Raw genomic sequence first — 57,671 nt, 5'->3', positions numbered from 1 at the left:
CGGGGCGAAGGTGGCTGCGACGGCCATCCTCATCAGCGGCTGGAGATAGATCAGATAACCGCCCACGGTGACAAGGATGCCGATCTGGAGTAGCGGCTCGGAGATGCTGGTCCCAACGAAACTGCCCACCGGTTCCGCTTCCGCAAAGACGATCGACAGCTCAACCCCCTCGAGCGTGGATTCCGATGGCGGCGTCTCGGCCCGATGCAGAACGCGCGCCCCGAGCCAAAGCGTGCTTTTTTCGCCCACCCAGCTTCTTTAGAGGTTGGAGGTGAATTTATCGCGCCCTTCAACACTGCGACCGCGAGATAGAGGGAGACGAGAAAGAGAAGAGACCGGTATGACGCTTGCTCGGTCGCCTCATTGACGATCCGGCGCTGGAGTTCGAGAGGCGCCGCGCCGATAACGAAAAGAGCCACGGACAGCCCTGCGACCAACGCCTGATGACGCCTTCCCATCAGCCAGATGAAGCCGAATAGTTCGGAGAGCATCGAATCCGTCGCGCCATTTGCGGGACGCGGCCGGACAATTAAATCCTGGAGGGCCAGATGTTCATCGCGCACTCAGGGGTCAGAGAGAGCGCTCGACGCGCCCGGTTCGGGAGTCGTCGGATGGCCTCACCAGTAGGACGCTCACGACCGTCCCCACCATGAGGATCAGGATGACGAGGAGAAGCCTCGACACGACGGCGTCTGCGATGACCCTGACAAACATGACGGAAACTCCAGGGACGATTTCATAGTTTGAGAGAGCTCACCATGCGGTAGCCAGGGTGATGTTGTTTACCACGCCGCCGACGCCGCGGATGCTTTCCGCCGCCACCCTGGCCGCCGAGCATTCCAGCTCCGTCTCGACCTCTCCCCTCAGGGTCACTGCCCCGTCGGAGACGGTCGCATTGACGATGGGGAACCTTATTTCGAACTCGGTTTCCAGGCGGCCACGAACGGCCGTCCCTAGGGCCTCGTCGCCGGAAGCAGTACACTGCCGTCGAACATCGAGAAGCGCTCGCATCAAGTCGTGACGGCTGATTATGCCGGCGAGTCTGCCGTTCGGTGTTTGATGTCGTGGGCCTGCAGGAGTTCTGCGAGCTGGCTCGCGGTTGCGCTCGGGGCGGCGCTGACGACGGGCGTCGACATCACGTCCTTGACGCGCCAGCTTCGGGCCTTCACATAGTCCGCCAGTGCATCTTCGCGGTCGCGCGTATGCGGTACCGCCCGTCTCGCCCAGGATGACGCCACCCGGCGCAGCAGGTCTCCCCGGTGACGATGCCGGTGAGCCGCCCTTCGCCATCGATGACGGGCACCGCGCCGATCTTGCTGGCGTTGACGATCTCGACGGCTTCCCTGACGTTGTGTCCCTCGTCGAGCGTCGTCACGGGGTCGTCATGATGTCTCTAGCAAGCATCGCGCTGTCTCCTTTTCGATCGGACAATTACGGAGCCAACTTGTTGAGCGCATTGACGTGGATCAAGGCAGACACGAAGCCGCGGGAGGCATTCTTCACGCGTCGTCGTCTCTGAAGCCTTCCGACGAAGTGCGGCGTCAGGCTCGCCCGCATTGCAACTTATTGAGGATCGAGGCGTTACGGTTCGGTCTCGTCCTCGCGCGGCGTACCAAATTCTTCCCGCGCCGTCGCAAGGAGTCTTATGCAGCAACCCGTCAAGCTGGTATCCGTCGGCACCGCCGTTCCGCCACATGTCATCGACCAGCGTGACGCGGCGCGAGCCTCGCACACCGCGTTCTCATCGCGATTTGGCGATTTCGAAAAGCTGGCAAGGGTGTTCGAAACCTCGGGAATTCGGCGCCGCTATGCCGTCCGGCCGATCGAGTGGTATCTCGAGACGTCGGGATGGCCCGAACGAAACCTCGCTCATATCGAGGGCGCGGGTGCAATGTTCGTCGCCGCCGCCAGCAAGGCTCTCGTGTCGGCGGGCATTGCAGCAGGCGATGTCGACACGATCGTAACCGTCTCCTCGACTGGTATTGCGACACCTAGTCTGGAAGCGAGGGTAAGCCGAGAACTGGGCTTCCGGGACGATGTCGAACGGGTTCCCGTGTTTGGCCTCGGCTGTGCCGGCGGAGTCTCTGGGCTTTCAATCGGGTCACGGCTGGCGGCATCCCGGCCAGGCTCAGTCGTGCTGGTGGTCGCCGTCGAGACCTGCACGTTGGCATTTCGCATGGACAAGCTTACGAAGGCGAACATCGTGGCGACCGCCCTCTTCGGCGACGGGGCCGCCGCCTGCGTGGTGCGTGCTAGTGAGACCGGTCTGGCCGAGGTCGAACTTGCAGGCCAGCATACGTGGCCCGACACGCTAGACATCATGGGATGGAGCGTCGATCCGGAGGGTCTGGGCGTGATCTTCGATCGTGCGATACCACCGTTCGCCGAAACTCATGTGCTGAAGGGCGTAACGTCCATACTCGCCCGATCAGATCTTGCTCCTGCCGACGTTGACCGGTTTGCGTGCCACCCCGGTGGATCAAAGGTTATCACCGCCTTGGAATCGGCGCTTAAACTAAGCCAGGGAACCCTCGACCAGGAACGTGAGGTTCTCTCGGACTATGGGAACATGTCCTCGCCAACCGCGCTGTTCGTACTCGAGAAGCTTCTTGCGCAAGGACTACCCAGGAGAACTGTCCTGACGGCGATGGGACCGGGCTTCACCCTTAGCTGCCTCTCGTTGACGGCTGCAGCATGACCCGGCGATCATTCTCCAGGACGTTTTAAGATCGCATCGTTTGCAGAACGAACAGGACTCGAAACAGGTAGCTGACGCTGCAAAGGCTGCGATTGCCGTGGGACACCCCAAGTCGAAGGCGAGGTTGCCACCTCGCACTCGAATCCTTTCTCCTGCGTGCCGGCGTAGCTGCGGCAGTATGGCTGGTGGTAGTCGCTACCCAGTTCGGTCCTCTGTCGCACTAGGAGGAGCGTGCCCAGCGCCAATTCTGGATTTCCGGCAAGTCTTCTCCACGCTCCCGCACGAACGCCCGGTGCTCGGCGAGCTTTGCATGCAAGGCTGCCGTCACATCTGGCACCTTTTCGGCGAGGCCGGGCACGCGCGCGATCGGTCGCGATGTCTATCTGCGTGTATCTGAACCATGCGATCCAGCCATGGCACTGAATGTGCATCGGCAAACAAAAGCGGATTTACAACCAACGTTGTCAGATACGTCTCCCTCAAGCGGCATTGATGTCTCGGGGGCCAGTGTCTCTCGATTACACCTGTCATCGATCGCCGACCTCGGCAGGCCACAAGGAGTGGGAAACTTTGATCTCCTACGCACTTTGCTCATCGCTTCCCATTCCTAGCTGCATTAAAGCGTATCTGGGGCAGAGTGACTTCAAATAGGCGCTTCAGCGGAGTCCACCGACCGAGGCACTGGATGTTCGCAACCAACTGCTGCTTTTCCGGAAGATGATGAGTTAAGGTGGCAGGAAACGGAATAAGACTGGTTGACGAGAAGCCCGGGGAAAGCAACAGAAACTGGTTCGAAAGTTCTTGTTCGTTCATCAGCGCTTTTTGTTGGATTGTGAGAGCACGGATCCTTCCAACTGCTTGGTAGGAGTGCTGTATTTCGTGCTCGATAGAACCTGCGAAGCCTTGTCCTCCATCGCAGCTCCTGTCTGCTTTGAGGTGCCCGCCTGCAAGGGCTCTGTTGCAAGATCGACTCCGACTATGTCGGGATGTACCCCGGCGATCCGCCCCGGCAGCTACGTCCTCATTTCCGTGACCGACACCGGCACCGGAATGACGTCCGATGTGATGGAGAGGGCTTTCGACCGTTCTTCACCGCGAAACCGACGGGCTCGGGAACGGGGCTTGGGCTGAGCATGGTCTACGGTTTCGCAAAGCAATCCGCAGGGCACCTGCAGCTCTACAGCGAACTTGGCGAAAGGGACGACGGTGCGCCTCTTTCTTCCACGCGCCGACGCCGGAAAGGATTCTCATCCGAACGAGCAGCGGGCTGAGGAAGCCCCGCCTCGGGGCACGGAACTATCCTGGTGGTCGAGGACGACGCGAGAGTTCGCCGAGTGACGGTCAGCCGCCTGCAGACGCTTGGCTACTTCGTGATCGAAGCTACGAACGGGATCGACGCGTTGAAGGAGCTGGAGGCGGGGCATGACGTAGCGCTCCTGTTCAGTGATGTGGCCATGCCGGGAATGAACGACGACGAACTGGCCCGGAATGTCCGGGAGCGCTGGCCGAGTGTGAAAATTCTCCTGACGTCGGGCTTTTCTGAACCCCATGCCGCGGACAAGGAGATCGAAGCGGGCGCCGGCTGGCTGAAGAAGCCGTACACTGCATCGGAGATGTCGACCCGTCTCAGGCTGCTGCTCGCCGCGAGGCCTAATAGCGATTCTGCTCGACAGCAGGATTTCAATTTAGAAAAATCAAACCCGAACCTCAATCGCGCTGCCGTTGCGGGGACTCATATCTTTCTTCGCGGAAGATCCCAGCCTACGTCGCCACCCAAGGTCGCTCTCCAAGAACATCAATGGTCGCCTTGTGCTCGCGACGGAGGCTCTGCAACGGGTGGTGCGGAATTTCGTTCCGAAGACGAGATCTGCGCGCAAGTCGATCAAGGAAATTGGGCTCTATGCGAAGGGCGCTCAGCGGCGCCCTTGCTGCTGAGTGTGGGCAGAGCAGTAATGTCTAGCCAATCCCGATATTCGATCACCCGACCGTCAGTCGGTCGTCAAGAGTGCTGATCCCTGGAGCGGACCATGCAGCGCGCTCCGCCGCCTGCCGTTCCGACCAGGTCTTCACCTTGCCGGAGAGGATTACCTTTCTGCCTTGGACGTCGATTCTGATTGCATCGGCCTCAAGAGCGGCGTCGCGCTGGAAAGCATCCTCGATGCGTTTCTTGACATCCACCGCCGTAATATGCGGCTTCAGCTCCACTAGGTTGGACACCCCTACTACGCCGGCGAGATCCCGCACGGCGTCGTAGGCCGCGTTCTTTTGATATTGCCACTCGACCTCTCCCCGCAAGGTGATCCACCCTTTGAGGACCCGCACCTGCACCGAATCCTTTGGCACGGAAACGTTCCAGTCGAGCATTTTGACAGCTCGCCGGGCGATGTCGTCGTCGTCTGTTTCCTTCGGCCCGAAAATCCGGACCTCGATATCGGCAGCTATTCCGCGCACGCCCTTGACGCGACTAACCACGCGCTCTGCGGCTTCTTTCTCCGCGTAGGTGCGCACGTGACCAGTCAGTGTGACGATCCCGCTATCGACCGCGACGCCGATATCAGCCGCGTCGATGCTGGGCTCGAATTCCATTTCGTCGAGAATGTTCTGTCTGAGTTGAATGTCGTTCATGACAACCTCCTTCAGGTTTGCGACGTGCCGATCGTGACAGCGCCGCAGATTTTCGTCGTTGATCTTCATCAAGCACGAGAGCGACCTTGGAATTTCAGCGGACAGAACACGGTCTGCGGGCTGCTACTGGGTCTGCACGTCAGCGGCCACGAAGAGGCGGTGGCCGTTCCTCACGACGGTGATGAGAGCACGGGCATGCTCCTTCACGAGTATTGAGAGGAGTTGCCCGACGTCCGTCACCGGCTGCTGGTCGAGAGCGACGATAACGTCGTCCGGCTGCAGGCCGGCCTGTGCCGCGACCGAACCCTCGGCGACGACGACGACGCGGGCGCCGGGACCATCGGGAGAGTTCGCCATCTCGGCGTCGGCGAGAGGGCCGCGGGCGATATGAATGGTACGCGGAGCAGCCGGTTCGGCAACCGGTGCGTCGGACACCACGGGAAATGCTTCTATCCTTCGGCTCGCGCGGTCGATCTGGAAGGACGGCTTGGACTGCAACGGTAGCGATCCCACAAGCCTTCGAACGTCGGACGCGCCGCGCACCGTCCTTCCGTCGACCATCCGAATGACGTCGCCCGGCTGAATTCCTGCATTTGCCGCCGGCGAACCCGGAAGGACTTCGCTGACCAGCGCGCCCGCCCCTTCATCGACGCCGAACGCCTTTGCGAGACCGGGCGTCAGGTCCTGCGTTAAAATTCCCACCTCGCCGCGTACCAACTTGCCGGTCAGGATGAGCTGCCGCATCACGATGCCGACAGTCTCGGCTGGGACCGCAAAACCGATGCCGATGCTTCCTCCGGCGGGGCCGATGATCGCGCTATTGATCCCGACCACGACGCCGTCCTCGCTTACAAGCGCGCCGCCCGAATTGCCGGGATTGGTCGACGCGTCCGTCTGAATGAATCCTTCGTACCCCTCCGATCCCACGGCACGGCGCCCAAGCGCGCTTACGATGCCCATCGTCGCGGTCTGGCCCAGGCCGAAGGGATTCCCGATCGCCACGACGACGTCGCCGACGTGAAGCGAGGACGCGCTTCCAAACTCGGCTTGAACAAGATGATCAGGTGGAATTTGAACGACAGCGACATCCGTCTCGGGATCGGCGCCGACAAGTTTCGCTTGGAAGCGTCGGCCGTCGGAGAGCGCCACCTCGATTTTTGAGGCGCTTGCTATGACATGCTGGTTGGTGACGATGTAGCCGTGGACCTCGTCGATGACGACACCCGATCCGGCCGATTGGAAGCTGTGCTCTGCCGGCGCAGCGTCGTCAGGTAGTCCGAAGAACTTTCTGTAGAAGGGATCAGCAAGCGTTGCATCCGCGTCGTCGAGTTCCCTGCCCTGCACCGAGATGCTGACGACGCTCGGCACGACACGCTGGAGCATCGGCGCGAGCGACAGGCTGTCTGCAACGGCTGGAGCCGACAATAGGCTCTCACCTGCGATGAAGAGCGCCGCCAAGGCGAGCAACGAACGCGACATCTCTGATCTCCTTGCGGAAGCGCCGCCGGTTGTCGGCGGACGTCTTGACGAAGAAGCTTCCGTGTAGCGCAAGCAAAGCGCATTGATCCTTGTCAAGGGGAACATCGGCTACGGAACGATCACGGCGGCTCCAGAGACACGGCCTGCGCGCAGATCGTCGAGAGCCTCGTTCGCATGCTCGAGGGGGTAGACGCTGGTGAAGCATCTGACCCCTGCCGCCTTCCCGATCGAGAAGAATTCCGCCCCGTCGCTCCGCGTCAGGTTCGCCACCGAGACGACCCGCCGCTCGCCCCAGAGCAGACGATAGGGCATGCTCGGAATGTCTGACATGTCGATGCCGCCGCAGACCACCGTTCCGCCCTCCCGCACCACGTCGAGCGCCATTGGCACGAGCTCGCCGGCCGGCGCGAAGATGATGGCGGCGTCGAGCGGCACCGGCGGCCTTTCACCGGAAAACCCGGCCCAGACGGCGCCAAGATCAAGCGCGAACTTCCGTCCGGCCTCGTCACCGGGACGCACAAACGCATAGACGCTCTGGCCTCGATGCTTGCACACCTGCACGAGGATGTGGGCGGCCGCGCCGAACCCATAGATGCCGATCGTCCTCCCCTCGCCCGCCATCTTCAGGGATCGCCACCCGATGAGGCCCGCGCAGAGAAGAGGCGCGGTCGCCACCGGGTCCGCATCTTCAGGCAGTTCGAACGCGTAGCCCGCCTCGGCCGCCGCATGGGCCGCAAAGCCGCCGTCGATGGTGTACCCGTGAAGCCAGGATCGTTGCACAGGTTCTCGCGACCCTCTCGGCAATATGCGCAGTGCCCGCAGGTGTGGCCCAGCCAAGGTACCCCGACTTTTTGACCGACAAGGCGACGAGGAAGGCCCTCGCCCGTTGCGATCACGGTTCCGACAATCTCATGCCCTGGAACGAGAGGAAGCTTTGGCTGGGAGAGGTCTCCTTCGCAGACGTGAAGGTCCGTCCGGCAGACGCCGCAGGCCACAGTCGTATCGCCACCTTCCCCACCTTGGCTTGATCCCGGTCAAACATCCGGATTGATGCTCGTCAAAAACAAACGCCCGGGGACAGATAGGCTCCTGGACACAGCGCCACGACCTCATCCAAAGGAGACGGACATGCGCGAACAAGAAAAGACCGGCAAGACAGAAACGAACGCTGCCACGACCATTCCTCCCGTCGAGCGAACGTCCGCAGACCTTGTTCTCGGACGTCGGGACGAGGATCGCTGGGAAGTGACGGCGGCGACGCCGCGAGGCCAGGCATGGGCGAGAGATCACTTCTGCTGCGCCCTGCGGCAATCCTTCACGGGCACCATGTGTCTCGACATCATGAGCGCCGATCGGCTTCTCAAGGAAGCGCATGACGACGGACTGACGACCGAGTTCGTTAGCCTGTCTGGCAAGGACATATACTGACTGTTCGCCACGGCGCCATCGGCCGAGGATCCCGGCAACGCATGCTCCACCTCGTCGAAACGGCCCACGCGCAGATCGCGCCCAACGGAAGCCTCCACCTCGTTCACGCGGTGGAGGGCCTGCCCTCGTCGGCCTCGCCGAACGATTGGGCGGTTGAGGTGATGTGAGCCTCCGAGACCAGACTTTCGGAAGGCCCGCGGTCGACCGAGACTCCTGCTTCTATACACGTCCGAGCGGGCAACCCGTCGCAGCTCATCGTCGCCATCGCAAAGGAGATGCCGCCGATCTCGCCGTGATCGCCTCTCGCCGCGACGACGTGCTCGACCGCGTCTTCGCCTCGGTCGTGGACCACGTCGTGCAGCGCGCACCATGCTCCGTGCTCGTCTTGCGAACCATCCGATGAGCCGCGGGCTTCACACGACCGTCTTCGCTTCAGCCTCGTTGGCCTGACCGGCGGCGACGTCGCGACACATTTCGGCGGCGTGCGACAACGTTCGTGACCCGGCCTCACACAGTCGCGCCACCTCTCTAGGATACTCCTCCAGCTCGCCCTCGACATAGTCCGAAAGAACCTCGACCGCATCACCGTGGTCGATACTGCGGGCAAGTCGAGTCAGAAATTCAAAGCATCGAAGCCCTCGCCGGGCGGCGGACGCCGTCAAATCCGCAGTGACCGCGGCCGACCGGCAAAGATCTCGTCTTGAATCAGAGCGCCCGCGCGAAACGCGGGTGCGAGGTGAAATTAGATGTGGCGCTTGGATATAGGCCGCGTAGATATGGCATGTGGTGCTCCGATTGTGGGATGCGGGTTCGGCTCGAGCACCGACGGTCATTCCGTTCTGACTGCACTGCGTCCCGACACGGCCGTGACGGCAATGCCGTAGAAGACATGAGGAGAGCCATCGGGCATGGGGAACTCCTGGGGCTTCATAGAGCCGATTTCCCACCAGTCCGAATACTTTTGGAGAAGACCACGCGTGGAGCCGTTCGCTTTGTCGCGCCTCGCTGTCAGGAAATTCCTCGAACCTGCCTTCGACGACGATGCTCGTCCACCCGCCGGCGCTCGAACGCTGCTCGATGTGTAGGCAGATCTTGTCGTTCCCCGCATCCAGTCGAGCTTCTTGCCGGGCATGGTGAAGCTATAGGCGACGCCGTTGGAAAAGGCGAAATAAATCGCCGCCACGTAGAGCTGCCCATCCTTGCAGCATGCCAGATGACCGAAACGCTCGTTCTCCAGGATGCGGTAGCACTCACCGGGGTTGATCTCCGTCAGATTGATCGTCATGGCCGTGTCCTCCAGCTTCGATGAAGGCGCGATTATAGGAGCTTCATTGCGCCGCGGCCTTGACCAAGCGCAATGCGAACTCTCTCAGCGGCATGCATCATGACGGAAGTTTAACCTCAGGAGGCAAGCATGAAGCCGCAGTTCCATCTCCCGTTGTCGACCTATCCCGACGCGAGTTCCTTCGCCATAATCGATGCTATCGGCCTCGCTAGGCAGAATGACGCCCATCTCGTCGCCAGTATCCCACAAGTCCGGATCCCCCAGGTCCATCCGCCCTTTCCCACCGTTATCGATGTCGAGACATGGCGGGGACAAGCAGAACGGTATAGCCGGGACAGCGGGACTTCGCTGCGGGGACACATCGCCGACGCTATTTCGGAAACTGGCTTCGAGGTGCGAATCCACGGATTCGAGGTCAGGGAACCGTTCGTCTATGAACGCTTTTCTGAAATTGCCAAGTGCTACGACCTTTCCATCGTCGAAGCCTCGGAGCTCTCCCGGCAACTCTCCGAAACGCTGCTATTCGGAAGCGGCCGTCCGCTCGTGCTATTTCCAGCCACCAGCGTCTACTCTCGTGTGGACACGATCGCCGTCGCCTGGGACGGCAGCGCCACCGCAGCGCGCGCCCTTTCCAGCGCACGGGTCTTCATCGAACGCGCGATCAAGGTGCAGGTCATCTCGATCACCGACGACAAGGAGATCGACGAGGCGAACCGCGCCCTCCTGATCTCTTCGTTGAAGCATTCGGGACTCGACGTGGATGACGTATCGATCCAGGCAGGCGGCGAGACCGCGACAGGCGCCATCCAATCGGCCGCGCTGGAACGAAAGGCGGACCTTCTGGTCGCGGGCGGATTTGGCCATTCGCGGCTTCGTGAGTTCATCCTCGGCGGCGTCACTCGAGAACTTCTCGTCAAGGCCGAGCTACTAGTGCTTCTCGCCCATTAGAGGGCGCGAAGGGCGTTTAGAATGACCGCGACGTCGATGGCCTCCTGAAGCAATGCCCCGCCGACTGGCGGAAGGTATTGAAGCCGGTCTTCGAGCGTGATCGTGCCAGCCGGCGTGCCGTCAAACACTACCTTGACACGCATTGCGCTGCCTGACCCGTTAGGCGTCTCCTCCGCCGCCGACGCGCACGCCATCGACGATTCCGGATCCCGCGGTCTCGGTCACCTCCGATGGGCGGCTCACTACCAACCCACGTCTATGCGCCTCGTCCACCAGCGCGCGTCCGACCACATGGCCCGACGCCTGGTCCAGCGAGGCGGCCAGCCGCAGGATCCTGTTAGGATGCTCCGATCCCTCGATGTGGCCGACTTCGGGCTGTCCCGCGGTGAGCGTCCCCGTCTTGTCGAACACCGCCACGGTGGCCTGGACGAGTGCCTCGAGAGGTCCCGCACCCTTCACCAGAACGCCCTCCTACGCAAGTGCGACGGGTACGGCCAGGATCAACGGACAGGGCGTGGCGATGACCAGCACGGCCACGATCCTTGACAGGTCTCCGGACATGAACGCCGAGACGCCTGCAATCGCTACCGTGGCGAACAAGAACCACACCGAGAACCGGTCGGCCAGTCGCATCAGCTTCGCCTTGGAGCGCCTCGATGCTTCCACGAGCCTCACTATTCCGGTATTCCGGCATAGGTGCTGTCTCGGCGCGACTTAGAACGCGGATTTCGATCACGTCCCCCTCGTTCGTAGGGCCACTTGAAATGTTGCCATCCCTCGCGATGCGCACCCTTAAGGGCTCTCCGGTCAGGACCGCCTGGTCGATCGTCGCGACTTCGCTGACGAGAGCCCCGTCGGCCGGTACGACGTCGCCCTTGCGTATCAGGAGCACGTCGCCGACCGCGATCTTCTCGATTGACCCCCTTGCTATGTAGATCAGCGCTTCGCCTGCCCGGCGCTGGCCGGGGCCAGATCTGAGACCGTGCGATGCAGATATTCGGCACAGGACCCCGCAGGACCATATTCATCTTCATTGTCTTCACGACTTCGAATCAAATCAACTGCTTAGCCTTGAAAGACGGCCTATTCTCCAAACGGAAGTTCAATTTCTTCGCCGTTTCTTTTTCCGCCCTCGGTCAGGACCGTGTTGAGCCGCTCGGCATCTTGTGCTGGCAGCATTCCCGCCCCGGTTCGAATACCTTCTCGCCATGTAGGCCCGCGCCTCCATGCTTCGTTGTAGACGAGCGCCAAGTCGGTAGATCGCCTTGTCTGCTGCAGCGCTTCGAAGAGCAGCGCAGCTTGTCGGATGTCCTTCTCACGCTTCGCCGGCCCCTGCCCGTCCGTGTTTCGGCGGCTGGCGACTATTAGCTTGTGGACGGCATACCGGGACGGATCAGGGACGACGACCGGAACACCGCTTCGGTGGAGCAGCATTGTCCTGACGGGTTCCCTTATGAGGAAGTCGAGAAAGCGCAGTGGATCCGCGCTGGCGCCACCAAGAGCGGGCATCTTCGCCGGCTGATCGATGTAGTCATCCGAACCACGGTTCGACGTCAGGAACTCAACCCTGTAGCCGTCGGCATTCTGAAACGCTGACGAGACCGCGGCTCCCGATCGATGTGGAACTGGACGAAAGCTGGCGTCGACGCCCTGCAGCAACTCAAGGATCGGAGGCAGACTATCTTCGACCTCCCGACTGATGGCATAGTCCTGGGCGATGTCAGCATCGCCGGTCAGGATCGCAGCCATGGGAAGACGGACACCGAGCAGTCCTGAATAGCACTGAAAGGCCACCGTGCCTATGAGAATACCCCGGAGCCGAAAGAGACCGCCATCGGCAAGAGCCTCGACGATATCGCCCGACATGGCGTCAGGGGCGATCATCCCGCCTTCGCGGGTCAGGGTATTTACCAAGCGCCTGCGAGCGCGTAGATCGTCCTTGTCCCGCTTATGATCAGCTACGCGCTGTGCGATAACCGGATCATCAGCGGAACCGACGTAACGACGTTTCGTACCACCATGTCCATCCGGGATGTCGAAATACCAGTACTTGCGCCCCTTGATGTTTGCCGGGGTGAACCGACCCTCCGGAGGGAAATCGGCCGTCCAAGCGGCGTCGAGCGAGCGCTGACCGAGCTCAGCGAGCATCGTCTGATACATGAGGTCGATGGACTTCATAGCTCGACTCCAGGGTTATACTGTTTTTCAAAAACAGTATAACGGTCGTGAGGATAGGTCGCAAGATAGGATGCCGCCTCTATCGCCTTGAAAGGACACCTGCAACAAGCTTAAAAGGCAGGCAGCGCGTCACGCTCATCGTTCAAACCGCTCCAGCATTTTTCTCAACTGCGCGTTTTGCAACGTTAGCTTTCTGGCCAGCTGATCCCTGAGCATCCTGATCTCGTCATCGAGGCTCATCCCGTTTGCAGTTTGGATAAATTGGGGATCGTTTGCAATCGCCACCGCTTCCTTGCTGCGGCTCCTTTGCTCGCGCGGTGCGACTCGGCAATTCGCTTGAGCCTAGCGGCATCATTCGCAGCGGTGACGTCGAAACCAGTACCACCTGATATAGCGGGATCAGCGACCTCCACGATTTCGGCAACTTCGCCGTCGACCTTGTCGTGGACATCGCTTTCGGCTTCTTCGGAATGCACAGGCTTGAGGGAAATTGCACCGGGTTGACCGTGACGAGGTAGCTCCGCGCCTGCCGGCCGACCATCGCTATTCAGGCTGTCCTCGGCAGGCGTTTCAGTCGGACCAGAACTAGGCAACGCCTCCGGCGAAACCTTCTCGGTCGAGCCGTTTTTTCGCTTTTGTTCGCGTCCCGGTGAGACCAGTCGGGCAAGAAATTTCCAGGGAGACGCCATCTATCCGACCTCGCGTTTTATCCCGCAAGCAGGCAGTAAGTCTTCATTCCGGCAACAGCATCCGCCGCCGCCAAAATGTATGTCTCGACAAGCACAGAAATGCGGCCGGCGATTGACCGGCTGCTTATATCAATCGAGCTTGAGCCGTTTGCGCAGATCGGCATTTTCAGCGCGAAGTTTTTCAGCCAGAAGCTTGCGCAGCCGCTGATTTTCCTCTTCTAACTGCAGGAGGTCCGCCATTTCATCGATCGCTGTCGTCGGCGCGGCCGAGGCTGTCTGCACCGCCTTCGGAGCACGGCGCACAGGTGCGCGTTTGGCGCTCGCCGCAGCTTCGATCACCTTTGTCTTGCGCCCTCTCCTCTTCACACCACCGGCGCCGGCCAGAGCAGCTGCTGGCTCTGCCGTAGTGTCAGCTGACGCGGTTTCGAGTGCCGCGGCTTTCTTGGCCCTGGGTTTGCGCTGTTTCTTCGGCGTAATTGGCGTTTCGACAACGGCCGGCACATCGGCACTGGTTGCAGTATCAGTCTCGTCGGCCATGCTTATCTCCTGTGCATCTGATGCAGTTGTCGACGGCTCAAGAGGCGGTGTCAACAACGACTCAGCCTGATCTGGTTTTGGTAGAGAAATTTCGCTGTCGGATTTGCCACTCTGAGAGCTATCCGACAGAAACGGCATTGCCTCTTCGTCTAGGTCGCGAGCGACGGACTTTAGGTCCACGTTGCCCCAGATCGAGTTCGACCTAGTATCGAGTTTTCGTCTGCCGCTTTTGTACTCGACGGCAAAACTGCGTTGCACTTTTTTCAATATAAAAGGCCTTGAAGATTCACGGGATGATTTGGTGATGGGGTGGTATATCCGAAATAACGATTACCGGACTGCCCGTCTATAGCCACGCTCAAATGTCCACCTCACCTTTCCAGGAGCAGAATTCGTGGCCAGTCGAATGGGGGATGAGACGGGTGAGGCTACATTGGCCCTGAACGAAGTCAAACCGTACTGATTCAAAAGTTGCACGTGGGCAACTTATCGGCGAGCTTCCTTGTTGTGCATCGCCGGAGTCTTAAAAGATTTTCCGCCAACCCCGACGCGGTCTATGTAGCGCATCCAGAGCGCCGGCGTTGCCAGCGCGCACGGGCGAAGGCCCGATCGATCGGCACCACCGTCGTCACGCATGAACTGCCGAACCCTCAATCGAAGAAGCAATGCGCCTGTCAACCTTGTCTTTCTTTGCTCGCCTGCCGGGCCAGTTCCCTTCGATCCATTATGCGATCTTCCTCGGCACCACAATCGGCGTGGTGACGAAGCTGATAAGGAAATGTCGCTGGGCCGGCACAGTGTTGTATCTTCAAATATGGAAGCCAAGATCGTTGCGACCCCTTGGGCAGAAGTGGGGCGGAGATCGACCATGATCGTCCCGTACCGCGAGGAATGCCGCCAGCTCCAATCATCGATGCCCATAACCCGCGGATTTCCGACGAAGCCATTGAGAAATGGGAAAGTAAGCCGCTTTACACCTTCGCCGGAGACAAGAAGCCCGGCGATATGACCGGCGATGGCGTCGGCGGCGTTCGCTTGTCGGATATCGTCCCGCCGAGCAGCCGCCCAGAGCGGCGAGGCCATTACCCTGACGCCTTCTGCGCCGCGCTCATCAATTCCACAGCCGATGGGTTTTTATGCGCCGGCACAGATTGTGTGATGCGAGAGCACACAGCGTCGAGGTTCGGTCGGTCTGCATCAACGGGCTTCAAGGAAGCCGAGGCCATCCGATTGCGGAAGATGCTGGACAAGCTGCGCTGGAAGCGAAAGCAGCCGCCCCTGCCCTATTCCTGAAGTGCGGCTATTGTCTGGGTCGAGCCGACCCTGGTCGCCGAGAGCGAGTTTCCTGGACAGCTGATGGGAAACTTCGCCATCCATCCTAACAAGCGGAGGTGGCGCCTAAGGTGAAATACGCCGACTTCAACCAGATCACCCCGCAGCAAAAAGGTTCCGACGACCCTTCCGGCCATTGCGTACGGACCCAGAACAGATCGTTAGCCTGCGGCTGACGCCATTCGTTCGGCCGCGGCTCACACAGCGCCACTTGGCGTATTCAAAAGCGCCGAGGCTCTTCGTGCAGCGTTGGAAGAGCGAAGCCATTGAATCTTGTGAAGCATTCGGTTGCGCGGCGGGCGGATTTCAACTAGGTTTCGCAGCGAGGCAGTACGCGCTGCCTTGGGGTGTGGAAACCCCTACAAGCGGTTGGTGTCGGCCGATTCGACACCACACTCCTTGACCTTCGGTCGAGGAGCCTGTGGCGTATGTCCAGGTTCCTCGGAACTAAAGGCCACAGGACCGTCTTGTACGGTTTCCAACTCCCCGATCAGTGGGTTTAGCGAGTTTTCAGCGGGGGCGCACCGCGTGAAACTCTCCATCGGGGTGTCCACCATGAAGCGCTATGCAGCAGCACAGGTCCGGACTTCGAGGCCTGCGCAAGCCGAACAGTCGAATTTAGCGCGCGAGTTGGTGCATCCAGTTGATCGGCATGTCGGACAGCAAATCCGTATCCGCCGAATGCAGTCGAATGTATCCCTAGGGGATCTCGGCGCCGGCATCGGGGTCAGTTTGCAGCAGGTACAAAAATATGAAAGCGGCAAGAACCGCGTCAGCGCTTCGATGCTCTACGAGCTTGCCAATTGCCTCAAGATCCCTGTTTCGAGGTTTTTCGAAGGCCTTCCAGATCCCGAAACCACTCAGGGCCAGCAAATCATAACAGAGATCGATGAGAAGATTGCCTACATTTCCACGGCGGAGGGACGGCGTCTGATAGACGACGTTTTGCTCCTTTCCCCGCGTGTGCGCAGCCGGGTCGTTGCCCTCGTCAGCTCGATTGTCGATGAAGAGATGGAAGAACAGAAGTAAGCATCCGAGAGGGCCACTCAGGCGGCTTGATCTGTCGGTGGCGTAAGAGGTATTTGTGGAACTTCAGTGGCTCAGCCGTGGCTGGGTAGGTTCGATTGGCAGCAGTCCGTCTGTGGATACAACCGGCACGATATCTGTATAGTCATTTATTGATGGGTTGTTATGACGATAGGGCTGGTTCGACTCTTGCTATGGGTGAACGTTCTAGGCTGTGTGATGCAGACAATTGGACTTAGGTTGTCGGCGTGAGAAACGATTGAGCGTAAAGTCTACAAGGCACCTCTGAGGCTAATAGCCTCGACGACTGTGCGTTCTGTTCGATGGCCGTAAACTCCGATCAACATCAGCGATGTGACAATCGTCGTGGTTATCGTCGATGTGATGAGGCTCCGCGCCGGGACCGTCATCGGCTCCCTCAGCCGTCTCATCGATGATCCGCGCGCCGCGTTGCCGCGTGAGGTACCGCCCTACCCACTGGATGGCGACAAGAAGGCGCTTCTCGAAGTTGATCAGGAGGTAGACATGGACAAGCGCCCAAAGCAGCCAGGCCGCCCTGCCTTTCAACGTCCATTTTCCAAAGTCGAAGACGGCGGCATTCCGACCGATCACCGCCGTATTACCGCGATTCTTGAATTTGAAACCTGAAACGGCTTTGCCCATTCGCAGGCTTTTTCCGAGATATGTGCCTTGCTGCTTGGCGACCTGCGCTAGACCTGGCAGGAGCTTCCCGTCCGCCCCGGTGAGCGCAGATGTGTCTCCAATGGCGTAGATGTCGTCGAACCCCAGGACACGAAGATGATCATCGACAGGGATCCGGCCACCCGCCAGTCCGGGTATCCCGAGCCATGAATGGGCGGGGGACGCCTTGACGCCCGCGCCCCATATGATCGATCCGGCGGGGACGAACTCACCTTCGATCTCGGCCCCATCCTCGCGAATATCCATCACCCGCCTGCCCGTGCGGACCTCGACGCCGATATTCTCGAGATAGGACTTGGCGTATGCAGAAAGATGTTCGGGAAAGGCGGCGAGTATCCGTGGTCCCGCCTCCACGAGTATCACTTTCAGATTGTAGGGCTGGAGGTTCCGAAAGTCGCGGCTGATCATGAAGCGACCGAGTTCGGAGATGGCGCCGGCCATTTCGACGCCCGTTGGTCCACCGCCGATGACAATGCTGGTGAGCAATGCCTGTTTCTCTGGCTCGCTCTTCGCTCGCTCTGCTTTTTCGAAGGCCAGAAGCAGCCGATGACGGATATGCCGCGCCTCATGAATGCTTTTTAGCCCGGGCGCGAACTGCCGCCATTCATCATGGCCGAAATAGTTGTAATCGGAGCCGGTGGCGATGACGAGCTTGTCGTAGGAAAGCGGGTCGCCATCAGAAAGTGACACCTTGTGCAACCGCGGGTCAATTCCGACGACCTCTGCCATGATCATGTTGATGTTCTTGAACCTGGCAAGCGTTTTGCGAATCGGTTCGGCAATGTCCGCCGGCGACAGGGCGGCGGTCGCCACCTGATACAGCAGCGGCTGGAAGAGGTTGTGATTGCGGCGGTCAACGACCGTGACATCATTATCTGGGGCGTTGCCCAGTTCCATGGCACAGGCCAGGCCGCCGAAACCGCCGCCGACGATGACGATGACGACATGGCGGGAGGCACGGTGTACGGCATCAAGGCCATTTCGGTCAGGATACGCAGTCATGGATGAGCTCCGTAGATCGCTAGGGATAGGTCGCGCGCTCGACCGGCGCCTCATGTCGGCAGGCCAAAGCACCGCAATGAGAGTAGGTGCTCAAGCGTGAGGTTTGGGCCGAAGAGAAGAAACGACCACACCGGTCGGGTCGCGAAGACAAGACCAAGACCGAACGCGGCCCAGATTATTGCCGTGCGGAGTTCACGAAGCACCTCAGACATGTCGTCGCCTCATGATCATTACGCCGATGGCGACCATCGCCCCACCCCAGGCAAGGAAGCCGATGTCCCAGAAGAGCAACTCTCCGCGAGGAGCGGTTTCGTTGACGTGGTGGAGGCCGAGAACCTGATGATCGACAATGCCTTCGATCAGGTTGAATGCTCCGAAGCCGATGAGCATTGTCGCGACGAGGTCGGCCGTCGACCAGCGGAAATGGCCGAGGCGACCGGACCGCCAAAGGATGAAGAGACCGGCGAGCACGAAGACGTAGGTACCAGAATGGAAGACGCCGTCCCAGAAGGTGTTCAGTTCAAGGTTCTCGATCGATGTGATCGGGTACCAGGAACTGAGCATATGATGCCACTGCAAAAGCTGGTGAAGAACAATGCCGTCGAAGAAGCCTCCGAGTCCGAGGCCCAAGAGCAGGCCGGCGGACAGTGGTAAGCTTCGTGCGGGCCGCCGCTCCAATCCTATCATCCCAGCACCCTAGCCGAGACTGCCGCTTCCACGAAAGCCTCGCGGGCAAGCTCCGGGCTGCCGCGCTTCGCGATCGCGTCGACGCAGCGGCGCTTGGCGACGGCGTATCCCGCTTGACTGGTCGAGGGCCAGCGATGGAGAAGCGCCGCCAATGCCGCGTCCGGCCCGTCAATACGTTCCCGCATGCCGTCGCCGATCCGGACGAAGACGGGCGATTGCCAGGTGACGTGGAAATCGACGTCGATGACCTTGTCCATTAAGGACCTCCATTCGTTTCGTCCCGACAAACCAGCGCAGGGGACGCGAGTTCCCTGGCCTCCGATTTGAGTGCGCAACCGAACGCGCCGCACAATTGCGCGACGCCACCTCCTTGCCTAAGAAGCTTATTGGTTGGGAGGCTAGACCGCAGTGCTCTACGTTGTAGGTCCGAAGCACCTTGCTCCGGAATTTAATGGACGCGACGATGGCAGATCTATCGCAGCGGTGAGCTCTCACGCCTGGACGGGAGTCTAATCGACGGCTCAGCAGTTCCAAGACGGCCGCCTTGAACGGATTCGGACCGCCGACCCTGTCGTTCCAGCAGCATTTATTTGTGCTAATTTTTATAAGCGGGACAATAACTCGCGTTTCAGGATTGCCGATCGAGAGCCAAGCACGGACTGATTGGTTTGCTTGTTCAAGACTGATTAATCGCCACGGTTGGCAGGCCTATTAGAATGGCTACTTCTGGCCTAACTGAGCATCTGAATGGTGAGAAAATTCGAGAAAATGGCGGCGGTCATCTACCCCGCGGCTGGCATTGGTGGCAACTACGCTAGTGAGTCATATTGCATTTTCCGCAATAAGGGCGGATTTCCGAGAATGATTCAGTTGCGGCATCATATTGAGTTTTCCGCGCTAAAAGCGGATAATGAGATATGATACAAATCGAACGACCCACACTGTCTTCCTACGCTTCTGGGCTACTTGCTGCGGGCCGGGGAGTTTTTTCTGCGGATGAAGCCCAGCAGGAGATCGGCATCAGCCGGGGCGCATTCCTTGACGCCGCCGAGCGTTTGCAGCGGCGCGGCCAGCTTATCCGACCCCGGCGCGGCTTTTATGTGGTTGTGCCGCCTCAGCACGCAGTCATGGGAGCGCCGCCGCCGGAGTGGTATATCGACGCCCTGATGCGCCACGAAAAACGGCCCTACTATGTGGGGTTGCTGACGGCCGCGGCCGCCTATGGCGCCTCCCACCAGGCCTCCATGGAATTTCAGGTCGTCACGAACAAACTCCTGCCCGATATTGAGGCTGGGCGAACGCGGATCGTGTTTTCATACCGCAAGGATATGGGAGCGGTATCGGCAGGAATCGAAGACCGCAAGACGCCTTCGGGATATATGAAGTTATCCTCGCCGGAACTGACGGCGTTCGACCTGGTACGCTATCCGCATTCCGGGGCTGGTCTGGACAATATTGCTACGGTGCTTTCCGAACTTGCCGGACAGTTGCAACCCAAAAAGCTTGCCTCCCTGTCGCGTGCTCTCGAGAAAGCGGTCGCACAACGCCTCGGGCATCTACTTGGGAGGCTGGGGCACTCGCAGATAGCGGAAGCGATGTTTGCAGCGCTATCTCCGCGTGGGCCGTTGCCATGGGTCGAACTCGACCCCAAGCAGGCCGGAGATCCAGATCTGTCGCCGCCGCCATCCGAACGCGATGAGCACTGGCGTGTGATCGTTCGCCGACCGCCGGAGATCGACGAATGATACCGCAGGACTACATCACCGCCTGGAATGGTGTGGTGCCGTGGGCAAGTCAACGGCAAGTCGAGCAGGATCTCATAATCAGCCGCGCGATTGTCGCCATCTTCTCCGATCCGTTCCTGCGTGACGAACTGCGCTTCCGCGGCGGCACTGCGCTCAACAAGCTGCACTTCCCCAAGCCGCTGCGCTATTCGGAAGACATCGACCTTGTGAGGACGACTGCCGGCCCTATCCGACCGTTACTGGAGCATCTGCAGGACGTTCTCGATTCGTGGCTAGGCAAGCCGCGTTTCGATCAAAGCCCGGTTGCGCCCAAACTTAAATACGCTGTCGAAGCAGAAGACAAGGCTTCTCCCGGTCCGATAAAACTCAAGATCGAAATCAACACACGCGAGCGTGAAGCTTACGATCCACCCATCGAGATTCCGTTTGGCGTCAAAAATCCGTGGTTCACCGGAACGGCTGCAATCCCGACCTTCTCTCGGGAAGAAATGCTGGCGACCAAGCTGCGTGCCTTGCTTCAACGCAACAAGGGCCGCGATCTGTTCGACCTTGACTACGCGCTCAGAGTGTTCGAGGGGCTGAACTCGGCCAGGATCGTCGAGTGTTTTCTGCTCTACCTTGAGAAAGGAGAGGTAGCGATTTCCAGAGCCGAGGCGCAGCAGCGCATGTTCCAGAAACTCGTCAATCCGGGCTTCTTCACTGACATGGGCCCGCTGCTTCCGACAGATCTCGCCAAGGTTCTGACCGAAGAAACGCTTAAGGCCGCGTTTTCTAGGGTAATGAAGGAACTGATCGACCGGATGCCCGGCGACGAGTGGGCGAAGGCGGGGGAAATGCGAAAACGGTTCGGGCTGTAAACCAGCTTAAAGCGTCGGGATTGTGTGACGCGCTCGCTGGAACAGCGCCACTATGTGAGCTTCGTTTTACAGCAAAGCGGCATCGCGCACCAGCTCTTCTCGGTGTACACTTTTCGCGGGTAAATCAATTGCTGGACTGAGTCGGCGGAACAGGACTTCTCGTGCGCGTAGCAAGGATCGTTATTAAGAATTTTCGGACGTTTCAACGCCTTGACGTCAATGTCGAAAACGATCTCTGCTGTATCATAGGTGAGAACAATACCGGAAAAACCGCAATTCTGCGGGCCATTCAGATCTGCCTTGATATTTCGCTTCCGTCGACTTTGCGCTCGCTTCTCCGAGAAGACATCAACGCCAATGTGGATATCTCGATACCCACACAGGTCCTAATTGGGGTCGAATTGACAGGTTTCGAGGGAATTGTGAATGAAGAGGCTCTAGTCAGCACGTGGAAGACGGGCACCGACCGCGCGAGGATCTTTTACCGATTCCGACCCAAGCCTGGGGTTCGCGAGCAACTCGCGAGCGGTGCTATCCAATCCGGTAGCTTGACGCTGGACGATTACGCCTGGGAGATCCGCGGAGGAGGAAACCCGGCGATCGATCTCCTCGACCTCGAGTGGAACGAAGATGGCGTTGGGGAAGCAGTGCGATTTGCCGATCTTCAGTCGTTCCTTGTTATCCATCTGCCGGCCCTTCGAGACGTCGAGGGCGATTTGCGCAATCCACGTCAATCGCCATTGATCAAGCTGATCGAGTCCTTCGAGATTCCAAAGGAAGAGCAGGAGGAGCTGATCCAGATCCTGGATGAAGCAAACAATCTGATCGCGAAATCGAAAACCATTTCCGATGTAGCTCAGGCGATCGATTCGCGCTTCAAAGACGTCTCGGGTCCAGCTTTCGAGATGGGTGCAAAGCTAGGGCTCTCGGCGGCCACGTTTCGGGCCATCCTGCGCAATCTCAAACTTATCCTGTCGGATACGTCTCTCCAGGAGTTCGAACCAGGCCGTAACGGCTTGGGGATGAACAACATCCTTTATATCTCGATCCTCATCGAATATCTCAAACGGCGCATTGCCGGCGGAAACTCTTCAGGACAGCTCATCCTTATCGAGGAACCCGAGGCTCACCTGCATCCCCAGCTTCAATATTCTCTCATCTCTGCACTAAACTCGATCGGCGTTCAGACGGTTCTCACGAGCCACAGCACCCATGTGACGTCGCAGGTTCCCCTCAAGACAATCGTATCGCTCACAAAACGAGGCGATGCCAGCATCGCGGCTGGCAATCTCGCCTTGAATGCGAAATTGACGTCCGGCGAAATTTCCGACCTAGAGCGCTATCTAGACTCGACGAAAAGCAGCCTTCTCTACGCGAGGAAGGTCATGCTGGTCGAAGGGGCCGCCGAGCTATTCTTGATACCCGCTCTCATCGAAAGTGTGCACAAGGTAAAGCTGGAGCGTGTCGGCATTTCATTGACTCCGATCCACGGTGTTCACTTCGACGTCTATGCCAAACTTTTCGCGCACGGCTCCTTGGAAAAGAAATGCGCGATCGTGGCGGACGCAGATCTCATTCCATCAGATGCTACCGCGCTTGATTTCAACCCGGACGACTCTGCCCCCGACCTGATGGCGCTCGAGAACGATTTTGTTCAAGTCTTTCTTGGAGCAACGACCTTCGAACGCGAGCTTACAACCAAGGGCCTTTTGCCAATGCACATCGCGGCCGCAGAGGCATTGGGTGCACCGAAAATTCATGAGGCCTTGTCCTCCGGCTATGCCAAACTATGTTCGGGATCTCTGCAGCTCGATGATGAAGTCAAGCTCCGGGTGGAACTCGGGGGAGCCGTGCTGAACACCGCCAAGAGATTTGGCAAGGCGCGCTACGCTCAGGTCGCCGCACGTTTTGCCGATCATGCGAACGAGCTCCCTGAATACATCCAACAAGCGTTTGAATGGCTCTCAGAATGATCTCGCTGACCGAGGAGCAGCAGTCGGCCGTCGAGGTGGAAAAACACCTGCTGCTTGCCGCCTGCCCCGGCAGCGGCAAGACCCGCGTGATCCTCGCAAAGCTTCTTGGGCTTGCCGATACCGTCGAGAAATCCCCCCGATTTATCGGTTGCATAACCTACACAAATGCGGCCGTGGATGAGATTGAATCGCGCCTGCGGGTCTACGGAACGAACACGAGCACTGAAAAGTGCGATGTTTCAACGATCCACTCGTTCTGCCTTCAACACATTCTGAGGCCTTACAGCTGGCTCGTTGCTGAGTTGCCGCCAACTTTCAAGGTTTTGACACGGGAAATCGCGGATTTCGAGCAAATCGTAGAGGCGGTAGAGGACCACTTCGGTCGCGCCACCATGGCAAGAACCTTCGACGATTACGAATCTCTGCGAGTCGACGTCCATGGCGAGCCGGCAGGTGACGGTTTTGAGCATGGTATCGTGACGCGCGATTCCGCCATTTTGTACTGGGAATTCGTCCGCGCGCGCGGCTTTCTTGATTTCGCGATGATCCTTTTTTACTCGCTCCGTATTCTGCGCGAACATCCATTTGTTGCCAGAGGAATCGCGGCACGCTTTGAATGGCTCTTGGTCGACGAGTTTCAAGACACTACCGACGTTCAGCTGGCGATTTTTCGCGAGCTGCACCGCCACCTGACCACGAAATTCTTTATGGTCGGCGACCACAACCAGTCAATCATGAGCTTTGCCGGTGCCCGCCCCGATTTGGCGCAAGAATTTGCGACCGAGATTGGCGCCGAGCTAGACTATTCGCTGACTGCAAATTTTCGGTCCGCGCCCGGCGTCGTCAATACAGCGCACACCTTGATCGCGACCAATCCTCGCATGCATTCGGAAGGAAAAGCGAAGGATTTTGATGCCAAGGTTACCTACGTTCATGTCTCCCAACCCCTCAACGCAATCACCGAGCATTTTCTGCCTATGCTGCAGGACGAAGGTATCGAGCTCGGAAACGCGGCCGTTCTCGCGCCGTGGTGGACGCACCTCATACCCGTAGCGCGTGCGTTAAGGGAGTTTGATATCCCTGTTTTCGGGCCGGGTGCGAGGCCATATAGACGACGACGCCTGCTCGCCGGCTTGGCCGAACAACTTGGGGCCTGTGCCGAGTCGGAGCATTTTCTCGGCCTTCCAGGCGTTGAGAAAGCGCTCTTCAGGCTTATAGGCGACATCACGGGCGCGACGCGGTTTGACGTCTTCAGCTATGCGGGACGTCGGACCGCACTGGCATTGATCTATCGCGCACGAGCTTGCGCGACGGCTCATCCTGGTGGAAAGGCTTGGCTTTATCAAATCGCGGCTGAAATCGCGGAGCAGCTGTATACTGACGGCTGGGTCCCGGCCCCGCCGACAGCGCTCCTTGAAGCGTCAGCGGATGAGATGGTTCGGGACATGCGGGCAAATCGCGTGGACCTTGAAAACCTCGCTATTTCTGACATGGGGCTGTTTGCCAACCCGGAAAAAGCTCTCAAGTTGATTACGATGCACAACTCTAAGGGTCGCGAATTCGATGCGGTCGCATTGATCAGCATGAACTACGGCCACCTTCCTCATTTTTCGAGCACCACCCAAGAGCAGTACGATGAAGCGCGGCGACTGTTCTATGTGGGCATCACTCGTGCAAAAAAAGTTTTGCTTGTCGCATCCGATTTCTCCGACAGGCGTAATCGGCCCTGCCCGTTCATCACCGAAGCAGGGCTGATGTTGGGGGGCTCGGAAGATTGGTAACCTTAGCCAACTTCTACGGCCGAAGTCGAAGGATGCGCGGTTTACGCTATTCAGGAGATTAGTTGCACGCAACATCAGCGGATAAACCGTTTCATCGTCAAATGAAGGTCTTGATGGGATTCGAACTCAAAACCCCCACACTATATCACCCAACCTATTGAACAAGCTACGTTCTATAGAAGCCGGCAACTCTGGTGTCCCAAAGGTCTCGCCGCTCGTACAGACACATTGTCGTTACGGCTCTCGCACCGAGTCTAGTCTACGCCTTTGACTATTTCTCTGACTAAATCGGCCGCTATCACAACGCGGTCCTTTCTGTCGAACACGATACCAGCGATAGTGGATTGGCGAACGTTCAGACTCCCGTCGCCGTCAACACCGTGCCCGTCCAAGATCGTCTGGATCCTCGACTTACGACCGGATTTGATCTCGAAACCCGCTTGCGTAACCCGCAGGAAGTGCCGGTTGTTAGACGAGTAAAGACTCCAGCGACTATCCGCTTCATACCCGGCGTAACCGTAATGCCAGACGGCAAAGTGTTGGTCATGCGACACCCCAGCCAGTTCCAGGACTGCGCGGACATAGGGGTCGGAGTAGTAACTGCTCAGCCGCGTTTGCTCCATCATGCAAAGGTCGAAGCCCATCTCGTAGCTCGACGAAATGAAGATGCCGCTCTTCCCCGAGCGCATTGCCGGATATTTCGTCATGTAGTATCGCCAGTCGTATTTCTTCGACGCCACAGCCTCTCGCAGATAATCTTCCGAGATCTGGCGAAGGGTCGCTTCGACATCCACGAGGCCTTTGTCGTGAACTCCGTCTAACAGCTTCGTAAGCGTAGCCTTGGTATTATCGACTCCCGGTCTGCTCCGCGCGACGAAGAGGTCGCGCCAGACGCTCGGAAGCGATGGACTCGCGAATTGAAAACGGTCGCCAGCAATCTTCTGTGAGTAGTCACCGCACGCCAACAGTGCTTGCGATATCTCCTCGTACGACGTTTTTCCCGAAAAAATAGCGTCGAACGCGCGGGCGCGTCGAATGAACACCCGTTCGTCCACATTCAAGTCGAACATTGCGAGATTGCCGCGGAGAAGATCGTGATCCTCAAGCCGGTACATTGACTCGTCCAGTTCGACCGATCGGTTCGCCAACAGAAAAGACGATTTTGCGACTTCTTCCTCGACCTGCGCTCGATTGAAGCTCTTTAGCGCCGCTAGATCTCCGCTGACAATGTAGTCAGAGACTTCATCGAGAAGCGCGGGGAAAATCTCGACGCGGATTTCGTTTTGGGACGCGAAGATTACGTTCCGCAGGCAACGCATCCTCTCGCTTATTTCATCCCACGAAGGCCTAATATCAGAGACGATGTACTCGACGACCGCATGAAGCAAGAGGGTTCTCGACAAGCTGAAGGCTCGGTTGCGCCCCTGGCTTAGCCCGTAGCTTCTGCAGCAATCGTCTAGGAGATTGACGTCGCCGAAGATAGTGACGGTGCCCGCTCTGTGCTCGTCATTCGCGAACAGCGTTCGAAACCAGTTATCGATGTCCCCCATCGTCGTTGCGAAAGCGAACTCCGCATGGAGGCCGTCCAATACTGAGAACAGGCGCTTCTGGGCAGCGAGCGCGACTTCCGTTTCCGGGCCTCCGTAGATGGCCTTGGCAGTCGTTTCCAGGTCCTCGTCCGCGGGACGAGCTTCAAGCCCATGACGCCAAATCGTGATATCGGTAATGAACCTAAAAAGGCGCAAGAATTCTTCGTCGGCATTGTCGTTCGCACCTCGAAAAGGCCAGATCAGATCCGCCCAGTCCTGATCGATCTTACGAGCGAATTTCGCATAACGGCCGGCTTGCTCGCTAGTCGCAGGCAACGCTTCTTCGAACTCTTTCAACACCTGCTCGAATTGCGCCTTAAAATGCTCGAATTCCGTGAGCGGCTTCCCGCGCGAATTCATCTTGATGTAGAGCTCATCAGTAAGTCCCATCTCCTCTAGCGAGAGAATTTCGAACGTGATGCTCGGGTTGACCTCGGACGTCAGGCGGTTCCATGCGATATGGCAGGCTTCATCACCGACTTCGGCGAACAATGCCTGGATATCGTCAAGTACCACCAGCATGGACTGAATCGTGGGATCCTTCCTCCACGAACCCGCGAACCAATGCTGGTCCTGAAGCCATTCAGAGATCCGATGGTCGTTCACTCCGGGGCAGATCGTCGCGAGCTTCGCGCAGAAGTCGCGAGACGAAAAGCGTGTGTGATAGGTAAATCGCTTGATGAAATCCCGCTCTTCATCGGAGACACGACAGCGGACTGCCAAATACCAATGCAACAAGTACAGCGATGTCAGTCGCTGTTGCCCGTCGAGCGGAATGAAGCGCCCATCCTTGGTGTCTCCGTAAACGAAGTCCAAGCTGATTTCTTCATCACCTGTCAGTGCCTGCTTGAGAACATCTAGGAAAGATCGTCGTATCCGCTTGACCTCGATGTTCTGCCGTCCCTGCGCGAAGTCTCGCTGGATTATAGGAATTTCAATGGTCGCGATATCTGAAGAACGAAGCATATTGCGGAACGAGGTTTTCGTCATTGCGCACCAACCAGATACTGTCCTATGCCGCGATCCTTCGAGATCAATGCCTCCAGATAACTTTGCCGATCGTCCCGGCTCCACAAGTGCATCTGTTCACTTCCCGCGTCGACGTAATACTTTAGAAAAACCTGCCTGGTGCAGATCGGTATGAACGCTCCTTTGCGGTCATGATCAACAACTTTCAATCTTTTCACGGCGAATGCTCGGTTGCCGAGACTGCTGTTGATGGGCCTGGAAAGAAGAGCGAGGTTGGCGATTCCGTGGATCGAGTCGTCATCACCCTCCGGGCTGAGCAGAGCGGTCACCCTCCGCGAAAGCCTTGTGAATCTGCTTTCGGTCAGTTGAGCGGACAGCGCTTTCTCCACTTCAGAAATAACGTTTTTTCTTTCGGTATCCTGACCTTGGTCGTCAAAGCGCACCTTCTCCAAAGCCGCTTTGCCATCCATTAGCCAATGACGCCATTCCTCGGCGGTAGTCAGCAATTCGGCATTTTGAGCATGAATGTGTTCCAAAGACCACTTCTCGGTCTTATGAGCGTGGAAAGGATATCGCTCGGTCGAATGCTTGAGCCGCCTTACGGTCTCGACATTGAACAGGAGCAGTACATTTTCGCATTTCCGGGAACCGGTGTCATAGTTCAGCTCCATGACGTCTGCCGAAGACAGTCCGACCGAACAGATTATCAATTGATCGACGGCGCGGCCGAAGGCCGACTTTGTCTTCTCCAGCTCCGAAAGATACAGCAGCTGGCGCAGAGAGGTTCCGGTCGTTATCAGATAGCCCAGCTTGTGATAGAGATCACGGTCCTCGAACCATTCTCGGAGGACTTGGTAACACTGGACGATCGTCGCCCACACGCTTGATGAGTTCGCTTTGACGCGCCCGTCCAATGCGTTCTTGAAATGCAGGAACGTAAAGAAGCGGTCTTTCTCATCTGGCCGGCGCTTCGCCATCAGATCGAACAGAAGTTCGATGCGAGTCGGGTAGTCCGCACCATCGCTATTGCTGAGGAAAGCCCAGAACTCCGGCTGCTGAAGGTCCTGTTCTATAGCGTCCCATTGCGACCCGATTTCTACACGCCGCTGAAAATTGTGGGCGTCGAGATCCTTCGAAAGCAGCAGCGCTTTGACCAGTTCTGCATTGGTAAGGGGAATACGTCCGACGTTCAGGCGAATGAAGAGAGTGGTCGCATCTATGTTATCGGGTTCGTACCAGATGACGTAAACTAGGTTTTCGAGATAATCTAGGACCTTGAACGCAAGGAGTTTAGAGGGCGTACCAAGGCGAGCCGCCGTCTCCGCGAACCATCCTCTGATGCACTCGTAGGCTTCGTGCATATGGTAGAAATCGATGTTGTCGTTCCTGCGCTCAGCGTCGAGAGACCGCAAATAATCCTGACTGGCTGGCCGCGTTTCGTACATCAGGGAAAACCGGTGACCTGATTCCACCCCGACTTCGGTGTTGAGATAGCGGTAGATCAAATAAAGCGTCGTTAGACGTTGCTGGCCGTCGATGAGCTCGTAGGCTCCTTCGCCAGCACGCCGTTTTACCACTACGGGCTGCAGACAGTAATTGTCCGTTGGCGCGCGGCTGCCGTCAGCGTAAATGTCGCTGAGCAGAGCTTCAACTTCATGGCCCCCCCAGCGGTAACCTCGTTGATAGGCAGGAATGAAAAAATCGCCTTCGATTCCGCCTTTTCCTCCAACTTTCTGAAGGCGGGGGCTTCGTAGGGCGGTTCGCGTAAGTTCGTATGAGTCGGCTAGCACTGAAAACCTCGGACGGCATGAGCTCGAATCGGGCAGATCCTCCAACAACCATACGGCCAAGCGGCCCGTTTTCAATCTTGGTAATACCCTTAGCTAGCAAACGTAAGCTCTCCGTAAGCGTCCGGTGACGCGGAAACGGATTTTAGATGATGAGCGCGTATACTTTGGCCCTCATCCGCCCGGCAATGGACTCCGGTGAGTCGCCCCGGCCCGGGGTACGACGCCCTCATTATTGGTGGCATCTGGATTGGGTCCAAAGTCGATGACCGCGTTGGGCTGGGACGCATCATGACAATTGCGCCAATTGCTTGATTAAAGCTAATCGAGGAAAGGTGCTGTCACTGCTTGTCGACCAGAAGGGGGGCTGCCAATGGCTTAGGTTTGTTGCCCTTGTAGAACATCAGTCGTGCCATCTTACAGTAGCTATCGAGATCGCTTTTGGCCTCCTTCTCAACCCGCGCCATCTCAGGCCGGAAATCGGGATCGAGGGGCGGATAAACTCCGGTAGCGTATTCGTATCCCAAGAAGAAATCGGCATTCAGCTCGAATTTCCCGCAGTACATGCCTGCAACGACCGCGCCTGCGGCGTAGGACAGAAACTGCTCTCTGCTCAGCATTGGATGGAGCTGCGGTTCCTGAGCCACTGCTGTCGAACAACTGATCGACAATCCAGCGAAAACCAAAATTGCGTTTTTCAAACGGCATCTCCCACGCATTGTTTTGTTTTCATAATGTCTTGCAACGGAGTTAAAATGGTCTCAACCAATGCCATGACACTCCAGACCACCGACCTATCGCTTGCGACGCACCACTAGATGGGTTTGCACCATTACCGATGACCAATTCGGGTCGAGAAGCGACAAACCGTGATACTGTAGGTCCACCCTTTCCGGGTGACGAGGTGGGGCGGAGCGGCGGAGGCCCGTCACGCACACTGCTGTGCTGCGTACCCGCTATCCGTGGAACAAGGGAATTCTAGGTGGTCAGAAGCGACCACTTCAGCCAAAATGTATGCTCGTCCGTGTCCGTCTTGAGATGAGTGGGGCTATCCGGGTGTTGGCGCTTTTCAATCTAGCAATCGACAGCAAGCTCCCCGCCTGTGATCTCGTCAAGCTGAGGGTTGAAGACCTCTGGTCGGGAAGCTCCATCCGAGACTGAGCCACGATCATCCAGAAGAAAACAGCGACCAGTACAGTTCGAAGTTACGGACCATCCGAAGACCGCGCTCTAGGTTCGGAGGGTGTCAATGTCGGCCCAGAGCGGCCATGCTTCGATTACGCGCGGACGTGGACAATGAACTCGGGGCAGCGGGACGGTTCGCACGATCGCTTTACCCGGCTTACGGAAGTTCGATCTCGCCGTCCAGCACGTGGTTGGGGCCGGTGCCTTCCGCCGTTAGCGTCATGCGGACCTTCAACGTCTTGCCGCCGACCTGCCCCTTGCGCACCGTTTCCTCGATCTTGCGCTGCGACGTGACGCCGACTTCCTTCAGGAACTGCGGATCGACATGCCGAAGGCATCTTCGCTCATGGCGGAACTCCTCTATGTGCGGAAGGGATTGTAATGGAAGGTAAAGCGTCAAGGAAGCAGCAATAAAGCCCGATGCCCTACGATGACGGTCACGAGCGGCCGCGCAAGATCGTCCACATCGACATGGACGCGTTTTTATGCGTCGGTCGAGCAGCGCGATAATCCGGAATTGCGCGGCAAGCCAATTGCCGTTGGCGGATCGGCCGCCCGCGGCGTAGTGGCGGCGGCGAGCTACGAAGCACGAGCGTACGGCGTTCACTCGGCCATGCCGTCGGTCACCGCCAAGCGGAAATGCCCGGACCTGATCTTCGTGCCGCCGCGCTTCGACGTCTACATGGCGGTGTCGCAGCAAATCCGAGAGATCTTTGCCGAATACACGGCCGCCATCGAGCCGCTCTCTCTCTCGATGAAGCCTATCTGCTCTCGCATTCGTCACTTGGTTTGTTCTCAATTAGCGTATTTGGTCCCTCAGCGGTGGACGCTGGGCTTGATCTGAAGTGAGGGATACAGCTGGTTGGATCGGCGAGAGTCCTATGCCCGTCCTGAAGCTGTTGAACGCTCTAAAGCAGTGAGAAGGCTATTGGCTGGTGCCGCGCCTTGAACGGATTCGAATAACGCACCGCACCTATCTTCTTTGTTGACCTGCCTGGCGAGCTCCGTTCGATCCATTATGCGATCTTCTTAGGCCAGAACGTGAACACTATGGCAACCAGTCAGGCAGTGGCCCCGCAAGCACGCGGCGCCATAAAGGATCCTCCATTACGATTTCGATTTCCGCCAACCTGCCGCCCAAGCTTCGGCTTGCGAGCAGAACCAACGTTCTCCATACTCGGGACTGATCTTCGTTTGTGCGTAGTATCGCTGCCCCGGCACGTGGAAGATGCGTTCGCCCGTGTCGATGGAGATGTTACCCTTGATCCGGCACGATTGCCCGGAGCCGCCTGAAGCGCTCCATGAGGCCAGCAAATCGCTTGCAGTCCAGCCGCCGGCCGCACCAAACGCGAGCGCGCCGATGAGCAAGCCCGGTGCCCTGAGCAGCACCGATTTCTTCTGCGGATTTCGATAACCGCGACGCATCCCGCCCATCCCCATCATTTCGCGCGAAGATTGTAACTGTGTTAGGGCAAGGCGAACATCTATCCAATAGGCTTACGTCGACGTTCAGACCTTGCTGGGCCGCCCGCGAGCGCGGGGGTGGCTGCGATGATTTGTCAGGACGACTGTTCATCGGAGGTTCATTGAGCAGGAGCCCCAATGGAGCCCTTCCGTCATCGGCCCCATAGCTCAGGCGGAAGAGAGGATTGTAACGTCAACATCATCGACCGAGGCCAATCACATGTCGCACAAATTGCTTCTCTCCGCTGCCGGATCGTTGCTTGCTGCATTTATCATGTCGACGCCGGCGCACGCGCTGACGATGAAGGAATGCAGCACAAAATATCAGGCCGCCAAAGCTGACGGCTCCGCCAAAGACACGAAGTGGAACGATTTCCGCGCCAAATTCTGTGGCGCGGATGCTGCTGCCGCCGATAAGGAGGACGAGGCGGACGTCGCCAAAACATCGGAAAAAGAACCTGAAAAGGCTACAACCGCGGCGCCGAAGAGTGTCAAGTTCCCGAAGGCGATCGACAAGAAATATTCGAGCGAGACGCCTGCAAAGGCTCGCCTCCATACCTGCGTCGATGCCTATCATTCGGCCAAAGATGCCGGCACGCTTGGAGATCTGAAGTGGATCCAGAAGGGCGGCGGCTATTGGAGCCTTTGCAATACGAGCATCAAGGCCGCTGGCTGAATGAAGCAATAGCGCTCAAGAACGCGGAAGGCCGCCGCAAGCGGCCTTTTGCTCGCTACTGACCGCCCTGTCACCGACCGGGTCGTCTTGTCGCAAGCCCGAGCCAAAACCGGACAGTCCGCAAGCAGCGAGGGCCAGCGTTCATTCCTTATCGCCTTGATGAGAACGAGCCGGCGATCCTCCAATTTCACTCTACCTGAAATCCCGCGTCTTCACCCTGATCTCGTCCAAATGCAGGTAAGGATCGACAATATCGCGCGGCCGCGGCGCCTTCGGCATCCCGCGCGGATCGGGCCTTGGCGCCCCATGATGAAACTCATCGCCGCGTCCATGCGGCAGCGGAAATGCGGCATCTCGCTCGCCAACGCTCGCCAATTCCCCCGAGAGGTCGGCCAGGCGGTGCGCGACCAGATGAACCACGTCTCCCTCGCGCTGGATGCGGCCATAGACGCCGAGCATGCCGGCGCCAAGCACGACACGGCGGTATTTCTCGAAGACTTTTGCCCAGACCACGAGATTGGCGATCCCGGTTTCATCCTCGATGGTAATGAAGAGCACGCCCTTGGCCGAACCCGGACGCTGGCGAACGAGCGCCAGGCCGGCCGCTTCCAGCCATTTACCGTCGCGGGCCTGCATTGCCTCGGCGCAGGTGACGATGCGACGACCGGCGAGATCCGCGCGCAGGAACGACAGCGGATGATCACGCAGGGTCAGCCCGACATGGCTATAGTCAGCGACCACTTCACCGCCTGACGTCATGGGCTGCAGCTCTACGACCGGCTCGTTGATTTCAGCGACGGTGGTTTCGTCCCGCGCCGACGCCGCGGCAAACAGTGGCAACGGTTCGTCTCGCAGCGCCTTGATGGCCCAGAGTGCCTCGCGCCGGGCGAGACCAAGCGATGGCTGGAAGGCATCGGCTTCGGCGAGCTCAACGAGCGAGGCTGCAGGAACGCCGGCGCGGCGCCAGAGATCATCGACCGAGGCGAACGGCCGGTCGGCCCGCGTTGCGACAATCGCCGCGGCATCGGCGTTGGCGAGACCCTTGACCATGCGCATGCCGAGGCGCACCGCCAAGCGGCCGTCGTCCTCCGTCGGCTCGAGCGTGCAATCCCAGCGGCTTGCATTGACGCAGACGGGGCGCACCTCGACACCGTGATTGCGGGCATCGCGCACGATCTGCGCCGGCGCATAAAATCCCATCGGCTGGGCATTGAGCAGCGCACAGCAGAAGACGTCCGGGTGCCAGCATTTCAGCCAGGAGGAGGCATAGGCGATCAATGCGAAGGAAGCGGCATGGCTTTCCGGAAAGCCGTAGCTGCCAAATCCCTCGAGTTGCTTGAAGGTCTTTTCCGCGAATTCCGGCTCATAGCCGTTCGCCACCATGCCTGAAATCAGCTTCTGTCCGAACTTCGACACGCCACCGGTATGCTTGAAGGTCGCCATGGCGCGCCGCAGCTGATCGGCCTCGCCAGCGGTAAAGCCGGCGCATTCGATCGCCACCCGCATCGCCTGCTCCTGGAAGAGGGGCACGCCGAGCGTCTTGCCGAGCACCTTTTCAAGCTCCGGCTTGGGATAGTCGACCGTCTCCTTACCTTCCCGGCGCCGGAGGTAGGGATGCACCATATCGCCCTGGATCGGGCCGGGACGGACGATCGCCACCTCGATGACCAGATCATAGAAGGTGCGCGGCTTGATCCGCGGCAACATCGACATCTGTGCCCGGCTCTCGATCTGGAACGTGCCGAGCGTGTCGGCCTTCCTGATCATCGCATAAGTGCGCGGATCCTCGGCCGGGATCGTCGCGAGATCGAGATCGATGCCCTTGTGCTCGGCCAAAAGATCGAAACCGCGCTTCATGCAGGAGAGCATGCCCAGCGCCAGGCAATCGACCTTCATGAATTTCAGGATGTCGATATCGTCCTTGTCCCATTCGATCACCTGCCGATCGGCCATCGCCGCAGGCTCGATCGGCACCAGTTCGTCGAGGCGGTCGCGGGTAAGCACGAATCCGCCGGGATGCTGGGACAGGTGACGAGGCGCACCCATCAGCTGGCGGGCAAGATCCAAAGTCAGGCGCAGGCGCCGGTCACCGAGATTGAGATTGAGCTCTTCGGCGTGCTTTTCGCCGACGTCCTCGCCCCAGCCCCAGACTCCGGACGAGAGCATCTTGGTCATATCCTCCGGCAGGCCCAATGCCTTGCCGACATCTCGCACGGCACCCTTCGAGCGATAGCGAATGACGGTCGAGCAGAGCGCGGCATGATCGCGGCCATAGGTCTCGAACACCCATTGCATGACGATCTCGCGTCGCTCGTGTTCGAAATCGACATCGATGTCCGGCGGTTCACGCCGCTCCTCGGAGACGAAGCGCTCGAAGAGCAGATCGTTGCGGTCGGGATCGATCGAGGTGACACCGAGCACATAGCAGACCGCGGAGTTGGCAGCCGATCCCCTGCCCTGGCAGAGGATATCGCGTGAGCGGGCAAACCGGACGATCGAATTCACCGTCAGGAAATAAGGCGCATATTGCAGCTTCTCAATCAGCCGCAGTTCGTGCTCGATGTTTCCCCTCACCTTTTCCGGCAAGCCTTCGGGGTAACGCTCCGCCGCCCCCTCCCAGGTGAGCTGTTCGAGCGTCTGCTGTGGCGTGAGTTCCGGATGCGAGCGTTCCTCCGGATATTGATAGGCCAGTTCGTCGAGCGAGAAGCGGCAGCGCTCCATGATCTCGACAGTGCGTGCAAGCGCCTCCGGATAACGATTAAAGAGCCGCGCCATCTCCGCCGGCGGCTTCAGATAGCGGTCGGCGTGCCGTTCCCTTCGAAACCCCGCATCATCGATGGTGATATTGTGACGAATACAGGTGACGACATCCTGCAGGATGCGCCGCTCCGGCACATGAAACAGCACGTCGTTGGTGACGACGGTCGACACGCGGGCGGCGGCCGCCATATTCGACAGCTCATGGAGCCGCAACTGGTCATTCGGCCGGCGGCGGAGTGTGAGCGCCAGATAGCCACGGTAACCGAAGGCTTCGCGCAGCCGCCGCAGGCTGAGTGCGCAGGCCTCGTCGGCTTCATCCGGAATGAGGACGGCGATCATTCCCTCGCCGTAGGCGACGAGATCGGCCCAGCCAAGCTGGCATTTCGCCTTGCCGGCACGCTTCTTGCCGAGCGACAACAGGCGGCAGAGACGCGCATAGGCCGGCCGGTCGGTCGGGTAGACCAGCACGGAAATACCGTCGGTCAGATCGAGGCGACAGCCGACGATCAGACGGATACCGGTGTCCTTGGCCGCCTGGTGCGCGCGGACAATGCCGGCGAGCGAATTGCGATCGACGACCGCCAGCGCTTCGATGCCGAGTTCGGCGGCCTGCGCGAACAATTCCTCACAGGAAGAGGCGCCCCGTAGGAAGGAAAAATGCGAGGTTACCTGCAGCTCGGCATAGCATGGGTTTTCCGTCATCCGAATATCCCGTGCAGGAACCATTTCTGGCTGCCGGTCTCTCCGTGCTCGCCGTCGCCGGCGCGAAAAATCCAGTACCGCTCGCCGGCATCGTCCTCGACCTGGAAATAATCGCGCACTGCTGCGAGCTCCGCGTCGCGCTTCCACCATTCGCCGAACACGCGCTCGGGGCCATCGGCGCGCCGGACGCGCCGGCGCACGCCGCGCCAGGTGAAATTGACCGGTGGGTGATCCGGCAGCAGCGCCATGGTCTCGATCGGCTCGGGATGCGGCAACAGCCGGGCGGGGCGCGGCCAATGGCTCGGCCAGGTCTCGCCCTTGTCCGGGGTCATCGGCGCCACCCGCATGGCGGAGCGCTCGGGCACATCGCTGGCGACCGGCGCGACACGAAAAAGCCGCCGTTCGCCAATGCGGTTGCCGATTATATCGATCAACCCGGACACATCGGCCTCCGGTTCTTCGATCAGAGAGGAGATGACCTGGCGCGCAACCAGTGGCTCGGCGATGGTTGCCGTCAGCGACATGATCTCGATCCCAAAGCCGGGATCGATGGTCTCGATCCGGTCGGTGAGGAGACGCGTGAGCCGTTTCACGTCACGAACCGGCGTGGCGGTGCCGGCTCGGATTGCTTGGTAGGTGTTGTCGACCCGTTGAAACAGGAGATCGACGCGGCGAGCGCCGAGGGCCCTTTCCTCAAGCGCCCGACAGAGCTGATCGACCAGTCTGGCCGTGTAGCGTGCGATCGTCTCGGCGGCGCCGATCGGCTCGCCGAAAGCGCGACGGACTTCGATGAGATCGGGCGTACGCAGCGGATCGATGGGTTCGGCAACCCGTCCCATGGCCTGGTCGATCCGGCGGCCGAGCTCCGGTCCGAACCGAAGTGCCAGTGGCGCCCGCGGCTGGCTCGCGACGTCTCCGATCGTCTTGAAGCCGAGAACCCGAAGAGCATCCGTGACGGCATTGTCGAGGCGCAACGCCGCGATTGGGAGGCCATGCAAGAGATCGACGTGCCCACCTGACGGAACGACAAGCGTGGGAGCGGCCCGATACCGGGCGCCGGCATGCGCCGCGCCCCAGGTGTCGGCGACGGCCGCACGCGCGGTGATGCCGGAATTGAAGAAGCGATTGACCATGCCGGACAGCATCAGCTCCTCGCCGCCGTGCAGATGATCGGCGCCGGTCGTGTCGATTACCAGGCCGTCCGGCGGATCGGCGGCAACGATCGGCGCATAACGCTGCAACGCCCAGAGCACCAGGCGTTCGAGCGCCTCGAGGTCGGCGGCTGGATCGGCGTCCATGACGACAAGCCCGGACACCAGCGCCTGCGCCTTGGTGGCCGGCATGCCGACCCGCAGGCCCGCGGCCTCAGCGGCGCGGTCGACGGCCACCACGCTCCGACGCCTCTGCTGGCGGCCGATCAGGACGAGCGGCGTCTCAGGCGGAGGCGAAGCGTCGCCCAATTTCCTTCTGAGGCGATCCGTCGACCACATGGGAAGGAAGAGCGATACGACCCTTGGCATCACATGCCTCCACTTCGAAATCAGCACTTTCACCCGCGCGGGCGCGGATCAGTTCGAGCAGCCATCGGGCGCGGCCGATACCGGGCACCGGCAGGGGCGTGGACGGCAGCACCGACACCCTCCAGCGGGTCACTGAGGCCGTCGGTTGCCCGAAGTCGGACGCCTCGGTCTGCCGACGCCAGCGGCGAATGGCGATGCCGATCGTGCCCGAGCCCTCGGCCGCCAGCTGTAGGCGGCGCGAGGCGACCATCGAAAGCCGCGCGAGCTCGCCCACGACAGCGCCCAGGCCGCCATGCCGTAGCCCCTCCTCGATGCAGGAAAGCAGCGCCTTCTCGTCGCCGGCCTCGACATAGATGACGCGGCCGGGGAGCAAGCCGACCTGAGCCAGCGCCGGCGCGAAGAGATCGGCCCGGGTCATGCACCAGAGTACCTTGCCCTTGGTGCGCGCTGCGACGCCGGCGGCGAACAGCGCGGCGGCGGCGCCGTCGATCGCGCCGTTGCCGCCGCCGGCGACTTCATGCAGGGCGCCGAGGACCAGCCCTCCTCCCGGCAGCCGGCCGTCGATCGCCGGAACACCAAAGGGAAGCACCGCGCGTGTCCGAATCACCCCACCCTCCAGCCGCTCGATGCGTTCGCACAGCTCGGCGATGACGGGGTTGACGGCGTGGTCACGCATGCGAAATGGCACCTCCAATGGGCTTTGCGACGGCAGAGACTGTCGATATGTTCCCTATTTGTTCTTTAAGCGAGAACGAGTCAATGCGCACGCGACGCGCTCAAGTTGAGCGTAGGGATGGCCTGCCAGATTCCATGAACGGATTCAATTCGATGGGGAGTTGGGAATATTTTCGCATGCTATGATCGGAACCACAGAACGACCTCGATCCGAGCATCGGATGTGTTGGCCGACTGCGATCAGTACACTTGCACGCCGCGCCGCTCCAACTCCTCGAAGATATCTTGTGTGCCCGACTTCTTGCGAAACCGTCCCGCCTCTTTGAGCGCCGACAGATCGAGCAAGGCATCGAGATTCTCGGACGGGACATTGATGTCGACCCGCTCGAGTTTCCTGAGCGGAACGAGGGCGCGAAGATCGACCTTGTCGATCATGGAGTTGACCGAAAAGCTTTTCAGGTTGGGGCAGAAACGGATCCCGGAGAGGTCCGTCACATCGAAGGCGTTTTCCTCGCCGCCCCAGAAATACCAGGCGAACGAATAGATCGCCGCGCCGCCATCGAGCTCAATATCCTCGACGGAGGCCAGCAGTTGGTCAGTCAGCGGATAACGGACGAGGTAATCCAGCGCTTCCGGGATGAGCTCGTAGCCATCCCTCTCCAGATCGACCGGACGCCCGAGCACATGGGTCGCGAGCTGCTCCGGCGTGCCGAGATCAAGCAGTTTCGCATCGAGAAGCGATAACAGCACCGCCAACTTCAGGTTCGGATCTGAGAAAGGAGCGCCGGGAGCGCCGCTCACGGCAGCGTAAGGTGGAGCGCTCGGCTCCGCATATTCCGCATCCGGATTGAAAATGGCGATGCCGGAGACTTTGTCGAACGTGATGCGGACGGAAAGGGTGCCTTCCGGCAGCCGCTTCGTTCCGAACCGAGCGCCCCCACTCGTCGCGCTTTCCTTGCCGATCTCCATATCCGGCGCTGTCGCGCGGAGATCGGCAAGGGATATGCCCATGGGAATGCCGGCGATGGTATGCATGAAGCGGGAGTTGAAATCGATCCTGCCGATCAGCCCTTTTCGATCGATCCGCACGATAACGCCATGGGTGTTTTCGAGAATGTCTATGACGCCGCCCTTATGCGGCGCCGGCGCACGCCAGGCAGAGCCTATGGCCTTTTCGACCGCCGACATCGGCATGCCCGGGCGTAGCGCCGCAAGCGCTGCGGCATCAACCTCGTTCGACGCCGCCATGGCTTCACATCCTGCTGCCGCGGACAGCGCCAGAAGAACCGCGCCGATCAGGAATTCCCGTTTTCTCATGCCGTCTCCAGCCGAACAGACAACTTCTCTGTATCACTTCAATAAGGCGCGGACCTTTTTCAGAGACTTCGCAACAAGATCAAAGGGACGCTTTTCGTCATTGTCGGCCAAGTGCTTATCAGCGCCTCTGGCAAGGAGAAGTTCATAGTTGGGAACGGCCTCGTCGTAGTCTTCATGTTCAGCAGCATAATGCAGCATGGTGCGGCCCTTGCCGTCGCGCGCGTTGATGTCGATCCCCAAACCAAGGAGAAAATCGAGAAAAGCAACCTCCGCCGGGAACTGCTGTCGCGGCAGCCAGTGATAGACGGTTAGATTGTGCAGGAGGGTCTGCTTGCCCGGCTGTAGAGCCAAGGGATCAAGCCCTTTGGCCATGATCAGCGTGAAGCGGTCTTGATCGTAACAGTAGGCGAGCGTCGAACGTCCATCCGCATCAGCAAGGGTGGCGTCCGCTCCCAGCTCGAGCAGGGCCTTGATCGGGCTGTCCCCCTCAAGCTTTCCGGAGAGCAGCGCAGCCTGCAGCGGCGTATAATTCATCCCTCTCTCACCTTCAGGCAGAGTGGCCAGCGCGTTGATGTCGGCACCGCCTGCAACAAGGATGCGCACCTTGTCTCCCGTCCTCGCCGAGTGGAGCGGCGTCGTGCCATGGATGTCGCGGATGTTCGGATCGGCGCCGTGGGCGAGCAGGACCTTTGCCGTCGCATCACCGCCCCAGCCGAGCATGGTAATGCCGTTGTCCCAGCGTGCGTCCGGATCGGCGCCAGCGCCGAGCAATGCGTCCAGCATTTGCAGATATTCATCGCGGCTGAGGTGGGCCTCAAGTTTTCTGTCGACCTCCTCAAGTGATTTTCTGGATCGTTCCTCCATGACGCGTTTGGCTTCGCGGTAATCCTTGCGGGTTTCCTCGTCTTCCGCGTCCTCAATCAGTTTGTCATATATCGATGGGTCGCCGAAACTGGAGCTTTCGACCAGCTGTTCGCGGTATTCCTCCCGGGTCATCGAGGCCATCTCTGCGCGCGTGACGACGAGATCGTGAAGGGGCCAATAGCGCTGTTGCTTCCAACCATTGACGCGCGCGCCGTTGGCAATGAGCCAGCGGACGGTGGCGAGCGAGCTCTCCTTGACTGCGGCGTTGAGGGGCAGGAGCCGCGTGTTGAGCGTCGCACCTGCTTTGACGAGGCGCTCGATCAGGGCTGTATTGTTATGACGTGTTGCGTAAGTAATCGCTGTGGAGAACTCGTCGTTCCAGGCCATTTTGTCCATCAGCCATTCGCTCGTCGGCACGCAGTCGGGCTTGGCGCCGGCCAAGAGCGCGGCATTGACACCTGCGAACGAATTGGCCCGCGCCGCATCGAGCAGAGCACGATCCGCAACCGTCGTCTCAAGGACAGCCAGCGGAGGCTCGTCGGCGTCCGAATTGATCGGATCACGCTCCAGCCATGCGATCCATGCTTTCGAACCCTCGCTGTCGGCTTCGAGGTAGAACGTATCTTTTTCCTGACCCTTGCTGAAACGCATCCAGGAGGCCCATTCCGTGCCGGCCAGCCCAAGTTTGGACATCTGATCGATGAAGGTGAAAAAGTCCGCGGCGAGCGCCAAACCGTGAATCATTTCCAATTCGTGCGAGAAGTAGCGCACCGGCTGTTTTGCCGGATCAGGATTGGAGGTATCGATCGTCAACCAATCGCCATTGACGAGATTATAAAAAGCAAACTGGTTTTCCCATAGTTCCGGCCGGTTCGGGGCCTCCGACAAATCGCGCGACGCCAGGCCTTCCTTCCAATCGAGAAAGATCGGCATTGCCATTCGATCGATATGGGCAAGGCTCCAGACAGCATAGCGATTGAAACTCATGGTGGGCATGTGGTCCCGTTCCATGGAGTGAAGGTGTGACGGAATATGCCAGCCGAAGGTCACCTCGCCCGACAACGTCGTCAGGGCCGCGCGCAATTGAGCTGGAATGGCCATTCGGTAGCGTTGTTCGATGGCTGCGACGTCCGGCTCCGTGGCGGGGGGCGCGATTTGAAGTGGGGTTATTTCCCAGCCGCGTTTTCGAGCGATACCCTCCATCCAACGCCACTTCGCTTGCCATTCTTTCCAACGTGACTGCAAAGTTGATTCCTTCTCAAAACTCGCGCCAAGCAGCGTCGGCGAGGTCAAAATCAATAGGCCCGTCTCAAGCAGATGACGGCGGGTTAAGATGGAAAAGACATTGGGCATAGCATCCGCCTGCATGTCACAGGTTGTATCAGGCTTGGAATTTGCACGCTTTTGGACCAGTCTTCAAGCCTTATCGCTGCCGGGGATCTCCCCGTTTCGGACGCCTTCTAAAGTCGGTAGTGAGTTGTTCCGCGTGCGCCACTTAGGATAGGTTCCCCGCCAGAGGTTTGCGCCGGCAGCCGTACTGAGAGCTCAATCTACACAGTTGCAGCCAACATTCGGAGTGTGAGACATGTCCCAGCAGCGCCCCCCTGGCTCTGTCCCGAACATCTGGGCGTCGGCGGAACGACCCGCTTTTCGCAAGAGCTTCGCATTGGAGCTCGATGATCATCTCGACATCCTACATGCATCGCGTCAACTCCTGCCCACCGGTCTAACCGTCGGAGCGGTTGGACTGGTTGCACTTTTTATCTCGCTCTTCACGAATTTCGACAAATGGCAGGCCGGCGACGTCGTCACGTTTATCGTATATGAAGCGACCACGATTGGCGCTTGCACCGCGCTGACCTACCTGTTGCTCAAGCCCGCACGGCAATTCCTCCGCTCTATGTACCGCCGGCGGCTGGCGAAAGCAGGCGTCATAGGCAAACCCGTCGAATCCACCGTGGACACAAATGGCATCAGCTATACCGTCCTCGGCCAGACCGTCACATGCACGTGGGATTCGCTCTATGCGCTCGAGGAGGATGAGGGAACCTTCCATTTTTGGATGTCAAAACTCGCCTCCCACCCGTGGCCGTCGCGCGTATTCAGCTCGGAGGAGGAGCGGCAAGATTTCCGCGACAGTGTGCTGAAATGGTCAGGCCGGCCGTTTTCAGCCCCTGTATTGGCTCGCCTGGGAGCAGCAGGCAGGGCGAACCTTGGCACGGATGGCGGGCGAGACAAGTCCTGAGAGGGAGCTCGCAAAGTGGGCGCGGTTGAAAGGCCGGTTGGACCACGCATATTTTCCCACGACGCTACAAAATAGCCGAGGACTTAGGGAATGGCTGACGTTTTGATGCGGAAGCGAGATCTGATGGTTGGCGTGGCTGCGGTTGCGCTTGCGAGCATTCCTGGAGGGCGGGTGACGGCAGCATCGAACGACAGTGTGGATATCGCGGCGCTCGCAGCCCTAAGGCCCGGAATGCCGATGGCGAGGGTCGAGGCAGCAATGGGTGCCGCCTGGAAGCCACTTGCTCCACATAAAGGCGGCAAGATCGACCTGCTCGAAAACAGCCACGGCTTCGTCGCATGGATCGATCGGGATGGGTTGATCGGAATGCTCGACTACGACCATCGCTTCCTGCATCCGGTCGGCGAGATCGCAATGGGAATGACGATCGAGCAGGTGCGCTCCGCCATGCCGTCGCTTGAGATCGGAGACGACCTTCCAATGATGCGAGGCGTCCGAATGGGCGTGCGACGATTTCCCGAGGGCTATACCATGCGTGTCAGCCTCACGCTTGAGACCGTCAACGAAATCGGCTTCTCCAACCCCGCGGCGGAATATCCGGAACCGACGGAGCCATCCTATCCGGCCGCAGTGAGCGTTGCCGGTGCTCCCTTTGCGGATCCAAACCTCAAGCTCGTTGTGCTGTCTTCGCTTCTCGACGCGAAGCACATTGATCTCGGCACGCCCGCGCAGCTTGCGGCCCACGTTCTCGGACGAGCCGTCGATCTCGAGGACGAAGGCTATGAAATCATTCCAGAGGCACGGGACTATCTGGAACGATATCCACTGACCGACGAACTCGTCGCCACGGTGGAGGAGATCGAGTTCGACGGCGGCGGAACCGTTTATGAGTACGCCTGGTATTTCTGGGACGGCGAAGATGATGTCTTCGATGTGAAAGACCTGTCGGGGATCGAGCTTTGCAGGAACCTGAAAAGGTTTTCCGCAATCTCGATGATCGGAAACGTCGACGTGCGCACCCTCGTGTCCCTTCCTAAACTGGAACACCTGAAGCTCAGCACCGGGATCGATCACATCGAAGCTCTGCTCGACTTGCCGAGGCTGAAAGAAGTCAGGATCCTCGACGACGGAGTCTATAACGAGGTGGCGACGGCCGGCACGCCAACCAGGCGCATCTTCGACACGTTGAAGGATCGCGGGGTCCGCGTGTGGGTGCACTGGATGTCTGCCACGGAGCCTACTCCGCCTGCTTTCGAATGAGCAGGGGTGGAGCTTGGGGGCCCAATCAAGTGTTGCGGGAACTATCATTTGTAGGCGAGAGCGAATGGTTTCGACGGCAGGCCCCGAGGCGTCCCTTGAAGTGGTTGATATCGCGCCGAAGGCTGCTATGTTCTCTTTTTGTTTCGGCATGAATGTCTAAAGCCGATCTGATCGCGATCGCTGAAGCGCCATGAAAGACATGAGCTCGACCCTCGTCCGAAAAATCGTCCACGTCGACATGGATGCTTTTTATGCGTCGGTCGAGCAGCGCGATAATCCGGAATTGCGCGGCAAGCCGATTGCCGTCGGTGGATCGGCTGCCCGTGGGGTGGTCGCGGCGGCGAGCTACGAGGCGCGCAAATACGGGGTCCACTCCGCGATGCCGTCGGTGACCGCCAAGCGCAAATGTCCGGAGCTGATCTTCGTGCCGCCCCGCTTCGATGTCTACAAGGCCGTGTCGCAGCAGATCCGTGAGATCTTTGCCGAATACACGCCACTCATCGAACCGCTGTCGCTCGACGAGGCCTATCTCGATGTCACCGAGAATCTGAAAGGGATGGAGATCGCAACCGAGATCGCGCTGGAGATCCGCACCAGGATCAAGCAGGCGACCGGTCTTAACGCTTCGGCTGGCATTTCCTACAACAAGTTCCTCGCCAAGATGGCGAGCGACCTCAACAAGCCCAACGGCCAGGCGGTCATTACCCCGAAGAACGGGCCGGCCTTCGTCGAAGCCCTCCCCGTCAAGAAATTCCATGGGGTCGGCCCCGCGACGGCCGAAAAGATGCATCGGCTCGGGATCGACACCGGCGCCGATCTCAAGCAGCAGACGCTCGAGTTCCTGGTCGAGCATTTCGGGAAGTCGGGGCCGTATTTTTACGGCATCGCCCGCGGCATCGACGAGCGCCAAGTCAAGCCGAACCGGGTGCGCAAGTCCATCGGCGCGGAAGATACGTTTTCCCAGGACCTCCATACCTTTGAGCCGGCCCGTGAAGGGCTTCAGCCGCTGATCGAAAAGGTGTGGGCCTATTGCGAGGCCAATGGGATCGGCGCCAAGACGGTGACGCTTAAGGTCAAATATGCCGACTTCAACCAGATCACCCGCAGCAAGACGGTTCCCGCACCTCTGCCGGCCATCGCCAACCTGGAGGAGATCGTCGGCCTGCTGCTGGCGCCGATCTTTCCGCCTCGAAAGGGCATCCGCCTGCTCGGCGTATCGCTGTCGTCGCTGGAGCGGCGGGCCTCCGAGACGGAGCCGCAGTTGCAACTGGCACTTTAGACCGCCAGCATTTTCTGGGCAGAAACGCCCGCGCGATGCTTGACCCGGAAGGTGCCAGCCTGCAGCGGCCGGAGAATCTCCTCTTCGGGGACAAGTGCGTCGAGCCAGGCCATGCGTTGGTTTCGTGTCAGCACCGCCATCTGCCTATCGTGGAAGGGCGCGATATCGGCACTCGCCTCGATGGTCAGGATGGCATAGGCCTCCGGCCATTCATCGAACGCCGGCCGCCATATCCCCGCGAAATAGAACCAGTCGCCATTGGCGAGCGAGAAGCTGAAGCCCTTATGGAGAAACTCCGAGGCCGGGACCAGGCAGCGGTGGCTCGGGAACGTCCGCCCTTCCGATCGCACGACATTGACGGCACGCGGGCCGCCGTCGCGGGGACGCAGCCCCCATGGCAGCTCCACCATCTCCACATCGCCGTCATGGCATCTTATGATGACGCGGCGCTCGTTAAGCGGTGCGTCGGACTGGAAAACCTTCGCGCTCGTCATAGATAGAACATATCAGGAACGATTTTTCGAAGCAACCAACCTATAATGGGGGACGCATGTGCAATGATTATCGGCTGATGGTGGACGCAGCTTCGATCGCGAAAGACTTCGCCGACCTGAAGATCAAGATCCGCTTTGGCGAAGGCATACCGAACCTCGAAGCGCGCGAGGACATCAAGATCACCGACGCCGGCCCCATCGTCAGATCGATCGACGGAGCCCGCGATGAGGCCGAGCTCGTGCAGCGGCGCTGGAGCTGGCCCGGACCCAATAAGCGGCCGGTGTATAATTTCCGGTCGGAAGGTCGAGAGTTCGCCTCCAATCGCTGCCTGATCGTCGCCGACGGCTTTTATGAGTTCACCGACCCGAAGGACCCGAAAAAGAAACGCAAGGACAAGTGGCTGCTCACGAAGAATGACGAGGCGATCTTCTGCATCGCCGGCATCTGGCGCGAAACGCCGGAGGTCGGCCAAGCCTTCACGATGCTGACGATGGAGCCGGGACCGGACATCGCGCCCTACCACGACCGGCAGATCGTCATCCTCGAACGCGGCTCCTGGGCCGACTGGCTCGATCCCACCGTTTCCGCCAAGTCGTTGATCAAGCCGCTCCCCATGGGGACTCTGTCTGTGGAGCAGGTTGGCTGAACCGGAATACCTCCGGCGCCCATCCTGACCGGCTGCCAATCCCGAGAATGCTCGAAAATAGCTGCCCACGCGCTCGCGGAACTCTTGCGCAGATTAGAAAATTGTAATTCACTCCTTGAGATCAACTTTGAGGCGAGGGGGACGTCGATGATCCGCTATCTGGCAGCATGCCTGTTCGTTCTATTCGGATCGGCCGAGGCCCTGGCAAGCCAGGTGACGATCGCCACCTGGAACCTCGGCTGGCACATGGATCAGCAAACGGTCCAACAGTGGATCGGCGAATGTTCGAAGAACTATGTCGAAGATCCCGCCACCGGCAAGTTCAAGCCGTCGCAAGAGGCAGGGTTCAGACCAGGATGGGACATCGACGCATTCAAAATCGAGGGATGGGACGTCAGCCGCCTCCCCGTCTGCAACGTTTACTTCGCCGGCGGAACCGTTCGCGTCAATCTTGATGCCTACCGCAAGCGGCAGGAGCAGATCGCGAACTTCATCGCTCGTTCCATACCCGCCGACATCATCGCCTTCCAGGAAGTCAGTGGCGAGCAGTCGGTCCGGGAAGTACTTCCGAATGGCGGCAGCGATTACGATTTCTGCCCCGTCACGGGATACAAGGTGCAGCGCCTGGTCATCGCCTGGAAGAAAACGCTTGGCGAAAAAGTGTCCTGCGCCATCGAGGACGCGCTCAGCCTTCCCGCAAACCCCGATGACAAGCGGCCGCGCCCAGGTCTTGCGGTCACACTCAAGATCGGTGGAAAACTGCTTCGCATCATGGATGTCCACCTCAAGTCGAGTTGCGTGTCGCCCTTCGACGGTGGAAACTTGGAGGGGACCGGCAAGGACTGCATGATCCTGCAGCAGCAGCTCGACCCGCTCGAAAGTTGGGTTGAGCGCTCGTCGGCCGATGGCGCCAAGATCGTTCTACTCGGCGATTTCAACCGCAACCTTTGGCATGAACTGCGCGACCAGCGGCCGGCCAGGACCGACACCAGCGGGACCTCAACGCCGCGGCCGGCGGGGGTGCTTTCCCGGTCTCTTATAGAAGAAATCGCAGATGGGCAGCCGGCGGCCGCCAATCTCGAGATTCTCGATGAGCACTGCCAGATCAGCGATGCCGGGCAGACACTCTGCACCCAGGCCGAAATCCGCGACCTGACCCCGCCGGAAACACAGCTTCTCGCCTCGGACAATTATCTCGGATGCCGCAATCCGGTAGGGCTTGATCACATCCTCGTCGGCCCCGGAATCAAAAGTGATGGCCCGGCCGAGCATCTGAGCATCGGAAACCTTGGTGGCAACAAGGCAGGCACGCCGAACGGGAAAGACCAGGTACTGGCGATCTCAGATCACTGCCCGATGATCGCCCGGCTGAATTTTTGACTCCTCGTCTGTCACGATCAGAACGCTTGGTAGGGATCATGTCCGCATTGCATCGAGGCCGAGTTGGGGGATGATCATGCTACGTCGAGCTTTTTTAACGCAGGCATCTTTGTCTGCTGTCGCATTGACTGCGGGCTGCGGACGACCGAGCCCGTCGGTACCGGGCGAAGGCGTCCCATTGGTCGACGCTCACTGCCACGTTTTCAATGCGTCGGATCTGCCGACCACCCGCTTCCTGCGGCAAGTCGTCTTCGAAGATTTTCCCAAGCAGTCGGCCGCCCGCATTCTCGCAGTGCGTGATCCCGACGTGACCGACGAATTCATCGCGCTTCTGCTGAAGCTACTCGGCACGGGTAGCGCACCGACGGCGGATGAGGAGATCGCGTTTCTCGACACCGGACAGAACGGGAAAGCGGCCTCTCTGACGGTCGAGAAAGCGCGTGCAGCGGCGATCGAAGACACGAGCCGGCATCTCCTGGAACTCGATCGGAAGAGGCGGCGGATCGTTACGATGGCGGCCCCGGGCGATCTGGCGACACGATCATCTATCTCCGAGGAAAAGTTCCTCAATTATATGCTCGGTGACCCGATCAAGACTCTGCGCGCGAACGAACCGCTCACAATCGGAGAAGCCCGCGGTGCCAGCCAGCGCGCTTTCCTGAGGCAAGATTCCGTGGGTCGCTATCTCAATTGGTTCAGTCTGTTTCGCCTTTACCGGCACGTCCTTGTCGATCGCCTGATTGCTGACAGCAAGGCCCAGGGCTTCAATCCGGTCCTGTTAACGCCGGCGCTCGTCGACTATGATGAGTGGCTCTATGAAGATGTCGACTCTTCGCCCTTACCCCGGCAGATGGTGGTGATGGACCGGATTTCACAGCGCATGGCGAAAGCGAAATCCGGTCCCGTCGTCCACGGCTACATGGGATTTGATCCACTCCGGGAAGTGGCATTCCGGAAAGGGAAAAGCAGCGTAAGCTCGCTTGCGACTGCCCATTCGGCTTTGATGAAACATGGTTTCATCGGCATCAAGCTCTACCCGCCGATGGGCTTTCGTCCCGCGGGCAACCAGCCGCCATATCCGGAGCGAACAGTGAAGAGCCTGGGATTTGAGCCCAACGAGGAACTCGATGCTGCGCTTCGAGACCTCTACAAGCTCTGTGTCGATGTCGATGCCCCAATATTGGCTCATGGCTATTCGTCGAACGGTTCCGGTCCAGATTATGCAAAGCGGGGCGATCCGGCCTACTGGATCCCCGTGTTCAAGGAGTTCCCCAAGTTACGGGTTTGTATCGCGCATTTCGGTCGTTTCAGCGCACGGTCGGCTGGACGGGAAGGAATGCCTTTGCCGGATGGCAGTTGGGAATGGCGGCTGGGTGAATTCATCAAGGAAAATCCCGGCGGGAACGTGGTCGCCGACATCAGCTATTTTTCGGAGGTGCTTTCGGCTGGCTCGAAAGAACGAGACTTCCTTGCGAGGTCCTTCAATAAATGGCTGGAAAAATTCGACAGCGGTTGCGATCACATCGTTTACGGGAGCGATTGGATCATGCTTGGGAAGGAGGCAGGCTATAATCACTATATCGAAAGCGTGAACGCCTTCCTGCGCACCGACTGCGGTCTTTCGGACGATATTTGCGACAAGATCTTCCGTCGTAATGCGCTTCGTTTCCTTCCCTTGGAACGAGGAACACTCGGGCGCGAGCGACTTCTCGCCTACTATCGAACAAATGGACTGGATGAGGGTCGCCTTCCCTCTGCAAGCTCGCGCCTGGTCGCCCGTCTCTTCGGTCGGTGAATTAAGCAGCGACCGGCTCATTGTACCGGTCGTGAGCGCCTTGAAGGGATTAGAACAGACGACCGGGTTATTCCGGGCTCCCTCTCAAAGTGAATTTCGGAAAGTCAAGTGGTTGGCCCGTTTGCCGAGGACCGGTTGGGGGCCGCCTACGGTCTGACTGCTTCCCGAACGCAAGAGACGAAAGCGGCCAGACCGCCGCGATTCGCCGAAGTCCACTATCGGCCCAAAGCTGCCGTCCTCAGACGCGGAAAATCGCGATCTACCGCCAGTCACGGCAGGGCCGTCGGCGCAAATCAACGGTCAGCGGTTGTTACTGGGGGCGCTCGGCGCTTCTAGCCGTTGCGCGCTTGCCGGCCTCCCGTTGAGGCCTCCCTGGTTCGCGCGACAGTCGTTTTCTGGATTGGCTCCGGGAGAAGCGCGTGCAGGGCCGTCCTGTCCTTGCCCGGACGGTAGAAGTTGATTTTCTCGCCCACGGTCGAAGCGCATTTCGACAATGTTCCCCTGAGTTGGTCGCGCTTCATCGCCTTCTGGTTCGCCTTGAACATCAAGTGGTAGAACGAGGTCCAGAGTATCACCGAGTCGTCGAAGTTGATCTTGTTTTTGGGACCTGCGAGAGAGGTGCAACCGCCGTTCTTGAAGACGGCCTCCGCCATCGCGGGCGTAGATGCCAGGCAGGTCGAGAGAAACAGGCGCTTGCCGTCCAGGGCAGGACCTACGATCTCGCCGACATCGTGGGTCGTGATGTGGTCAAGCGTCATGCTGAGCCCACCCTTGCTCCCATGGCATGATATATGGAGATAGCGGTAGTTGCTCTCCCCGAACTCCTCGACGAAATGTTCGAACTCCGTGAGCGTGCGGACGTATCGGTAGATGGGTTCCTTCAGCGACATGCGAAGGGATCGGTAGATCATCTCGCCCTCGCGGTAATCTGTCTCTTCGCTGAATTTGAGAGACTCTATTATAAAGACTTCGGGTTTCGTCATGCTATGTCCCCCTTCGCATGTAATCCGACGCGTCGCGTCGGAGCGATCTGATAGATTCGAGGCAGGGCTGAGCCATCTATACTGAGCGTTGCGATGGTGTGCGACGGTGTGAAACCCGACTGTGTTTAAGCGGTTGGAGGAGAGGACCATCGAAACAAGTGGATACCGTATAAAACCGTTGGGATTAGCTCTCAATCTAAGCGCGAAGTCTTATATTTGATAGGCGAATCACTGCGGAACCCTGCTTTTGAGCGAACCCGACGACAGTCCTCTGATAGCGGCGCTTCATGCGCTGTTGAACCCCTCGACGGTCGACGAGCATCTCGTCTGCGCCGGGGCGGATGCGATCGATGCCTTGGGCGACGGTCCGCGGACATTTCTGCTTCATGTCAGGTTCAACGAAGACCTCCCGAAAATCGAAGACCTCGCCCGGTACCTCTGGGAGCAGTGCTTCTACTATGCCCTCCCGCGACGCAGGCAACTGGCGCTTAAAAAGGAAGCCGAAAAGGACCCGTCGGCGATGCTGAGAGTGGGCAAGGCCGCGCGCGACGCCTTCATCGCCTTCAACGAAAAGAATCCGAGCAGGGCCAGCGAAGTCGCGGAGGTTCTCGCCTATTGCGTTGTCCAACATTACCTTGACGCCTCCCAGGTCGTGGCCAAGATGGGATTGAAGACCTCGTCGAACATGCCCGTCCACGGCCTGGACGGCGTGCACGCAAAGTACGAGAACGGAGCGCTCACGATATACTTCCTCGAGGCCAAGCTCGCGAAGAGCGCGAATGGCGGAGCGAAGGACTACGCGGAGTCGGCGTCCAATTTCCTCTCGAACCGGTCGCAATATCTGCGGGAATACCAGATCGTCTCGGAACTCGGAAATCTCGACGCCCTCGAAGAGCCGGAACGCCAACTGGCGCTCGATCACTTCGACATCTTGGGGAAGCCGAAGCTCCATCGCCGCGAACGCTATATCGGCGTCATCTGCTATTCCGAGAAGAAGTATGGGGACAAGTTGGCCGTGACGGACGGCCCGATCGACGTCCACGAAAAGCATTTCACCGCAGCATACGCCGCCAAACACGGTCCTCACCGTGCTGCCGCATTGAAGCATCTGAAGAATAACGGAGCCACCCCGCGGAAATGCATGGTGTTCTATATCGCTGTCCCAGACGTAAATGCGTTGCGGAAGAGCTTCTACCAAGAAATGGGTGTCCCCTTGCCCGTTGGAATAGAAGACATCGCCGGTTCCGACGAGGATGAGGCCGCGGAAGTCGACCAAGTTGAAGCGGTCTTGTCGGCGGGGCTGGAGGAGGCTTCGACTTGAGTTTCGCACTTGATCTTTCCAATCGTCTGACAAGCCATCAGGCGTTCCACGAAATCTACAATTCGCTGCAGCGCGCCGCCGCAGTAAAGACCTTGTCGCAGCCGATGACGGACCTCGAGCCGGCGTTGGACGAGGATGGGGCCTTCAAGATGCTCTATTGCGCGGGCGTCTTCTCCCAGACGGAGAGCGCGAAATACCGCCATCTCGCGCAATCTATCGCGTTGAGTATGTTGCTCTTGGACCACGGGGAAGACGCCCGAAGCCGAAGTCTTCGGCTACTCAGTGATCTCGGCAACTTTCCGGCTGTCACCTATGCGGCCGGCCACGGAGCGACCGAGCCGGGTGGAAACTTCCTCACGGAATTCCTGCGGACGTCGATCTCGAAAGCCTTGAATACCGTGCAGGTCGGTGCCGAACCGATCGCGCTTACCGATTTCCAAAAGGAGGCGTGGGACAGCCTTCCCGATGCAAACGCGATCGCGATCACGGCACCGACGTCGGCGGGGAAGTCGTTCCTGGTCATCGAACACATGTGCCGCTCGGTCGAGGCTGCGTCCCAATTTTGTGCGGTCTACGTCGCCCCCACACGCGCGCTTCTGTCGGAGGTCTTCGAAAGCGTAAAGCGCAGACTCGACGGCAAATCGGGCATCCGAATATCGACCGTTCCCAGCCGCGATTCCGAGGACCTGCCCAAGCAGGTATTCATCCTGACGCAGGAGCGGTTCCAGGTCCTTCTGGCGATTTCGGACATGGTTTTCGACCTGATCGTCGCCGACGAGGCGCAGAACATGTCGGACGGCTCCCGTGGCATGATCCTTCAGGAGTGCCTGGAGCAGGCGCTCGAGCGCAACGGCGACACGCGGCTGGTGATGCTTGCCCCCGGAGCTGACGGCTTCAAGGAAGTCGGGACGGCAATCGGCAGGCAGGCGATGAAGATCGCCGCTTCATCGATGCCTTCGGTCATCCAGAACAGGATCGTGGTGACCAAGAGCGCGGTACCGAACACGCTCGAACTCAGTCTCTTAACGGAAACGGGCACGCACGATCTCGGCCGCCTCACAGGTTCCCGCGGCTTCGATCTGCCAGCTACCCGTCTCGCCGCGGTGGTGCTCGAACTGGGCCAGCAGGACGGTTCCCTAGTCTATTCGACCGGGCCGAAGGACTCGGAGACGGTCGCCACGCTGATCGCACGCGAGTGCAAGGTCGTTGACGACAAGTCGCTCGAGGACTTGGCCGTATTCATCGAGAAGCACATCCACGAGCGTTATGGTCTCGCCGACCTGGTGCGCAAGGGCGTCGCCTTTCACTATGGCAAGATGCCCACTCTCCTTCGAGAGTCGCTGGAGGCCGCTTTCAAGCAGGGGACCATCAAGTTCCTGGCCTGCACCACGACACTGTTCCAAGGCGTCAACCTCCCCGCCCGAAACGTCTTCATCGACACTCCAGAACGGGGATCGGGCGACGCGCTCGATCCTGCAGCGATGTGGAATTTCGCCGGTCGCGCTGGAAGGATGAGGAAGGACATCGTCGGCAACGTATTCCTCGTCGACTATCAGGACTGGCCCGAGAAGCCGATGGATCGATTCGTCGGCTACAGCATCGAGCCCGCCTTCGGGAGAACCGTCACTGACGCATCCGATCGGGTCCACAGCGCGTTGGCGGGCGACATGCCAGCCGTCGGCCGTCGGGACGAGGAGGGCCTTAGGGTAAGGTCGGCGGCAGGACTGTTGATCTCCAGGGCGGCGAAGGGCGATCTCGCTCCGTTCGTCGAACGGACTTTAGGCGGGCTTGCAGCAGAGGATCGAAACTCGCTCGTGGAGATGTCGAACGCTGCATACACGACGATCGGTCTGCCGTCCTCATTGCTCGCGACGAACTGGACCGTCGATCCTTTCGGGCTCCGGCGTCTTTACGACAACATGTTGGCGAAGATCGCCGAGGGCGAATTCGAAGAGCTGTTGCCAGTCAACCCGCACGACACGGGTTCGAAGAAGAGGTATGCTTCTATTTTCCTTAGAATCCAGCGCTGTGTCTTCAACGTCCAGCACGCGTTCGGCGCGGTCGCGGCGGGTACTGCGGTAGAATGGATGAAGGGATTGCCCTATCCCGCGCTGCTCGCGATCGCGGTGAAGAAGGCTGAGGAGAAGCGAACTAAGAAGATCGCCGAAAACGAAGCCGAGAAGGCGGCCAATCCCAACGCCAGAGTCCGGACACCGCGTGAGGTCGACGTCAACGGCGTCATCCGACGTGAGTTCGAAATGATCGAGGACGTGCTGCGGTTTCAGTACGTTCAACTGGGCAAAGCGTACGTGGACATATTGAATTTGGCGCTGCGGGAGACGGGAAACGCTGCCCGCATCGCCGAAATCTTCGACTTCCCTCTCGCCCTAGAGCTGGGGGTGGCGACCAAGTCCGGATGGTCGTTCATGGAGCTTGGACTGTCGAGAATCGCTGCTTCCGCTCTTGAGCCGAATTTTCCAAACTCGAACCTATCGGTCCAGGATGCCCGATCCTGGCTGGCTACGGTCGACGTCCGTGACTTGGGGTTGAGCGCGGTGATTGTGGAAGAACTGAAGAAATTGAATCTTGTCCAGTTGGCAGCGTAGGACGGCACCATGGCGCGGACACTGATTCTCTCGGACAATCCTGAAGACGTACGGAAGCTGGCTGAGTCCTACATTCAGTCTGGAAACCTCAACTTCCTAGTCGGGTCCGGAGCTTCTATGCCCGCGATCAAAGTCGCGGGAAATATCGAGGCGGAGATCAACAGTCTGCTGATCGGCGGTAACGTCGCCGACGCCGATCTCAAGGCGCTCGAGTTCATCGAGGAACTCGCGGAGACGAACGTCGATCTGCTCGCGGACATCGACGACCAGCCCATCACTGAGACGCTTGCGAATTACACCGAGTTCCTGTCCGCAGTGGACGGTATTCTGTTCGAGCGGAAGAACATCCTGCTCCCCCGACAGGCGAACATCTTCACCACCAACTACGACCTTTTCATCGAGAAGGCGGCCTCCAAGCTCCCCAACGTAACCTTGACCGACGGCTTCGACCGGACATCGGCGGTCGGAAGCAGGTATGTGTTCTCGCCCGAAAAGTACTTCGACAGGACCTATCGATCCGGCAGCTCGAACGAACGGATCGCGGAGCTACCCGTCATGAACCTGATAAAGGTGCACGGCTCCCTGAGTTGGCAACGCGACGGAGACAAGGAAATCCGCTTCGCCTCCAATGGCGTATCCCTTTCTGGCCACGTGCAGAAGAACAATCCAGGTGCCGTGTCCATCGCGCTAGCCAAGCGGGCGGTGATTCTGCCCAATGTCCGCAAGTTCGAGTCGACGCTTATGGAACGGGTCTATTTCGATTTGCTTCGCTTGTATTCGAACTGCATGGACAGGGATAATGCGCTCCTGATCGCCTTCGGCTTCTCATTCGCGGACGAGCATATCCTGGACATCACCCGGCGGGCGTTGCGCAATCCAACCGCCCAATTACTAATATTCGCCTATTCAAGCGCCAACGTCGCCGCGTTCTCGGACAAGTTCTCGCAGAACCGGAATGTAACCGTTATCAATCCAGGCGCTGGACCTCCGATAGACTTCAAGGTCTTCAATTCGATCCTCCGGCAGGTAATTCCGCAAGGCGGCAAGCCTGCATGAGCGACGTCCGTCTCCAGAAGGAGGCTGTCCTCCGCGTCGGCGAAGTCTCGGGCGTCACCGGGCGGCGCGTCCTGGTGACCGTCGACAAGGACAAGAACCTGTCGGAGCTGTTTTATGACGGCGACCTCTTGAGGAACATTGCGGTCGGCAGCTATATCGACATCCGAAAGGGTTTCGTGAGCCTCATCGGGAAAGTTGACGGCGAGAACGCGAATCCGGATTCCTCAAGATTGGAAGACCCCGAGCCGATGGTGCGCGGGCGTCGTGTGCTCTCCATATCGCTGGTCGGCTTCATCGACCGGAAGGGTCGTTTCTTCGGCGGGACGAAGGAACTGCCCCTCGTCGGCAACGAGGCCTTTCTGCTTACCCGTGATCGCGTGCTCCAGGTTCACAATCTGATCGCGGAGGACGGCATCGCCCTGCACATCGCGACGTCGGAATACGAAGGCTACGACATTGCTCTTCCGGTCGACGGACTGATGAACAGCCACATCGCCATTTTCGGTAACACGGGAAGCGGGAAGTCGAACACGCTCGCGACGCTCTACCAGCATTTCGTCACGGAACTGCGGGCGATCAACGCCGAGGCGTTCAACGAGAACTGTCGAATCGTGGTGCTCGACTTCAACGGCGAATACGCGCATGCGGATTGCATCGCTGATGACAAGACGATCTACAATCTCTCAACCCGAAATGACCAAGGAGACAGAATTCCGCTTGGCAACGCCGGACTGCTGGACATTGAAATGTTGTCCATCGTCTCGGACGCCACGGAGAAAACCCAGAAGCCATTCCTGCGCCGTGTTCTGACGCAGTACGAACGGGTCATGGAGGGAAACGATCCGACCGAGCACCTGAGAAACATGATCCGTCAACAGGTTACGCAGATTCTCAGGATGTCGGACAAGGTTAGGGCCGACCTGCTTTTCGACTATCTACGTCAGTTACTTCCAGAGCAGGACCCTACTGGAAATGTAGTCGAAATAGCCATGGACCTGGAATGGCATAACACCACCTCGCAGTTCAGATGCGGTCAGCATTGGCTGCGCGACGATCCGGCCGCGATATTGAACACAGTCGTTTATCAACATGTCGCCAATTTCGCATTTGCCGACGACATCATCGAGGATTTCCTCACCTTCTCTTACGTCCAGCTAATCTACGACGTGCTCGCGAACCGCGCTCAGAACGAACATATCGCGCCGGTGATAAACAAGCTGCGCAGCAAGCAGAAGGACATCCGGAAGGTGTTCGATCCTGCGATCCAGGGAGAGCTGTTCGAGAGCAACATCATCGTAATCAATCTCAACGACGTCAATCTGGAAATGAAGAAAACGATCCCGCTTCTTCTCTGCCGGCGCATCTACCAGGAACACAAGACGTCGTTCCAGGGAAGAAAGACCCTCAACATCGTGATCGACGAAGCTCACAACATCCTGTCCACCGAGTCCTCCAGGGAGACGGAGGCGTGGAAGGACTACCGTCTCGAGACGTTCGAGGAGATCATCAAGGAAGGACGCAAATTCGGCGTCTTCGTGACGATCGCAAGCCAGAGGCCGAACGACATCTCGGCCACGATCACCTCTCAGGCCCATAACTACTTCATCCATCGGCTGATCAACCAGAAGGACCTGCAGTCGATCGCGAGCGCCGTGTCCTACATCGACAAGCTGACGGAGGAGTCGATCCCGACGTTGCCGACGGGAACCTGCATCTTTAGCGGCATGGCTGGCCAGATGCCGTTAAAACTCAACATCAAGGCTCTCGAACATCGGCTGCAGCCCAAGAGTACCACGCTGCGGTTTGCCTCCTTGCTTTCCCGCGACGAATGATCGCGGCCGACGCTTCGCCGTACAGCCGATTATTAATTTGAGCAAACGCATTGGATGGCCGCCATTGGCGCGCAGGAGACATGACGCTGCCGCGGAGCTATGTCCGCATTAGGGCTCGCGCGATGACGACCTCTACGACCGAGATGGAGGCGCAAAGCAGCCAAACCGCTTACTGCTGAAAGGGCATCTGCTCGGGCTCACCGTAAGCGCTGTGCTGACCCCACCTTCCGGATCAGCGTATGATTGTCGATGTTCAGCCTCGAAAGAGGGCTTGGACATATGTCGATTTCAGA

The 57,671-nt window shown here is 59.1% G+C and carries 42 protein-coding genes and 9 pseudogenes; 24 read left to right on the top strand and 27 right to left on the bottom strand.

The features are described 5' to 3' along the window. Window positions 1-570: 570 nt before the first annotated feature. From BBJ66_RS34990 to BBJ66_RS17560, 3 genes are all read right to left on the bottom strand, one after another. On the bottom strand, window positions 571-714 hold the full coding sequence (locus BBJ66_RS34990; protein WP_016737394.1) for a hypothetical protein: 144 nt from the start codon (window positions 712-714) through the stop codon (window positions 571-573). Between the two features lie 39 nt (window positions 715-753). Further along, window positions 754-1,011 (bottom strand): BON domain-containing protein, encoded by a 258-nt coding sequence (locus BBJ66_RS17565; RefSeq protein WP_029875514.1) that lies wholly within the window; start codon window positions 1,009-1,011, stop codon window positions 754-756. A gap of 154 nt (window positions 1,012-1,165) precedes the next feature. After that, window positions 1,166-1,375, bottom strand: a complete 210-nt coding sequence (locus BBJ66_RS17560) for a CBS domain-containing protein (RefSeq protein WP_008534154.1) — start codon at window positions 1,373-1,375, stop codon at window positions 1,166-1,168. 270 nt (window positions 1,376-1,645) lie between these two features. Between BBJ66_RS17560 and BBJ66_RS17555 the strand changes: the two genes are divergently transcribed. Beyond that, on the top strand, window positions 1,646-2,698 hold the full coding sequence (locus BBJ66_RS17555) for a type III polyketide synthase (RefSeq protein ID WP_008534153.1): 1,053 nt from the start codon (window positions 1,646-1,648) through the stop codon (window positions 2,696-2,698). A 220-nt stretch (window positions 2,699-2,918) separates the two neighbouring features. Here the strand turns inward: BBJ66_RS17555 and BBJ66_RS34760 are convergent. Further along, window positions 2,919-3,065, bottom strand: a pseudogene (locus BBJ66_RS34760) (hypothetical protein); the annotation flags it as partial. 937 nt (window positions 3,066-4,002) lie between these two features. On the opposite strand from BBJ66_RS34760, the gene BBJ66_RS17550 reads away from it, so the two are divergent. After that, window positions 4,003-4,710 (top strand): response regulator, encoded by a 708-nt coding sequence (locus tag BBJ66_RS17550; RefSeq protein ID WP_237350502.1) that lies wholly within the window; start codon window positions 4,003-4,005, stop codon window positions 4,708-4,710. Here BBJ66_RS17550 and BBJ66_RS17545 read toward each other — a convergent pair. The 3 genes and pseudogenes from BBJ66_RS17545 to BBJ66_RS17535 form a co-directional block, all read right to left on the bottom strand. Continuing rightward, window positions 4,676-5,323, bottom strand: coding sequence for a BON domain-containing protein (locus BBJ66_RS17545; RefSeq protein WP_012489422.1), 648 nt, complete (start codon window positions 5,321-5,323; stop codon window positions 4,676-4,678). The genes BBJ66_RS17550 and BBJ66_RS17545 overlap by 35 nt on opposite strands. A gap of 123 nt (window positions 5,324-5,446) precedes the next feature. After that, window positions 5,447-6,802, bottom strand: a complete 1,356-nt coding sequence (locus BBJ66_RS17540; RefSeq protein ID WP_049732213.1) for a trypsin-like peptidase domain-containing protein — start codon at window positions 6,800-6,802, stop codon at window positions 5,447-5,449. A 108-nt stretch (window positions 6,803-6,910) separates the two neighbouring features. Beyond that, window positions 6,911-7,794 (bottom strand): annotated as a pseudogene (locus BBJ66_RS17535) (zinc-binding alcohol dehydrogenase family protein); the annotation flags it as partial. Window positions 7,795-7,930: 136 nt separating this feature from the next. Here BBJ66_RS17535 and BBJ66_RS17530 point away from each other — a divergent pair. Together BBJ66_RS17530 and BBJ66_RS35775 are read left to right on the top strand one after the other, a co-directional pair. Continuing rightward, a complete protein-coding gene (locus BBJ66_RS17530) occupies window positions 7,931-8,230 on the top strand; it encodes a hypothetical protein (protein WP_029875516.1) in 300 nt (99 codons plus the stop codon). A 163-nt stretch (window positions 8,231-8,393) separates the two neighbouring features. Next, window positions 8,394-8,633: a universal stress protein gene (locus tag BBJ66_RS35775; RefSeq protein WP_335720576.1), complete on the top strand. Its 240-nt coding sequence runs from the start codon at window positions 8,394-8,396 to the stop codon at window positions 8,631-8,633. 426 nt (window positions 8,634-9,059) lie between these two features. On the opposite strand, the pseudogene BBJ66_RS17515 reads toward BBJ66_RS35775, so the two are convergent. Next, window positions 9,060-9,515, bottom strand: a pseudogene (locus BBJ66_RS17515) (pyridoxamine 5'-phosphate oxidase family protein). Between the two features lie 129 nt (window positions 9,516-9,644). Between BBJ66_RS17515 and BBJ66_RS17510 the strand changes: the two are divergent. Next, window positions 9,645-10,463, top strand: coding sequence for a universal stress protein (locus tag BBJ66_RS17510; RefSeq protein ID WP_012489417.1), 819 nt, complete (start codon window positions 9,645-9,647; stop codon window positions 10,461-10,463). On the opposite strand, the pseudogene BBJ66_RS35770 reads toward BBJ66_RS17510, so the two are convergent. The 4 genes and pseudogenes from BBJ66_RS35770 to BBJ66_RS17490 form a co-directional block, all read right to left on the bottom strand. Beyond that, a pseudogene (locus tag BBJ66_RS35770) lies at window positions 10,460-11,379 on the bottom strand (HAD-IC family P-type ATPase); the annotation flags it as partial. The gene BBJ66_RS17510 and the pseudogene BBJ66_RS35770 sit on opposite strands and share 4 nt — an antisense overlap. 167 nt (window positions 11,380-11,546) lie before the next feature. After that, a complete protein-coding gene (locus BBJ66_RS17500) occupies window positions 11,547-12,641 on the bottom strand; it encodes a nucleotidyltransferase family protein (RefSeq protein ID WP_012489416.1) in 1,095 nt (364 codons plus the stop codon). 135 nt (window positions 12,642-12,776) lie between these two features. Then, a pseudogene (locus BBJ66_RS17495) lies at window positions 12,777-13,330 on the bottom strand (hypothetical protein). A gap of 129 nt (window positions 13,331-13,459) precedes the next feature. Next, window positions 13,460-14,134, bottom strand: a complete 675-nt coding sequence (locus BBJ66_RS17490; protein ID WP_012489415.1) for a transcriptional regulator — start codon at window positions 14,132-14,134, stop codon at window positions 13,460-13,462. A gap of 624 nt (window positions 14,135-14,758) precedes the next feature. Between BBJ66_RS17490 and BBJ66_RS35335 the strand changes: the two are divergent. The 3 genes and pseudogenes from BBJ66_RS35335 to BBJ66_RS17480 form a co-directional block, all read left to right on the top strand. Next, window positions 14,759-14,890, top strand: a pseudogene (locus tag BBJ66_RS35335) (hypothetical protein); the annotation flags it as partial. A 168-nt stretch (window positions 14,891-15,058) separates the two neighbouring features. After that, a pseudogene (locus BBJ66_RS34215) lies at window positions 15,059-15,249 on the top strand (ATP dependent DNA ligase); the annotation flags it as partial. Window positions 15,250-15,754: 505 nt separating this feature from the next. Continuing rightward, window positions 15,755-16,228: a helix-turn-helix domain-containing protein gene (locus BBJ66_RS17480; protein WP_041684019.1), complete on the top strand. Its 474-nt coding sequence runs from the start codon at window positions 15,755-15,757 to the stop codon at window positions 16,226-16,228. A 288-nt stretch (window positions 16,229-16,516) separates the two neighbouring features. Here BBJ66_RS17480 and BBJ66_RS17475 read toward each other — a convergent pair whose 3' ends face one another. The 3 genes from BBJ66_RS17475 to BBJ66_RS17465 all read right to left on the bottom strand — a co-directional run bounded on the left by BBJ66_RS17475 (window position 16,517) and on the right by BBJ66_RS17465 (window position 18,873). Next, window positions 16,517-17,929 carry an NAD(P)/FAD-dependent oxidoreductase gene (locus tag BBJ66_RS17475; protein ID WP_012489411.1) on the bottom strand — a complete coding sequence of 471 codons (1,413 nt, stop codon included), beginning with the start codon at window positions 17,927-17,929 and terminating at the stop codon, window positions 16,517-16,519. 204 nt (window positions 17,930-18,133) lie between these two features. Then, window positions 18,134-18,526 (bottom strand): DUF2243 domain-containing protein, encoded by a 393-nt coding sequence (locus BBJ66_RS17470; protein WP_237350510.1) that lies wholly within the window; start codon window positions 18,524-18,526, stop codon window positions 18,134-18,136. 86 nt (window positions 18,527-18,612) lie between these two features. Beyond that, window positions 18,613-18,873 carry a DUF982 domain-containing protein gene (locus BBJ66_RS17465; RefSeq protein WP_041684018.1) on the bottom strand — a complete coding sequence of 87 codons (261 nt, stop codon included), beginning with the start codon at window positions 18,871-18,873 and terminating at the stop codon, window positions 18,613-18,615. Between the two features lie 660 nt (window positions 18,874-19,533). Between BBJ66_RS17465 and BBJ66_RS17460 the strand changes: the two genes are divergently transcribed. The 4 genes from BBJ66_RS17460 to BBJ66_RS17445 all read left to right on the top strand — a co-directional run bounded on the left by BBJ66_RS17460 (window position 19,534) and on the right by BBJ66_RS17445 (window position 24,972). Beyond that, window positions 19,534-20,361: a type IV toxin-antitoxin system AbiEi family antitoxin gene (locus BBJ66_RS17460; protein ID WP_012489408.1), complete on the top strand. Its 828-nt coding sequence runs from the start codon at window positions 19,534-19,536 to the stop codon at window positions 20,359-20,361. Next, on the top strand, window positions 20,358-21,218 hold the full coding sequence (locus tag BBJ66_RS17455) for a nucleotidyl transferase AbiEii/AbiGii toxin family protein (RefSeq protein ID WP_012489407.1): 861 nt from the start codon (window positions 20,358-20,360) through the stop codon (window positions 21,216-21,218). The genes BBJ66_RS17460 and BBJ66_RS17455 overlap by 4 nt, the downstream gene beginning before the upstream one ends. A gap of 161 nt (window positions 21,219-21,379) precedes the next feature. Then, window positions 21,380-23,191 carry an ATP-dependent nuclease gene (locus BBJ66_RS17450; RefSeq protein ID WP_012489406.1) on the top strand — a complete coding sequence of 604 codons (1,812 nt, stop codon included), beginning with the start codon at window positions 21,380-21,382 and terminating at the stop codon, window positions 23,189-23,191. After that, window positions 23,188-24,972, top strand: a complete 1,785-nt coding sequence (locus BBJ66_RS17445; RefSeq protein WP_012489405.1) for an ATP-dependent helicase — start codon at window positions 23,188-23,190, stop codon at window positions 24,970-24,972. The genes BBJ66_RS17450 and BBJ66_RS17445 overlap by 4 nt, the downstream gene beginning before the upstream one ends. Before the next feature lie 254 nt (window positions 24,973-25,226). On the opposite strand, the gene BBJ66_RS17440 is transcribed toward BBJ66_RS17445, so the two are convergent. The 4 genes and pseudogenes from BBJ66_RS17440 to BBJ66_RS17420 form a co-directional block, all read right to left on the bottom strand. Then, window positions 25,227-27,551 carry a DUF262 domain-containing protein gene (locus BBJ66_RS17440; protein ID WP_071088582.1) on the bottom strand — a complete coding sequence of 775 codons (2,325 nt, stop codon included), beginning with the start codon at window positions 27,549-27,551 and terminating at the stop codon, window positions 25,227-25,229. Continuing rightward, the gene (locus tag BBJ66_RS17435) at window positions 27,548-29,320 is read right to left on the bottom strand and encodes a DUF262 domain-containing protein (protein WP_071088589.1); all 1,773 of its coding nucleotides are present in this window, start codon (window positions 29,318-29,320) and stop codon (window positions 27,548-27,550) included. Before BBJ66_RS17435 ends, BBJ66_RS17440 begins: the two co-directional genes overlap by 4 nt. Window positions 29,321-29,658: 338 nt before the next feature. After that, window positions 29,659-30,018 (bottom strand): hypothetical protein, encoded by a 360-nt coding sequence (locus BBJ66_RS17430; RefSeq protein ID WP_244511705.1) that lies wholly within the window; start codon window positions 30,016-30,018, stop codon window positions 29,659-29,661. Window positions 30,019-30,659: 641 nt separating this feature from the next. Further along, window positions 30,660-30,850: pseudogene (locus BBJ66_RS17420) on the bottom strand (DUF6494 family protein). Between the two features lie 72 nt (window positions 30,851-30,922). On the opposite strand from BBJ66_RS17420, the pseudogene BBJ66_RS17415 reads away from it, so the two are divergent. Continuing rightward, window positions 30,923-31,294 (top strand): annotated as a pseudogene (locus tag BBJ66_RS17415) (Y-family DNA polymerase); the annotation flags it as partial. 315 nt (window positions 31,295-31,609) lie between these two features. Here the strand turns inward: BBJ66_RS17415 and BBJ66_RS17410 are convergent. Then, on the bottom strand, window positions 31,610-31,927 hold the full coding sequence (locus BBJ66_RS17410; protein ID WP_071088588.1) for a sunset domain-containing protein: 318 nt from the start codon (window positions 31,925-31,927) through the stop codon (window positions 31,610-31,612). Window positions 31,928-32,186: 259 nt separating this feature from the next. On the opposite strand from BBJ66_RS17410, the gene BBJ66_RS17405 reads away from it, so the two are divergent. Beyond that, window positions 32,187-32,642, top strand: coding sequence for a hypothetical protein (locus BBJ66_RS17405; protein WP_071088574.1), 456 nt, complete (start codon window positions 32,187-32,189; stop codon window positions 32,640-32,642). Window positions 32,643-32,834: 192 nt separating this feature from the next. On the opposite strand, the gene BBJ66_RS17400 is transcribed toward BBJ66_RS17405, so the two are convergent. The 5 genes from BBJ66_RS17400 to BBJ66_RS17380 all read right to left on the bottom strand — a co-directional run bounded on the left by BBJ66_RS17400 (window position 32,835) and on the right by BBJ66_RS17380 (window position 41,833). Next, on the bottom strand, window positions 32,835-36,104 hold the full coding sequence (locus BBJ66_RS17400) for an error-prone DNA polymerase (protein WP_071088572.1): 3,270 nt from the start codon (window positions 36,102-36,104) through the stop codon (window positions 32,835-32,837). Then, window positions 36,101-37,624, bottom strand: a complete 1,524-nt coding sequence (locus BBJ66_RS17395) for a Y-family DNA polymerase (protein ID WP_071088570.1) — start codon at window positions 37,622-37,624, stop codon at window positions 36,101-36,103. The genes BBJ66_RS17400 and BBJ66_RS17395 overlap by 4 nt, the downstream gene beginning before the upstream one ends. Continuing rightward, window positions 37,539-38,300, bottom strand: coding sequence for an ImuA family protein (locus BBJ66_RS17390; protein ID WP_071088568.1), 762 nt, complete (start codon window positions 38,298-38,300; stop codon window positions 37,539-37,541). Before BBJ66_RS17390 ends, BBJ66_RS17395 begins: the two co-directional genes overlap by 86 nt. A 239-nt stretch (window positions 38,301-38,539) precedes the next feature. Then, on the bottom strand, window positions 38,540-39,616 hold the full coding sequence (locus tag BBJ66_RS17385) for a DUF7256 domain-containing protein (protein WP_244511704.1): 1,077 nt from the start codon (window positions 39,614-39,616) through the stop codon (window positions 38,540-38,542). Window positions 39,617-39,649: 33 nt separating this feature from the next. Continuing rightward, complete coding sequence (locus BBJ66_RS17380) at window positions 39,650-41,833, bottom strand: ankyrin repeat domain-containing protein (RefSeq protein WP_161492680.1); 2,184 nt, start codon at window positions 41,831-41,833, stop codon at window positions 39,650-39,652. 232 nt (window positions 41,834-42,065) lie between these two features. Between BBJ66_RS17380 and BBJ66_RS17375 the strand changes: the two genes are divergently transcribed. The 3 genes from BBJ66_RS17375 (at window position 42,066) to dinB (ending at window position 45,264) form a co-directional block, all read left to right on the top strand. Next, a complete protein-coding gene (locus tag BBJ66_RS17375; protein WP_071088564.1) occupies window positions 42,066-42,725 on the top strand; it encodes a YcxB family protein in 660 nt (219 codons plus the stop codon). 90 nt (window positions 42,726-42,815) lie between these two features. Beyond that, window positions 42,816-43,985, top strand: a complete 1,170-nt coding sequence (locus BBJ66_RS17370) for a DUF7256 domain-containing protein (protein WP_244511702.1) — start codon at window positions 42,816-42,818, stop codon at window positions 43,983-43,985. Between the two features lie 190 nt (window positions 43,986-44,175). Then, entirely contained in the window at window positions 44,176-45,264 is a 1,089-nt protein-coding gene (gene dinB / locus BBJ66_RS17365; protein ID WP_071088560.1) for a DNA polymerase IV, read from the top strand. On the opposite strand, the gene BBJ66_RS17360 is transcribed toward dinB, so the two are convergent. Then, window positions 45,261-45,758: an SOS response-associated peptidase family protein gene (locus tag BBJ66_RS17360; protein ID WP_071088558.1), complete on the bottom strand. Its 498-nt coding sequence runs from the start codon at window positions 45,756-45,758 to the stop codon at window positions 45,261-45,263. The two genes, dinB and BBJ66_RS17360, sit on opposite strands and share 4 nt — an antisense overlap. A gap of 56 nt (window positions 45,759-45,814) precedes the next feature. Here BBJ66_RS17360 and BBJ66_RS17355 point away from each other — a divergent pair, with 56 nt between their 5' ends. From BBJ66_RS17355 to BBJ66_RS17345, 3 genes are all read left to right on the top strand, one after another. Then, on the top strand, window positions 45,815-46,405 hold the full coding sequence (locus BBJ66_RS17355; RefSeq protein WP_071088556.1) for an SOS response-associated peptidase family protein: 591 nt from the start codon (window positions 45,815-45,817) through the stop codon (window positions 46,403-46,405). 147 nt (window positions 46,406-46,552) lie between these two features. Beyond that, the gene (locus tag BBJ66_RS17350; protein WP_071088554.1) at window positions 46,553-47,785 is read left to right on the top strand and encodes an endonuclease/exonuclease/phosphatase family protein; all 1,233 of its coding nucleotides are present in this window, start codon (window positions 46,553-46,555) and stop codon (window positions 47,783-47,785) included. Window positions 47,786-47,963: 178 nt separating this feature from the next. Further along, window positions 47,964-49,580 (top strand): amidohydrolase family protein, encoded by a 1,617-nt coding sequence (locus BBJ66_RS17345; protein WP_244511698.1) that lies wholly within the window; start codon window positions 47,964-47,966, stop codon window positions 49,578-49,580. A 332-nt stretch (window positions 49,581-49,912) separates the two neighbouring features. Here BBJ66_RS17345 and BBJ66_RS17340 read toward each other — a convergent pair whose 3' ends face one another. Beyond that, window positions 49,913-50,563, bottom strand: coding sequence for a hypothetical protein (locus BBJ66_RS17340; RefSeq protein WP_071088553.1), 651 nt, complete (start codon window positions 50,561-50,563; stop codon window positions 49,913-49,915). A 247-nt stretch (window positions 50,564-50,810) separates the two neighbouring features. Between BBJ66_RS17340 and BBJ66_RS17335 the strand changes: the two genes are divergently transcribed. The 4 genes from BBJ66_RS17335 to BBJ66_RS17320 all read left to right on the top strand — a co-directional run bounded on the left by BBJ66_RS17335 (window position 50,811) and on the right by BBJ66_RS17320 (window position 57,378). Continuing rightward, the gene (locus tag BBJ66_RS17335; protein WP_071088551.1) at window positions 50,811-51,884 is read left to right on the top strand and encodes a HamA C-terminal domain-containing protein; all 1,074 of its coding nucleotides are present in this window, start codon (window positions 50,811-50,813) and stop codon (window positions 51,882-51,884) included. Continuing rightward, window positions 51,881-54,490 carry a DEAD/DEAH box helicase gene (locus BBJ66_RS17330; protein ID WP_071088549.1) on the top strand — a complete coding sequence of 870 codons (2,610 nt, stop codon included), beginning with the start codon at window positions 51,881-51,883 and terminating at the stop codon, window positions 54,488-54,490. The genes BBJ66_RS17335 and BBJ66_RS17330 overlap by 4 nt, the downstream gene beginning before the upstream one ends. Window positions 54,491-54,607: 117 nt before the next feature. After that, window positions 54,608-55,546, top strand: a complete 939-nt coding sequence (locus tag BBJ66_RS17325) for an SIR2 family protein (protein ID WP_161492679.1) — start codon at window positions 54,608-54,610, stop codon at window positions 55,544-55,546. Next, window positions 55,543-57,378: an ATP-binding protein gene (locus tag BBJ66_RS17320; protein WP_071088545.1), complete on the top strand. Its 1,836-nt coding sequence runs from the start codon at window positions 55,543-55,545 to the stop codon at window positions 57,376-57,378. The genes BBJ66_RS17325 and BBJ66_RS17320 overlap by 4 nt, the downstream gene beginning before the upstream one ends. The last annotated feature ends 293 nt before the right edge of the window (window positions 57,379-57,671 follow it).

This window comes from Rhizobium sp. RSm-3 (assembly GCF_001854685.1).
GTDB lineage: Bacteria > Pseudomonadota > Alphaproteobacteria > Rhizobiales > Rhizobiaceae > Rhizobium > Rhizobium ecuadorense.
The sequence above is the reverse complement of the archived record's forward strand: the minus strand, read 5'-3'. Positions and strand labels throughout refer to the sequence as shown.

Excerpts from the sequence above, each read along its gene's own strand:
- BBJ66_RS17390 (WP_071088568.1), bottom strand. The coding sequence starts at position 38,300 with ATGCGTGACCACGCCGTCAACCCCGTCATCGCCGAGCTGTGCGAACGC.
- BBJ66_RS17455 (WP_012489407.1), top strand. The coding sequence starts at position 20,358 with ATGATACCGCAGGACTACATCACCGCCTGGAATGGTGTGGTGCCGTGG.
- BBJ66_RS17565 (WP_029875514.1), bottom strand. The coding sequence starts at position 1,011 with ATGCGAGCGCTTCTCGATGTTCGACGGCAGTGTACTGCTTCCGGCGAC.
- BBJ66_RS17350 (WP_071088554.1), top strand. The coding sequence starts at position 46,553 with ATGATCCGCTATCTGGCAGCATGCCTGTTCGTTCTATTCGGATCGGCC.
- BBJ66_RS17500 (WP_012489416.1), bottom strand. The coding sequence starts at position 12,641 with ATGAAGTCCATCGACCTCATGTATCAGACGATGCTCGCTGAGCTCGGT.
- BBJ66_RS17555 (WP_008534153.1), top strand. The coding sequence starts at position 1,646 with ATGCAGCAACCCGTCAAGCTGGTATCCGTCGGCACCGCCGTTCCGCCA.
- BBJ66_RS17530 (WP_029875516.1), top strand. The coding sequence starts at position 7,931 with ATGCGCGAACAAGAAAAGACCGGCAAGACAGAAACGAACGCTGCCACG.
- BBJ66_RS17480 (WP_041684019.1), top strand. The coding sequence starts at position 15,755 with ATGAAGCGCTATGCAGCAGCACAGGTCCGGACTTCGAGGCCTGCGCAA.
- BBJ66_RS17380 (WP_161492680.1), bottom strand. The coding sequence starts at position 41,833 with ATGCCCAATGTCTTTTCCATCTTAACCCGCCGTCATCTGCTTGAGACG.
- dinB (WP_071088560.1), top strand. The coding sequence starts at position 44,176 with ATGAAAGACATGAGCTCGACCCTCGTCCGAAAAATCGTCCACGTCGAC.
- BBJ66_RS17325 (WP_161492679.1), top strand. The coding sequence starts at position 54,608 with ATGCCCGCGATCAAAGTCGCGGGAAATATCGAGGCGGAGATCAACAGT.
- BBJ66_RS17360 (WP_071088558.1), bottom strand. The coding sequence starts at position 45,758 with ATGACGAGCGCGAAGGTTTTCCAGTCCGACGCACCGCTTAACGAGCGC.
- BBJ66_RS17510 (WP_012489417.1), top strand. The coding sequence starts at position 9,645 with ATGAAGCCGCAGTTCCATCTCCCGTTGTCGACCTATCCCGACGCGAGT.
- BBJ66_RS17540 (WP_049732213.1), bottom strand. The coding sequence starts at position 6,802 with ATGTCGCGTTCGTTGCTCGCCTTGGCGGCGCTCTTCATCGCAGGTGAG.
- BBJ66_RS17395 (WP_071088570.1), bottom strand. The coding sequence starts at position 37,624 with ATGCCAAGGGTCGTATCGCTCTTCCTTCCCATGTGGTCGACGGATCGC.
- BBJ66_RS17385 (WP_244511704.1), bottom strand. The coding sequence starts at position 39,616 with ATGAGAAAACGGGAATTCCTGATCGGCGCGGTTCTTCTGGCGCTGTCC.
- BBJ66_RS17340 (WP_071088553.1), bottom strand. The coding sequence starts at position 50,563 with ATGACGAAACCCGAAGTCTTTATAATAGAGTCTCTCAAATTCAGCGAA.
- BBJ66_RS17460 (WP_012489408.1), top strand. The coding sequence starts at position 19,534 with ATGATACAAATCGAACGACCCACACTGTCTTCCTACGCTTCTGGGCTA.
- BBJ66_RS17375 (WP_071088564.1), top strand. The coding sequence starts at position 42,066 with ATGTCCCAGCAGCGCCCCCCTGGCTCTGTCCCGAACATCTGGGCGTCG.
- BBJ66_RS17405 (WP_071088574.1), top strand. The coding sequence starts at position 32,187 with ATGTCGCACAAATTGCTTCTCTCCGCTGCCGGATCGTTGCTTGCTGCA.
- BBJ66_RS17475 (WP_012489411.1), bottom strand. The coding sequence starts at position 17,929 with ATGACTGCGTATCCTGACCGAAATGGCCTTGATGCCGTACACCGTGCC.
- BBJ66_RS17465 (WP_041684018.1), bottom strand. The coding sequence starts at position 18,873 with ATGGACAAGGTCATCGACGTCGATTTCCACGTCACCTGGCAATCGCCC.
- BBJ66_RS17545 (WP_012489422.1), bottom strand. The coding sequence starts at position 5,323 with ATGAACGACATTCAACTCAGACAGAACATTCTCGACGAAATGGAATTC.
- BBJ66_RS17445 (WP_012489405.1), top strand. The coding sequence starts at position 23,188 with ATGATCTCGCTGACCGAGGAGCAGCAGTCGGCCGTCGAGGTGGAAAAA.
- BBJ66_RS17410 (WP_071088588.1), bottom strand. The coding sequence starts at position 31,927 with ATGCGTCGCGGTTATCGAAATCCGCAGAAGAAATCGGTGCTGCTCAGG.
- BBJ66_RS34990 (WP_016737394.1), bottom strand. The coding sequence starts at position 714 with ATGTTTGTCAGGGTCATCGCAGACGCCGTCGTGTCGAGGCTTCTCCTC.
- BBJ66_RS17355 (WP_071088556.1), top strand. The coding sequence starts at position 45,815 with ATGTGCAATGATTATCGGCTGATGGTGGACGCAGCTTCGATCGCGAAA.
- BBJ66_RS17440 (WP_071088582.1), bottom strand. The coding sequence starts at position 27,551 with ATGACGAAAACCTCGTTCCGCAATATGCTTCGTTCTTCAGATATCGCG.
- BBJ66_RS17370 (WP_244511702.1), top strand. The coding sequence starts at position 42,816 with ATGGCTGACGTTTTGATGCGGAAGCGAGATCTGATGGTTGGCGTGGCT.
- BBJ66_RS17400 (WP_071088572.1), bottom strand. The coding sequence starts at position 36,104 with ATGACGGAAAACCCATGCTATGCCGAGCTGCAGGTAACCTCGCATTTT.
- BBJ66_RS17320 (WP_071088545.1), top strand. The coding sequence starts at position 55,543 with ATGAGCGACGTCCGTCTCCAGAAGGAGGCTGTCCTCCGCGTCGGCGAA.